The organism is Streptoverticillium olivoreticuli subsp. olivoreticuli (genome assembly GCF_003391135.1).
GTDB lineage: Bacteria > Actinomycetota > Actinomycetes > Streptomycetales > Streptomycetaceae > Streptomyces > Streptomyces blastmyceticus.
Genome location: NZ_CP031455.1, coordinates 5,281,374 through 5,336,921, shown reverse-complemented (window position 1 = coordinate 5,336,921; position 55,548 = coordinate 5,281,374). Strand labels below are relative to the sequence as shown.

General features: G+C 70.3%; 56 protein-coding genes, 1 tRNA gene, 1 other RNA gene and 1 riboswitch (2 of these 59 running past the window's edge). Of the genes, 31 read left to right on the top strand and 27 right to left on the bottom strand.

What is annotated here, in order from left to right:
• Together DXZ73_RS23475 and DXZ73_RS23470 are read right to left on the bottom strand one after the other, a co-directional pair.
• Positions 1–90, bottom strand: partial view of an aspartate-semialdehyde dehydrogenase gene (locus DXZ73_RS23475; RefSeq protein WP_116213050.1) — the 5' end (the start) only. The gene continues 1,011 nt to the left of window position 1, outside the view; 90 of the gene's 1,101 nt are visible here — the first part of the coding sequence; its start codon is at positions 88–90; its stop codon lies beyond the left edge, outside the window.
• Positions 87–1,358, bottom strand: a complete 1,272-nt coding sequence (locus DXZ73_RS23470) for an aspartate kinase (RefSeq protein ID WP_116213049.1) — start codon at positions 1,356–1,358, stop codon at positions 87–89. The genes DXZ73_RS23475 and DXZ73_RS23470 overlap by 4 nt, the downstream gene beginning before the upstream one ends.
• Positions 1,359–1,663: 305 nt before the next feature.
• Here DXZ73_RS23470 and DXZ73_RS23465 point away from each other — a divergent pair, with 305 nt between their 5' ends.
• Positions 1,664–2,431 carry a hypothetical protein gene (locus DXZ73_RS23465; protein WP_162890305.1) on the top strand — a complete coding sequence of 256 codons (768 nt, stop codon included), beginning with the start codon at positions 1,664–1,666 and terminating at the stop codon, positions 2,429–2,431.
• Positions 2,432–2,438: 7 nt separating this feature from the next.
• On the opposite strand, the gene DXZ73_RS23460 is transcribed toward DXZ73_RS23465, so the two are convergent.
• The 5 genes from DXZ73_RS23460 to ffs form a co-directional block, all read right to left on the bottom strand.
• Entirely contained in the window at positions 2,439–3,095 is a 657-nt protein-coding gene (locus DXZ73_RS23460) for a DUF5063 domain-containing protein (RefSeq protein ID WP_116213047.1), read from the bottom strand.
• The gene (recR, locus tag DXZ73_RS23455; RefSeq protein ID WP_116213046.1) at positions 3,088–3,687 is read right to left on the bottom strand and encodes a recombination mediator RecR; all 600 of its coding nucleotides are present in this window, start codon (positions 3,685–3,687) and stop codon (positions 3,088–3,090) included. The genes DXZ73_RS23460 and recR overlap by 8 nt, the downstream gene beginning before the upstream one ends.
• A gap of 67 nt (positions 3,688–3,754) precedes the next feature.
• Entirely contained in the window at positions 3,755–4,093 is a 339-nt protein-coding gene (locus DXZ73_RS23450; protein ID WP_116213045.1) for a YbaB/EbfC family nucleoid-associated protein, read from the bottom strand.
• A gap of 193 nt (positions 4,094–4,286) precedes the next feature.
• Positions 4,287–6,539, bottom strand: coding sequence for a DNA polymerase III subunit gamma and tau (locus DXZ73_RS23445; protein ID WP_116213044.1), 2,253 nt, complete (start codon positions 6,537–6,539; stop codon positions 4,287–4,289).
• A 76-nt stretch (positions 6,540–6,615) separates the two neighbouring features.
• Positions 6,616–6,710, bottom strand: an RNA gene (gene ffs / locus DXZ73_RS23440) — signal recognition particle sRNA small type.
• 110 nt (positions 6,711–6,820) lie between these two features.
• Here ffs and DXZ73_RS23435 point away from each other — a divergent pair.
• The 8 genes from DXZ73_RS23435 (at position 6,821) to DXZ73_RS23410 (ending at position 12,218) form a co-directional block, all read left to right on the top strand.
• Positions 6,821–6,908: transfer RNA gene (locus tag DXZ73_RS23435), tRNA-Ser, on the top strand.
• 628 nt (positions 6,909–7,536) lie between these two features.
• Positions 7,537–8,526: a hypothetical protein gene (locus DXZ73_RS38295; RefSeq protein WP_162890304.1), complete on the top strand. Its 990-nt coding sequence runs from the start codon at positions 7,537–7,539 to the stop codon at positions 8,524–8,526.
• Positions 8,527–9,106: 580 nt separating this feature from the next.
• Entirely contained in the window at positions 9,107–9,625 is a 519-nt protein-coding gene (locus DXZ73_RS23430; RefSeq protein WP_240351459.1) for a hypothetical protein, read from the top strand.
• Between the two features lie 92 nt (positions 9,626–9,717).
• Complete coding sequence (locus DXZ73_RS23425) at positions 9,718–9,933, top strand: type II toxin-antitoxin system VapB family antitoxin (RefSeq protein WP_023548893.1); 216 nt, start codon at positions 9,718–9,720, stop codon at positions 9,931–9,933.
• Positions 9,930–10,352: a PIN domain nuclease gene (locus tag DXZ73_RS23420; protein ID WP_116213043.1), complete on the top strand. Its 423-nt coding sequence runs from the start codon at positions 9,930–9,932 to the stop codon at positions 10,350–10,352. Before DXZ73_RS23425 ends, DXZ73_RS23420 begins: the two co-directional genes overlap by 4 nt.
• 133 nt (positions 10,353–10,485) lie before the next feature.
• Complete coding sequence (locus DXZ73_RS40630) at positions 10,486–10,779, top strand: hypothetical protein (protein ID WP_116213042.1); 294 nt, start codon at positions 10,486–10,488, stop codon at positions 10,777–10,779.
• 17 nt (positions 10,780–10,796) lie between these two features.
• Positions 10,797–11,012, top strand: a complete 216-nt coding sequence (locus tag DXZ73_RS38290) for a hypothetical protein (RefSeq protein WP_162890302.1) — start codon at positions 10,797–10,799, stop codon at positions 11,010–11,012.
• 294 nt (positions 11,013–11,306) lie between these two features.
• On the top strand, positions 11,307–12,218 hold the full coding sequence (locus DXZ73_RS23410) for an exonuclease domain-containing protein (RefSeq protein WP_162890301.1): 912 nt from the start codon (positions 11,307–11,309) through the stop codon (positions 12,216–12,218).
• Between the two features lie 524 nt (positions 12,219–12,742).
• Here DXZ73_RS23410 and DXZ73_RS23405 read toward each other — a convergent pair.
• Positions 12,743–13,336, bottom strand: a complete 594-nt coding sequence (locus DXZ73_RS23405) for an NAD(P)H oxidoreductase (protein WP_116213040.1) — start codon at positions 13,334–13,336, stop codon at positions 12,743–12,745.
• On the bottom strand, positions 13,333–14,376 hold the full coding sequence (locus DXZ73_RS23400) for an NADP-dependent oxidoreductase (RefSeq protein WP_116215790.1): 1,044 nt from the start codon (positions 14,374–14,376) through the stop codon (positions 13,333–13,335). Before DXZ73_RS23400 ends, DXZ73_RS23405 begins: the two co-directional genes overlap by 4 nt.
• A gap of 136 nt (positions 14,377–14,512) precedes the next feature.
• On the opposite strand from DXZ73_RS23400, the gene DXZ73_RS23395 reads away from it, so the two are divergent.
• Positions 14,513–17,761, top strand: a complete 3,249-nt coding sequence (locus DXZ73_RS23395) for a BTAD domain-containing putative transcriptional regulator (RefSeq protein WP_116213039.1) — start codon at positions 14,513–14,515, stop codon at positions 17,759–17,761.
• A 45-nt stretch (positions 17,762–17,806) separates the two neighbouring features.
• Here DXZ73_RS23395 and DXZ73_RS23390 read toward each other — a convergent pair whose 3' ends face one another.
• The 5 genes from DXZ73_RS23390 to DXZ73_RS23370 all read right to left on the bottom strand — a co-directional run bounded on the left by DXZ73_RS23390 (position 17,807) and on the right by DXZ73_RS23370 (position 23,693).
• Positions 17,807–18,892 carry an ABC transporter ATP-binding protein gene (locus tag DXZ73_RS23390; protein ID WP_116213038.1) on the bottom strand — a complete coding sequence of 362 codons (1,086 nt, stop codon included), beginning with the start codon at positions 18,890–18,892 and terminating at the stop codon, positions 17,807–17,809.
• Positions 18,892–20,463, bottom strand: a complete 1,572-nt coding sequence (locus DXZ73_RS23385; RefSeq protein WP_205519209.1) for an ABC transporter permease — start codon at positions 20,461–20,463, stop codon at positions 18,892–18,894. The genes DXZ73_RS23390 and DXZ73_RS23385 overlap by 1 nt, the downstream gene beginning before the upstream one ends.
• Positions 20,460–21,530: an iron ABC transporter substrate-binding protein gene (locus DXZ73_RS23380; RefSeq protein WP_116213037.1), complete on the bottom strand. Its 1,071-nt coding sequence runs from the start codon at positions 21,528–21,530 to the stop codon at positions 20,460–20,462. The genes DXZ73_RS23385 and DXZ73_RS23380 overlap by 4 nt, the downstream gene beginning before the upstream one ends.
• 328 nt (positions 21,531–21,858) lie before the next feature.
• Positions 21,859–22,488: a response regulator gene (locus tag DXZ73_RS23375; protein WP_116213036.1), complete on the bottom strand. Its 630-nt coding sequence runs from the start codon at positions 22,486–22,488 to the stop codon at positions 21,859–21,861.
• The gene (locus tag DXZ73_RS23370; RefSeq protein WP_116213035.1) at positions 22,485–23,693 is read right to left on the bottom strand and encodes a sensor histidine kinase; all 1,209 of its coding nucleotides are present in this window, start codon (positions 23,691–23,693) and stop codon (positions 22,485–22,487) included. Before DXZ73_RS23370 ends, DXZ73_RS23375 begins: the two co-directional genes overlap by 4 nt.
• Positions 23,694–23,860: 167 nt before the next feature.
• Between DXZ73_RS23370 and DXZ73_RS23365 the strand changes: the two genes are divergently transcribed.
• The 3 genes from DXZ73_RS23365 to DXZ73_RS23355 all read left to right on the top strand — a co-directional run bounded on the left by DXZ73_RS23365 (position 23,861) and on the right by DXZ73_RS23355 (position 25,162).
• Positions 23,861–24,403 (top strand): GlcG/HbpS family heme-binding protein, encoded by a 543-nt coding sequence (locus DXZ73_RS23365; protein WP_116213034.1) that lies wholly within the window; start codon positions 23,861–23,863, stop codon positions 24,401–24,403.
• Positions 24,404–24,464: 61 nt separating this feature from the next.
• Entirely contained in the window at positions 24,465–24,743 is a 279-nt protein-coding gene (locus tag DXZ73_RS23360) for a CopG family transcriptional regulator (protein WP_116213033.1), read from the top strand.
• A complete protein-coding gene (locus DXZ73_RS23355) occupies positions 24,740–25,162 on the top strand; it encodes a PIN domain-containing protein (RefSeq protein WP_116213032.1) in 423 nt (140 codons plus the stop codon). Before DXZ73_RS23360 ends, DXZ73_RS23355 begins: the two co-directional genes overlap by 4 nt.
• 16 nt (positions 25,163–25,178) lie before the next feature.
• Here the strand turns inward: DXZ73_RS23355 and DXZ73_RS23350 are convergent, their stop codons facing one another.
• Positions 25,179–25,745, bottom strand: a complete 567-nt coding sequence (locus DXZ73_RS23350; protein WP_116213031.1) for a YbaK/EbsC family protein — start codon at positions 25,743–25,745, stop codon at positions 25,179–25,181.
• A 147-nt stretch (positions 25,746–25,892) separates the two neighbouring features.
• Here DXZ73_RS23350 and DXZ73_RS40625 point away from each other — a divergent pair, with 147 nt between their 5' ends.
• Entirely contained in the window at positions 25,893–26,084 is a 192-nt protein-coding gene (locus DXZ73_RS40625; protein ID WP_425315858.1) for a hypothetical protein, read from the top strand.
• 48 nt (positions 26,085–26,132) lie between these two features.
• Positions 26,133–28,259 (top strand): Orn/Lys/Arg decarboxylase N-terminal domain-containing protein, encoded by a 2,127-nt coding sequence (locus DXZ73_RS23345; protein ID WP_425315857.1) that lies wholly within the window; start codon positions 26,133–26,135, stop codon positions 28,257–28,259.
• A gap of 5 nt (positions 28,260–28,264) precedes the next feature.
• Here the strand turns inward: DXZ73_RS23345 and DXZ73_RS23340 are convergent, their stop codons facing one another.
• Positions 28,265–28,981: a mechanosensitive ion channel domain-containing protein gene (locus DXZ73_RS23340; RefSeq protein WP_162890300.1), complete on the bottom strand. Its 717-nt coding sequence runs from the start codon at positions 28,979–28,981 to the stop codon at positions 28,265–28,267.
• A gap of 125 nt (positions 28,982–29,106) precedes the next feature.
• Positions 29,107–29,280, top strand: a riboswitch (M-box (ykoK) riboswitch).
• Positions 29,281–29,578: 298 nt separating this feature from the next.
• Here DXZ73_RS23340 and DXZ73_RS23335 point away from each other — a divergent pair.
• The 7 genes from DXZ73_RS23335 (at position 29,579) to DXZ73_RS23305 (ending at position 36,899) form a co-directional block, all read left to right on the top strand.
• Positions 29,579–31,222 (top strand): NRAMP family divalent metal transporter, encoded by a 1,644-nt coding sequence (locus DXZ73_RS23335; protein WP_116213029.1) that lies wholly within the window; start codon positions 29,579–29,581, stop codon positions 31,220–31,222.
• 221 nt (positions 31,223–31,443) lie between these two features.
• Positions 31,444–32,394, top strand: coding sequence for an EamA family transporter (locus tag DXZ73_RS23330; protein ID WP_162890299.1), 951 nt, complete (start codon positions 31,444–31,446; stop codon positions 32,392–32,394).
• The gene (locus DXZ73_RS23325; RefSeq protein WP_162890298.1) at positions 32,391–33,131 is read left to right on the top strand and encodes a 2OG-Fe dioxygenase family protein; all 741 of its coding nucleotides are present in this window, start codon (positions 32,391–32,393) and stop codon (positions 33,129–33,131) included. Before DXZ73_RS23330 ends, DXZ73_RS23325 begins: the two co-directional genes overlap by 4 nt.
• A 275-nt stretch (positions 33,132–33,406) precedes the next feature.
• Complete coding sequence (locus DXZ73_RS23320) at positions 33,407–34,366, top strand: iron-containing redox enzyme family protein (RefSeq protein ID WP_116213026.1); 960 nt, start codon at positions 33,407–33,409, stop codon at positions 34,364–34,366.
• 2 nt (positions 34,367–34,368) lie between these two features.
• Positions 34,369–35,304 (top strand): fatty acid desaturase family protein, encoded by a 936-nt coding sequence (locus DXZ73_RS23315; RefSeq protein ID WP_116213025.1) that lies wholly within the window; start codon positions 34,369–34,371, stop codon positions 35,302–35,304.
• Positions 35,305–35,306: 2 nt separating this feature from the next.
• On the top strand, positions 35,307–35,888 hold the full coding sequence (locus tag DXZ73_RS23310) for a pyridoxamine 5'-phosphate oxidase family protein (protein WP_240351458.1): 582 nt from the start codon (positions 35,307–35,309) through the stop codon (positions 35,886–35,888).
• Positions 35,889–35,951: 63 nt separating this feature from the next.
• The gene (locus tag DXZ73_RS23305; protein ID WP_162890297.1) at positions 35,952–36,899 is read left to right on the top strand and encodes a LysR family transcriptional regulator; all 948 of its coding nucleotides are present in this window, start codon (positions 35,952–35,954) and stop codon (positions 36,897–36,899) included.
• Positions 36,900–36,993: 94 nt separating this feature from the next.
• Here the strand turns inward: DXZ73_RS23305 and DXZ73_RS23300 are convergent, their stop codons facing one another.
• Positions 36,994–38,994 (bottom strand): M6 family metalloprotease domain-containing protein, encoded by a 2,001-nt coding sequence (locus DXZ73_RS23300; RefSeq protein ID WP_116213023.1) that lies wholly within the window; start codon positions 38,992–38,994, stop codon positions 36,994–36,996.
• A gap of 447 nt (positions 38,995–39,441) precedes the next feature.
• Between DXZ73_RS23300 and DXZ73_RS23295 the strand changes: the two genes are divergently transcribed.
• Positions 39,442–39,861, top strand: a complete 420-nt coding sequence (locus DXZ73_RS23295; protein ID WP_116213022.1) for a hypothetical protein — start codon at positions 39,442–39,444, stop codon at positions 39,859–39,861.
• A 58-nt stretch (positions 39,862–39,919) separates the two neighbouring features.
• Here the strand turns inward: DXZ73_RS23295 and upp (DXZ73_RS23290) are convergent, their stop codons facing one another.
• From upp (DXZ73_RS23290) to DXZ73_RS23255, 8 genes are all read right to left on the bottom strand, one after another.
• Positions 39,920–40,552 (bottom strand): uracil phosphoribosyltransferase, encoded by a 633-nt coding sequence (gene upp, locus DXZ73_RS23290; protein ID WP_162890514.1) that lies wholly within the window; start codon positions 40,550–40,552, stop codon positions 39,920–39,922.
• A gap of 121 nt (positions 40,553–40,673) precedes the next feature.
• Entirely contained in the window at positions 40,674–41,867 is a 1,194-nt protein-coding gene (locus DXZ73_RS23285) for a questin oxidase family protein (RefSeq protein WP_116213020.1), read from the bottom strand.
• Positions 41,860–42,312: a DMT family transporter gene (locus tag DXZ73_RS23280; RefSeq protein ID WP_116213019.1), complete on the bottom strand. Its 453-nt coding sequence runs from the start codon at positions 42,310–42,312 to the stop codon at positions 41,860–41,862. The genes DXZ73_RS23285 and DXZ73_RS23280 overlap by 8 nt, the downstream gene beginning before the upstream one ends.
• A 3-nt stretch (positions 42,313–42,315) precedes the next feature.
• A complete protein-coding gene (locus DXZ73_RS23275; RefSeq protein WP_116213018.1) occupies positions 42,316–42,786 on the bottom strand; it encodes a DMT family transporter in 471 nt (156 codons plus the stop codon).
• A gap of 2 nt (positions 42,787–42,788) precedes the next feature.
• Positions 42,789–43,472, bottom strand: coding sequence for an HAD family hydrolase (locus tag DXZ73_RS23270; RefSeq protein ID WP_116213017.1), 684 nt, complete (start codon positions 43,470–43,472; stop codon positions 42,789–42,791).
• A 64-nt stretch (positions 43,473–43,536) separates the two neighbouring features.
• The gene (locus DXZ73_RS23265; RefSeq protein WP_116215787.1) at positions 43,537–44,478 is read right to left on the bottom strand and encodes a pseudouridine-5'-phosphate glycosidase; all 942 of its coding nucleotides are present in this window, start codon (positions 44,476–44,478) and stop codon (positions 43,537–43,539) included.
• Positions 44,479–44,547: 69 nt separating this feature from the next.
• Positions 44,548–44,772, bottom strand: coding sequence for a tautomerase family protein (locus tag DXZ73_RS40305; protein ID WP_116213016.1), 225 nt, complete (start codon positions 44,770–44,772; stop codon positions 44,548–44,550).
• Positions 44,759–48,616, bottom strand: coding sequence for an amino acid adenylation domain-containing protein (locus DXZ73_RS23255; RefSeq protein ID WP_116213015.1), 3,858 nt, complete (start codon positions 48,614–48,616; stop codon positions 44,759–44,761). Before DXZ73_RS23255 ends, DXZ73_RS40305 begins: the two co-directional genes overlap by 14 nt.
• Before the next feature lie 1,247 nt (positions 48,617–49,863).
• Here DXZ73_RS23255 and DXZ73_RS23250 point away from each other — a divergent pair.
• The 5 genes from DXZ73_RS23250 to DXZ73_RS23235 all read left to right on the top strand — a co-directional run bounded on the left by DXZ73_RS23250 (position 49,864) and on the right by DXZ73_RS23235 (position 52,641).
• Positions 49,864–51,048, top strand: a complete 1,185-nt coding sequence (locus DXZ73_RS23250; RefSeq protein ID WP_240351457.1) for a serine hydrolase domain-containing protein — start codon at positions 49,864–49,866, stop codon at positions 51,046–51,048.
• A gap of 116 nt (positions 51,049–51,164) precedes the next feature.
• Positions 51,165–51,371 carry a DUF5988 family protein gene (locus tag DXZ73_RS23245; protein ID WP_116213014.1) on the top strand — a complete coding sequence of 69 codons (207 nt, stop codon included), beginning with the start codon at positions 51,165–51,167 and terminating at the stop codon, positions 51,369–51,371.
• 145 nt (positions 51,372–51,516) lie between these two features.
• The gene (locus tag DXZ73_RS39555; protein ID WP_240351456.1) at positions 51,517–51,648 is read left to right on the top strand and encodes a DUF6126 family protein; all 132 of its coding nucleotides are present in this window, start codon (positions 51,517–51,519) and stop codon (positions 51,646–51,648) included.
• Between the two features lie 52 nt (positions 51,649–51,700).
• Positions 51,701–52,303 carry an HhH-GPD-type base excision DNA repair protein gene (locus tag DXZ73_RS23240; protein ID WP_116213013.1) on the top strand — a complete coding sequence of 201 codons (603 nt, stop codon included), beginning with the start codon at positions 51,701–51,703 and terminating at the stop codon, positions 52,301–52,303.
• Positions 52,300–52,641 (top strand): hypothetical protein, encoded by a 342-nt coding sequence (locus DXZ73_RS23235; protein ID WP_116213012.1) that lies wholly within the window; start codon positions 52,300–52,302, stop codon positions 52,639–52,641. The genes DXZ73_RS23240 and DXZ73_RS23235 overlap by 4 nt, the downstream gene beginning before the upstream one ends.
• A 10-nt stretch (positions 52,642–52,651) precedes the next feature.
• Here DXZ73_RS23235 and DXZ73_RS23230 read toward each other — a convergent pair whose 3' ends face one another.
• Positions 52,652–53,347 (bottom strand): B3/B4 domain-containing protein, encoded by a 696-nt coding sequence (locus DXZ73_RS23230; RefSeq protein WP_116213011.1) that lies wholly within the window; start codon positions 53,345–53,347, stop codon positions 52,652–52,654.
• Positions 53,348–53,429: 82 nt separating this feature from the next.
• Here DXZ73_RS23230 and DXZ73_RS23225 point away from each other — a divergent pair, with 82 nt between their 5' ends.
• From DXZ73_RS23225 to DXZ73_RS23215, 3 genes are all read left to right on the top strand, one after another.
• The gene (locus tag DXZ73_RS23225) at positions 53,430–54,041 is read left to right on the top strand and encodes a helix-turn-helix domain-containing protein (RefSeq protein WP_116215785.1); all 612 of its coding nucleotides are present in this window, start codon (positions 53,430–53,432) and stop codon (positions 54,039–54,041) included.
• A gap of 127 nt (positions 54,042–54,168) precedes the next feature.
• Positions 54,169–54,465 carry a type II toxin-antitoxin system VapB family antitoxin gene (locus DXZ73_RS23220; protein WP_003986294.1) on the top strand — a complete coding sequence of 99 codons (297 nt, stop codon included), beginning with the start codon at positions 54,169–54,171 and terminating at the stop codon, positions 54,463–54,465.
• Positions 54,466–54,622: 157 nt separating this feature from the next.
• A complete protein-coding gene (locus tag DXZ73_RS23215) occupies positions 54,623–55,348 on the top strand; it encodes a LytR C-terminal domain-containing protein (RefSeq protein ID WP_116213010.1) in 726 nt (241 codons plus the stop codon).
• Between the two features lie 89 nt (positions 55,349–55,437).
• Here the strand turns inward: DXZ73_RS23215 and upp (DXZ73_RS23210) are convergent, their stop codons facing one another.
• Positions 55,438–55,548, bottom strand: partial view of a uracil phosphoribosyltransferase gene (upp, locus tag DXZ73_RS23210; RefSeq protein WP_116213009.1) — the end only. Its footprint extends 525 nt past the window's final position; the window shows 111 of its 636 coding nt (coding positions 526–636); the start codon falls outside the window, past its right edge; its stop codon occupies positions 55,438–55,440.

Below are 55,548 nucleotides of genomic sequence, written 5' to 3'. Positions count from 1 at the left end.
GACGGCGCCCGTGGCGCCGACGACGGCGAGGGTCGGCCTACGGCCCGTACCCCCCGAGGGGACACGGGCCGCAGAGCCGGCGCCGGTCATCGACCGGTGCCTCCGTAGACGACGGCCTCGTCGCTCTCGGTGTCCAGACCGAAGGCGGTGTGCACGGCGCGCACGGCCTCGTTCACGTCGTCGGCGCGCGTGACCACCGAGATGCGGATCTCGGACGTCGAGATGAGCTCGATGTTCACCCCGGCGTTCGACAGCGACTCGAAGAAGGTCGCCGTGACCCCCGGGTTCGTCTTCATCCCCGCGCCGACCAGCGAGATCTTGGCGATCTGGTCGTCGTAGCGCAGCGAGTCGAAGCCGACCCGGTCCTTCGTGCGCTCCAGCGCCTCGATCGCCTTGCGCCCCTCCGTCTTCGGCAGGGTGAAGGAGATGTCGGTCAGGCCGGTGGACGCGGCGGAGACGTTCTGCACGACCATGTCGATGTTGATCTCGGCGTCCGCGATCGCCCGGAAGATCGTCGCCGCCTCACCCGGCTTGTCCGGCACCCCGACGACCGTGACCTTGGCCTCGGAGGTGTCGTGGGCAACACCCGAAATGATCGCCTGCTCCATCGGCTGGTCCCCTCGCGGTTCGTTGCTGACCCAGGTGCCCTGGAGCCCCGAGAAGGACGAGCGCACGTGGATCGGGATGTTGTAACGGCGTGCGTACTCGACGCAGCGGTGCAGCAGCACCTTGGAGCCGGAGCTCGCCAGCTCCAGCATGTCCTCGAACGAGATCCACTCGATCTTCCGGGCCTTCTTCACGACCCGTGGATCGGCGGTGAAGACCCCGTCGACGTCGGTGTAGATCTCGCACACCTCGGCGTTCAGCGCGGCGGCCAGGGCGACGGCGGTGGTGTCGCTGCCGCCCCGCCCCAGGGTGGTGATGTCCTTCTTGTCCTGGGACACACCCTGGAAGCCGGCCACGATCGCGATGTTGCCCGCGTCGACGGACTGCTGGATCCGCCCCGGCGTGACATCGATGATCCGCGCTTTGTTGTGGACCGAGTCGGTGATGACCCCGGCCTGGCTACCGGTGAACGACTGCGCCTCGTGACCGAGGTTTTTGATCGCCATCGCCAGCAGCGCCATGGAGATGCGCTCCCCGGCGGTCAGCAGCATGTCGAATTCACGTCCGGCAGGGATCGGGGAAACCTGCCCGGCGAGATCGATCAACTCGTCCGTCGTGTCACCCATCGCGGAAACCACGACAACCACACGGTTGCCGTTCTTCTTGGCTTCCACGATTCGCTTGGCAACCCGCTTGATGCCTTCGGCATCGGCAACGGAGGAGCCTCCGTACTTCTGCACGACAAGGCCCACGTGCGCTCCTCGCAGCTATGTGTAATGCGGTCGGCTCAGTCTAACGAGCGACTGCTTTCGGCCATGCGGATACCGCATGCTGAGACGGTTTCGCCCTCGCCGGGTCCCCCTGCCCGCCGCACCCGCCCTCACGCTCGAAGGTAACCCAGCTCACACCCCTTCCGGCGCCACCCTGCCGCCCGGGCGCGGGCGCCGGGCCGCCGTCGCCGTCCGGAGGGGCCTGGGGAAAATGTGCGCATGACAATCAAGCACTTCTGCTTCGCCCTGCGGAGCATGCGCATGCTGCTGGGCCCGCGATGAGCGCCGTGTCTACGCCGACCCGTATGGAACGGCGGTCGACGCTGGTCACAGCGGTGGTCGGCGCGGTCTGCGCGATCGCCGCGGCGTATCTGCTGCTGGTCACCGTGCCCGGCGCGCGGGCCGAGCAGCGCGCTTTCAAGACCGCGCACTCGTGCCGGGCCGACGCGGTGTCGAAGAAGTGCCTGCGGCCGGTGGCGGCCACCGTGAACGGGACCGAGACGGTCACCTCGGGGGCGTCGGCGCAGCGGTGGCTCTCGGTCACCGAGGACGACGGCACCCGCCACCGCATCCTGATGGCCGGGCGGCCCTCCGTCGTCGGCAAGGTCAAGCCCGGCGACCGGGTCACGGTCACCCACTGGCACCACAAGAGCCGCTTTGTCGACTTCCACAACCTGCGGCAGCGCACGGACGACGACCCGCGGGGCGGCTACCGCCTGCCGTACGCGATCGCCCTGGGGCTGCTGCCGGTGGCCGCGGGCTTCCTGTGGGCGGCGTACCGGTTCGGCCGCCGCTCCACTGACTCGCCGCGGCGTTCGCCCCTGCAGATCGCGGTTCCGTCGGCGGCGGCCCTCCTCGTCGGCGTGCTCGGCGCCGCCACGCCGTGGTTCGTCCACAGCGTGTGGACACCCCTGCTGATCACCGGCGCGGGCACCGCCGCGCTGCTGGCCTGGGCCGTACTGACCGCCCGCCGCGACCGTTCGCGGCAGGACGACACGGCCGCGGCCACCGCGCGCGTACCCGCAGGCGAGGAGGTCCTCGCCCCGGGTCCGTGAGCCGCGGCTAGGAGTGGCGGATCCCCAGCGGGGCCGCGATCTCCTCCGCCATCACCCGCCCCGCCTCCTCGGCCAGCTGCTCCTCCGTCGCCGCCGCGTCCGTGTCCAGGCCGTTCAGCTCGTCCAGCGGCTGGTCCAGGCGGACGTGCGCGACCAGCGACTGGAGCGCCCGGAGTGCCGCGGAGGCAGTGGGGCCCCAGTTGGACAGGTACGAGAACTGCCACCACCACAGGGCCTCGCTCACACGGCCGTCGCGGTAGTGGGCCATGCCGTGCCGCAGGTCGGTGATGATGTCGGCGAGGTCGTCGGAGATCCGGCAGGCGACGGGCGCGCTGCGCGGCACGTACGGGTCGAAGACCTCGGAGTAGACGTCCACCGGGTCCAGCAGCCGGGCGAACCGCTCGCGCAGCTCGTCGACGTCCGGCTCCGGGCCGACGTCGGGCTCGTACCGCTCGTCGGGGAGGAAGTCCTCGTGCGCGCCGAGCCGGCCGCCGGTGAGGAGGAGCTGGGAGACCTCCAGCAGCAGGAAGGGCACGGCGCTGTCCGGCTCGTCGCCACGGGACACCTCGGCGACGGCGACGATGAAGCTCTCGATCGAATCCGCGATCTGGACGGCGAAATCATCGGGATCGCGTTTGGCGTCATGCAGCGTTGCGTCAGACATCGAGAAGTCGTCTCCCTTCGAAGGCACGCCCGAGCGTGACCTCGTCGGCGTATTCAAGGTCTCCACCCACAGGAAGACCGCTGGCCAGCCGCGTGACCTTCAAACCCATGGGTTTCACCATGCGCGCGAGGTACGTGGCGGTGGCCTCCCCCTCCAGGTTGGGGTCCGTGGCGAGAATCAGCTCGGTGACGGTGCCGTCCGCGAGCCGCGTGAGCAGCTCACGGACGCGCAGATCGTCGGGGCCGATGCCCTCGATGGGGCTGATGGCCCCGCCGAGGACGTGGTAGCGGCCGCGGAACTCGCGGGTCCGCTCGATCGCGACGACATCCTTGGACTCCTCCACGACACAGATCACCGAGAGGTCGCGGCGCGGGTCCTGGCAGACCCGGCACCGCTCCTCCTGGGCGACATTGCCGCAGACGGCGCAGAAGCGGACCTTCGCCTTGACCTCGGTCAGGGCGTGCGCGAGCCGGCGGACGTCGGCGGGCTCGGCCTGGAGGATGTGGAAGGCGATCCGCTGCGCGCTCTTGGGACCGACGCCGGGCAGCCTGCCCAGCTCGTCGATGAGGTCCTGGACCACGCCTTCATACACGGATCGAATGCTCCTTCTGCTTCTGCGGTCTCTGCTTCTGCGGTTGTCGTAAGGGTCCGGGCCGGTGCTAGAACGGCAGCCCGGGCAGGCCGCCGCCCAGACCCGCGGTCAGCGGGCCGAGCTTCTGCTGCTGGAGCTGCTGCGCGGCGGCGTTGGCGTCGCGGACGGCGGCGACCACGAGGTCGGCGAGCGTCTCCGTGTCCTCGGGGTCCACGGCCTTGGGGTCGATGACCAGGCTCTGGAGCTCACCGGCGCCGGTGACGGTGGCCTTCACCAGGCCGCCGCCCGCGGTGCCCTCCACGGGCGTGCGCGCGAGCTCTTCCTGGGCCGCGGCGAGATCCTGCTGCATCTTCTGGGCCTGCTGGAGCAGCTGCTGCATGTTGGGCTGGCCACCACCGGGGATCACGGTTTCGCTCCTGGCTGTCGACGTCAAACCTTCGGTAGCCCGAGCCTACGTGTTCGCCGCTCGCTGCGCCCTATGGTCTACGGCTGCGCTTCCTGTTCGATCCGCGCCTTGACCACGCCGGGCGGATTCGGGCCCGCCCGGCCTCCCCGGGCCGGGACCCGGGGCCCGGGGCGGAGGCCCCGGCCGCCGCCCCTCACTCGTTCGCGATCTCCTCGATCACCGTCGCCCCCAGCTCGCGGACGATCAGGTCGTGGCCGGTGAGCGCGGAGTCGACCAGATCCGGGTCGTCCTCCTCCGGCATGTCGTCCTCAGGCGCGACCGGCGGCGGCTCCGGCTCCCGGTGGACCGGTGCCGACGGGGGCGGGCCCTGGCGCTGCTCCTGCACGGGAGGCGCCGCGGGCGGCTGCGGGGGCCGCGGCGCGAAGCCCTGGGCCGCCGGGGGCGCGGCCGCGGGCATCCCCTGACCGCCGCCGGTGCCGTGCGTACCCGCGTAGTTCACGACCGGCCCGCCGGCGCCGCCACCGGGCGAGACGACGAGCTCGACCTTCCACTGCACGTTGAGCGCGTCACTGATCGCCTGCCGCAGCACCTCCTCGCTGCCGCTGTTGGCGAAGCTGTCCCGCGCGCCGGCGTTCGCGAAGCCGACCTGGAGGGTCGTGCCGTCGAAGCCGACGATGTCCGCGTTCTGGCTGAGCACGATCCACGTGAAACGGCGGCGGTTCTTGACCGCCTCCAGGATCGTCGGCCACATCTGCCGCACCTGGCTCGCGTCCCCGGAGGGCTGCGCCTGCGGAGCGGCCTGCTGCGCCCCGCCGTACGACACCGGGGCGGGCGCGGCCGGAGCGGCGGCCCCCTGGCCGGGCGAGGCGGCGGACGGCCACGCACCGGCTGCGGGCTTCGCGGCGCCTCCCTGCCCGGGAGCGGCGGCGGACGGCCAGGCACCCGCGGGACGCGCGGCGGCCGGGGGGGCGGCCTGAGTGGTCTGAGCGGCCGGCGGCGCCTGCGGCGAGGAACCGGGCGCGGCCGCGGAGGGCCAGGCTCCGGCGGGGGCCGCGGGGGCGCTCGCCTGGGCGGCGGGCGCGGGCTGCGCCGGGGCCGCCGGGGCCGGAGCGGCTACCGGGGCCGGGGCCATCGGGGCCGGTGCGGCCGCGGGGGGCGCCGGAGGAGCTACGGGAACGCCAGGAGCACCGGAAACCGCCGCCCGCGCGGCCGCGGGCCCGGAGAGCCCCGGGACAGGCGCCCCATGCCCCTCGGGCCCGGGGACATACCCGAGGGAGGCGCCCGCGAGCACCCCGCGCTCCAGCTTCTCGAGCCGGGCCCGCACCGAGCGCTCGTCCTCGTACGCCGCGGGCAACAGCACGCGCGCGCAGATCAGCTCCAGCTGGAGCCGCGGCGAGGTCGCGCCGCGCATCTCGGTCAGGCCCTCGTTGACCAGGTCGGCGGCCCGGCTGAGCTCCGCGGCACCGAAGACGGAGGCCTGCGCCTGCATACGCTCCACGACATCCACGGGGGCGTCGATGAGCCCCTTCTCCGCGGCGTCCGGCACGGCGGCGAGGATCACCAGGTCGCGCAGCCGCTCCAGCAGGTCGGCGACGAAGCGGCGGGGGTCGTTGCCCCCCTCGATGACACGGTCGACGACCTCGAACGCCGCGGCGCCGTCACCCGCCGCGAAGGCGTCGATGACGGAGTCGAGCAGCGAGCCCTCCGTATAGCCGAGGAGGGACGTCGCCATGGCGTATGTCACACCGTCCTCGGCGGCGCCGGCGAGGAGCTGGTCCATCACGGACATCGAGTCACGCACGGATCCCGCGCCCGCCCGGACGACCAGCGGCAGCACGCCGTCCTCGACGGGGATCTCCTCCCGGCCGCACACCTCGCCGAGATACTCCCGCAGGGTGCCCGGGGGCACGAGCCGGAACGGATAGTGGTGCGTACGCGACCGGATCGTCCCGATGACCTTCTCGGGCTCCGTGGTCGCGAAGATGAACTTGAGGTGCTCCGGCGGCTCCTCGACCACCTTCAGCAGGGCGTTGAAGCCCGCCGAGGTGACCATGTGGGCCTCGTCGATGATGTAGATCTTGTACCGGCTGGAGGCGGGGCCGAAGAACGCCTTTTCCCGCAGCTCACGGGCGTCGTCCACACCACCGTGGGAGGCGGCGTCGATCTCGATGACATCGATCGAACCCCGGCCGCCCCGCGCGAGGTCCTGACAGGACTGGCACTCACCGCAGGGCGTGGGCGTGGGGCCCTGCTCACAGTTCAGACAGCGGGCGAGGATGCGCGCACTGGTCGTCTTGCCACAGCCGCGCGGCCCGCTGAACAGATATGCGTGATTGACCCTGTTGTTGCGCAGCGCCTGCTGCAACGGGGTGGTGACATGCTCCTGCCCGATGACCTCGGCGAAGGACTCGGGGCGGTAGCGGCGGTAAAGCGCGAGGGACGACACACCTACGACGATATCGGGCCGCACTGACAAGTGGTCTCGATCACAGAGAGCGCACACCCGCGCACCCCCGGGAAACACAAGGGCCCCCCACGCACCCGCCAGAGCCCACTTACCCTTGCTGCCTTCCGGCCCTGGGGGAGTTCGGTGAGATAGCGCCACGTGAGGGGCTTGCCCCCAGCCTAGCCGATCCCCACCCCTGCTCGTGCCCCTCCCCCCACCTCTCCCCCACCTCGGCAGAACGTGTTCGCGAGCACCCCTCCACGTCTTGTATTGTTTGCGGCGGAGGATTCGCCTAGAGGCCTAGGGCGCACGCTTGGAAAGCGTGTTGGGGGCAACCCCTCACGAGTTCGAATCTCGTATCCTCCGCCAGTGCCTCACCGGGCACGATGTCGAAGGGCCCCACCGTTCGCGGTGGGGCCCTTCTTCGGTTTCGTTGGCCTCCACCATGACTCGACTGTCATCAGCAGCGCCGCACTCCTCCAGTACCTTCGAAACCGCGGCAGGTGCCTCAACGGCCTCCGCTTCGCCTCCCCCTTCGGCGGCCAAGGCAACCTGTTGCGAAGCCGCGCCGAAGAAGCCGTGCGCGACTACCCCCACGACCACATCTTTGAGTACCGCCTGGCCTCAGGTCAGCACATGCGCCAGGACCACGACACGGCACTCGACAGCGCCCTGCGCCACCTGCCCGCGCTCGGCAACCACGGTAGCCACAAGCAGCGGTTGACGGGCCGTGCGCGCAGCGGGGCCGTAGCCGGTTCCAGCGGACCGTCAGGACCTTTAGCACGAGGTCGACATCCGTCCGCCCGAGGCCGAGGACCTCACTCTGCCGCAGGCCGAGCGCCACCCGTCGAGTGCCGCCACTCATACCCCCGCATATTGCCGTGCCGCCAAACATAGTTCACTCGATGGGACTGGATCCCAGCAGAAATCCCCGAAGTGCAACTGCCACGCCCCATGATTTTTCGTAGGCCTGATCTGGCGGCGCGAGAGGAAAATCATGCGCGATGTCTTCACTCTCATCACTGAACGAGTTCTGCGTGACTGCGGCGGGGAGCCCATCTGTGCGCACGTCGGCGATGTTCAAGCGTGTGCAATCAAGAACCATCCCACATATCAGGTGTTGCGCGAGAAAGTTCGACTGGGTCGATCGAAATCCGTAGCAAGCTTGCGTCTCTGGGAGTCGGTGGGCACTTTGGCGAGAGAAAGCGACCAACAGGAGCGGGAGAAATGGTTGATGATCCTACTGGATCTACTGACCCCATATTTTGGGGGATGGTCGAAAGAGTTGGCACGAAAATGGCATTACGAGGTCTCCGACATCAGGTCTGCGATGGTAGAAGGCGCCCTGGAGGCATGGTTCTCCTTGGCAGGCAGCATGCCTGCCAAGAAACTCCTGGATACCATGATGACTCGTGCGTTCACCGGCGCTCGTGGCCTGGTGGAAGCCGGAAGCCCGGAAACGTGTACGGCAAGTGCGGAGTATTTGATTACTGATGCTGCGCATGAGGAAGATTCCACGCTGCACGCATCGTCAATCATTGACGCCAGCACGGTGCTGGATCCGGATGCCGACGAGAGAATTCGCGGCGAGCGCGCAGGAGCCCTACTGCAACGAATGGGAGCCATGAGCCATGCCAGGACCCTTCATGACAAACTCCGCCGCGGCTGCCGTGACGAGGCAAACACTCCCGCCATTACTCCCGCACAGATGGGGCGATCCTGGGTGGACGGAAAGAATCTTTACTATCGAATTTCTGATATCCTGCCGCAATATATCGGCTTCAGCAAGGCGGCCAATGTTGTTGGCCTTTCAGAATCACAAGCATCAAAGATGGCCGGAAAGGGTTCCCTCCCTTTTAGAGTACTCTGGATTGGCAATAGCCGGGCTGTTTCGGTCAAGTCGCTTATGCGCATCCTGGGCATCCAGGACTCCATCGTGCATCCCGATGATGTGGAGAATGGAGCTTCACATGTCGGCGGAGAATAAAAAATCGACGAATGCTTTCGTTGCCAAGGTGGACCAGTCCTCTGCCGCCGGCTCGTCGCGCCGGGGGGCGGGCCGGGCCGGACCAGGCCGATGACGTGGTGCTCCACGATCTATCTTCCTACGGCATCCGCAGATCATGGAACTGCACCATCCTTGAGCTCGGCGCCGAAGCGGCTTCGGTCTGCCCACCCGTGACACGTTCCATGTCTGTCGAGGTGTCCCTCATGAAGTCCCGGTCTACGCTCGCGACTTGACTGAGCAAGCTGGACGGCTCCCGCCTGACACGCATACTCGCCAATCGGTAGGACGGTCGCCTTCTCCCCCTGCAGGCCGCCGAGGCGCTGGCAGCCCTGGGAGCACGAGCGACTCAGGACAGCCTTACGGAGCCGCTCGGTGCTACGTCCCCTGCGGCGGTACATGCGCTGGGCACGACCCTGGAGGCACTGTCGGATCAGGCGCTCATGTGGCACGACGGCAACGGGACACTCCGCATGCCGACGCCCCTACGTCAGGCGCCCCTGGGGCTCGACGCCCCGCTGGGAGAGATGCTTCCGGCGCCACCTCGGAGGAACTGCGCGGCATGCTGGCGGCGCTGAACATCAGGTCACCAGGCAGCTCGGACCTGACGCCCGATGGGCGCTCGACCGCGGGCTGCGGCTCCAGGACCGCCACCACAACGGGCCCGCCCCCGCGAAGGAACGTCGGCCGGTGCGGCCCCCGAACCACCACCGCCACCCGCGTCGCGGACACGTCCGCCGACACCGGCCTTGACGTGCTGGCCGACCGGCTGCCCAAGGCCCCGCCGACCACACCGGAACCCAACCCGTACGACAGCGAGGTGCCTTTCGTGACGGACACCGAGGAGATCGTCGCCGGGTACGCGAAGTATCTGTCGTACAGCGACATCCGCCAGGTCGCCCACGCCATCGACACCGGTGCAGCCATCACGGTCGAGTACATCGCCACCTCGGGCAACCGGACCGTACGCACCCTCAGTGACCTGGAACTCGACCCGCCCTACCTCGATGCCTGGTGCCACCTGCGCGAAACGGAACGCGTCTTTGCTCTCTCCCGCATCCATGGCTTGATGCCGGCGTAGGACTCGGTGGCCAGGCCGGGGCGCCCGATGGCACCCCAGAAGAAACCTCGTGAGATATACTTGATCCCACATTTGATATCAGGGAGGTGCGCATGAGTCGGACGGTTATCGACCTGGATGACGACCTGGTCGCGGACGTGGCGAAAGCTCTCGGGACGAGCACCAAGAAGGAAACCGTCAACACCGCTCTTCGCGAGGTGTTGGAGAGCCGGCGTCGCGCCCTGGCTCTCGCCCGGCTGCGGGCCGCGGCGGGCGACGGCGCATTTGATCTGGAGCTGTTCGAGAACAAGGAGAACTACCGCCGGTGAACGCGGCCCAGTTCCTGATCGACACCAGCGCGCTCGCGCGGTTCATGCGCGGGGACGCGGAGCAGTACGGCTGGGACCAAGCCGCCGCGGCTGGACTCATCGCGGCCTGCCCGATCACCGAGCTCGAGTTCTTCTACAGCGCCCGGTCGTCCGCCGACCGGGCGCGCGGCATCGAGGACATGCGGCTGATCTTCGGCTGGGTTCCCGTCGACGACCGCTCCTACGACCGTGCCTGGCAGGTCCAGGAAGCCCTCACCAAGCAGGGGAAACACCGAAGTGCCGGAGCAGTCGACTTGCTCATCGCCGCGACCGCTGAGCTGCAGGGGCTCACCCTGCTCCATCGCGATCACGACTTCGAGTGCATCGCCGCAGTGACCGGGCAAGCCCTCCAGTGGTACGGCCCGGAACACGGCAAGTAAGTCAGCAGTGGTTGCAGTTCTGGTTACGTTCACCGCCATACAACACTGTTTGGAAGCCCCACCCGAGTCGGCTGCACCGCAGGCCAGAACGTTCCCGTACGCACCGGAACCTCCAAGCGGAGACTTGGAAAGCATGTTGGGGCAACCCCCCACGCGCTCGAATCTCGTATCCTCCGCCAGTGCCTCACCGGACAACGCCGAAGCCATGATCGAACGCCTCGACCATCACGACATCCCGCTCTCTGGCACTCAGGGCGCCGTCGTAGGTAGTTCCGTGATCGTGGGTAATCCCCTCGCCCACCCCCTCCTCAAACGCGACGTCACCGTGACCGGCTGCCACTCCCACAGGCGCGGACACCCTTATCGCCACCGTCGTGCGAGCGGGCCTCATCACCCCCGACTACACCCAACATTGGAACTGAACTAAGGCAAATACTGGCCAAGTTGAGCGGATTTCCCATCAACGCCACGGACTATGTCTCCTACTTCGTCAATGACTGCGGAGAGCGCATGGTCTTCGTGCAACGGCAAGGTGAGAGATCCGCCACCTTGCTGCACTCGGACCGGGATTGGGAACCCCGTCCGGTCAACGGCCCCACCACGACGATGGCCGATGCCGCCCCCCAAAAAAAAGAGATGAAGCAGACGCTGAAAACGTGAGCATCGACGGGGGTACTGAGCACCCCTATGTGCGGAAGCACAACCCTCGGCCGGGATGAAGCCAAATGGCTGGATGCCTGTTACTCAGCCAGTACACCCCTACGAGCTGGCTGAATAGCAGGCTGATGGGTCGCGCGCGTTCTTCTCGCCCCAGCAAGGTCACCTTCACCGAGCGGTTGCGCCCTGCGGGCATCGCCCGGTCCACAAAGCCCGAAAGATCCAGGCCATAAGGACATCCAGCTCTTGCTCCAAGATCGGCCGACAGGAATGGTGGGCGCCATGTCTTCTACCTGGGTGGCCATCGACTTCGAGACCGCTAACGAGCACCGGGGCAGCCCGTGTGCCGTAGGCATGACGAAGGTCGTCGACGGCCGCATCACCGATACTTGGGGCACGCTGATCCAGCCGCCCGCTGATCTGAGCCACTTCAACGCATTCAACGTCGCTGTCCACCGCATCACATCGGACGCGGTGGCAGGCGCACCCGATTGGAAGGCCACGCTGAGCGAGATCCTCGCGTTTGCCGACGGTCTCCCGCTGGTGGCACACAATGCCGGCTTCGACATGGGTGTCATACGAGCCGCCTGCACCGCTGAGGGCCTTGCCTGGCCCGAGCTGCGATACACGTGCTCACAGGTCATTGCCCGCCGCACATGGAAGCTGCTCTCGTACAGCCTGCCCTACTGCACTGATGCTGCCGGGGTCGTCCTCGACAACCACCACAATGCCGACGCGGACGCGACCGCATCGGCTGAGGTCATGCTCGCCGCAATGCGCACCGCCGAGGCGGATTCCCTCGACGCTCTCCTGTCCGGCCATCAGGTCCGATGGGGCTGGATGACACCGGCAGGCGAATGGCAGGGCAGCCACCACAAGGGTCGCAGTGCCGGAGCCCGCACACCACTGCCCGGCGCGAATCCGGATGCCGACCCGGACGGCGAGCTGTACGGGGCGGCCGTGTGCATCACCGGCACGCTGACATCCATGACCCGCGACGAGGCGCTCCGCAAGCTCGCCGAGGTCGGGGCCCAGCCGGAGAAAAACGTCACCAAGAAAACGAGCATTCTCGTCTCCGCCTCCCAGACTCAGCTCAAGCCCGGCGACGCTCTGAGCGGCAAGGCCAAGAAGGCCCAAGCCCTCCTGGAAACCGGCCAGGAAATCGAGGTCCTAGACGAAGACGAGTTCCTGCGCCGCCTGGGCGGCTAACCTCAGCTGCGTGCTGTAGCCGCTGTCAGGGGCCACCCTCGCGCCTTGACCTGCGAGGACAGGCACCGCGTGCGCCGCCCTGTCCGCAGTCGTGGCCGGCCGACAGCAGACCGTGCAGCTTGCCCGGCTGCGCGACCACGTCGGACCCATCGCCGACATCGCGGGGCCAGCGCTCCAAGGCGAGGACTCCTCACTCACCCGACCGGTTCCGACCGCCTCACAGTGATCACCAGAAGCCGGGCAGGTTGGTCTCATTTCCGGTCTCATTCGCCTCCGCCCGAAGCAGTCCGGACAGGCCCGCCCCGAACACTCCGCCGCAGGTCAGGACACCTACGGCCCCAGCCGGACCCCCAAACGAACATTTGGAAAGCGCGTTTGGGGCAACCCCTCGAGAGTTCGAATCTCGTATCCTCCGCCAGTGCCTCACCGGGCACGATGTCGAAGGGCCCCACCGTTCGCGGTGGGGCCCTTCGACGTTCCCCGCCTCAGTCTCCGTCTCAACCGCCATCCGGAGCGGGATCACCTCACACGACAGGCGCGCCGAGGAACGCGGCGAGCGCGGTGTCCGCCTCGGTGACGGCCAGGGGGCCGGCGCTCAGGGAGTCGTGGACGAATGCCACCGAAGCGTCCTCGATGCCGCAGAACTCGGATATCCCGACCCGCAGCTGGCGGTCGATCAGGGTGTCCCAGCCGAGCTCGGCGAACTGCTCGCGCGGGTAGCTGGACAGCCCGAGCCAGAGCATCCGCTTGGCACCCAGGCGGGGGCGGCTGCGGCCGTACGCGAAGCCGTAGTTCCAGACCCGGTCGATCCAGCCCTTGAGGATGGCCGGGAGGCCGAACCACCAGACCGGGAAGACCACGACGATGGTGTCGGCGGTGTCGATCCGGGCCATGTGGGCCCGGGCCTCGGGCGAGTACTCCTTGTCACGGTCCGCCCAGTCCGGCTCGTCCTCGGGGCCGGTGCGGGGATCGAAGCCCTCGGCGTACAGGTCGAGCAGGTCGACGGTGTACCCGTCGGCCGCCAGGCGTTCGCGGGTGCGGTGGGCGATCCGCGCGGTGAGGGAGTCGCCGCGCGGGTGGGCGAGGACCAGCAGGGCGCTCCGTGCCACGGTCCTCATCCGTCCAGCCGGATGAGCATCTTGCCGGTGTTGGCGCCGCGCATCACGCCGAGGAAGGCCGCGGGCGCCTGGTCGATGCCCTGCAGGACGGTCTCCTCGGTGCGCAGCGTGCCGTCGGCGAGCCAGCCCGCGGCACGCCCGATCCACTCGGGGAACAGGTGGAAGTAGTTGTTGACGAGCATGCCCCGCAGGGTCAGCTCCTTGGAGACCGCCTGGAACAGGTTGTCGGGGCCGGGGGCCGGCGCGGTGGCGTTGTAGCCGCTGATCGCGCCGACCAGTGCGATCCGGCCGCCGCCGCGCATCGCGCCGATCGCCGCCCGCAGGTGGTCGCCGCCGACGCTGTCGAGGTACACATCGACGCCGTCGGGCGCGGCCTGGGCCAGTTGCTCGTCCAGCGAGCCCGCGCGGTAGTCGATGGCGGCGTCGTACCCGAAGTCCGTCACCAGCTTCTTCGCCTTCTCCGGGCCGCCGGCCGAGCCGATCACCCGGGACGCCCCGAGCTTGCGGGCCAGCTGACCCGCGACGCTGCCCACGGCGCCGGCGGCGGCGGAGACGAACACCACGTCGCCCTCGCGCACCGGGGCGGTCACGGTCAGCGCCGCGTAGGCGCTCAGGCCGGTGGTGCCCAGCGCGCCCAGGTACGCCTGCGCCGGGGCGAGGGCGGTGTCGATGACGGTCGCGGCGGCGGCGTCCAGCACGGCGTACTCCCGCCAGCCCAGGAAGTGGGAGACGGTCGCGCCGACCGGCACGGCGTCGGACCGCGAGGCGACCACCACGCCGACCGCACTGCCCTCCAGCGCGGCGCCGAGCCGGAACGGCGGGATGTACGACGGCACGTCGTCCATCCGGCCGCGCATGTACGGGTCCACCGACATCCAGGTGTTGCGGACGACGATCTCGCCCGCGGCCGGCTCCGGCAGTTCGGTGCGGACCAGCTCGAAGGCATCCGCGGTGGGCTCGCCGGCAGGGCGCGCGGCGAGCCGGATCTCGGCGGAGACGACGGCGGTCGGGTCGGTCGGGTCGGTCGTCGGGTTCGGCATGACGGGCTTCCTCTTCCGTTCGGTGGGGACGTTCTCGTTCACGGGGACGACTCTGCCGAGGGCCGCGCACGAACGGCTGACGGTCCACGCACGGGCACGCACGACGGCCCTCTCAGGGCGGGGCTAACGTGGCGTCATGCGTTTCGAAGTGCTGGGCCCGCTGCAGGTCCGTACCGACGAGGGCGCCCCCGTCACCGTCCGCGAGCCGAAGGTCCGTGCCCTGCTGGCCGATCTGCTGGCGCACCACGGGCAGCCGTTGTCGGCGGACCGCCTGATCGACGACCTGTGGGGCGAGGCGGCCCCCGGCAACGCGGCCAACACGCTCCAGACCAAGGTCTCGCAGCTGCGCCGGACGCTGGAGCTGGCCGAGCCCGGCGGCCGGGGGCTGGTCGTCCGCCGGCCGGCCGGCTATCTGATGCAGGTGCCGGACGACGCGGTGGACTCCGGCCGGTTCGCCGCGCTGACGGCGCAGGCGCGCCGCACCGAGGACCCGCGCGGCCGGGTGCCGCTGCTGTCGGACGCCCTGGCGCTCTGGCGCGGGCCGGCCTTCACCGAGTTCCGCGACGACGCCTTCGCCCGGGCGGCCGGCACCAGGCTGGACGAACAGCGGCTGACCGCGCTGGAGGAACTGGCCGGGATACGCCTGGAGCTCGGCGAACACCACGCGCTCGCCGACGAGTTGAGCGACCTCGTACGGCAGCACCCGCTGCGCGACCGGCTGCGGGCCGTGCACATGCGGTCGCTCTACCGCTCCGGCCGGCAGGCGGAGGCACTGGACGGTTATCGCGAGTTGACGGAGCAGCTGGCCGAGGAACTGGGGCTCGACCCCGGCCCCGAGCTGGTCGCCCTTCACCGGGCGATACTTCGGCAGGACCCGGCACTGGCGCCCGCTCCGGCACCCTCGGCCCCGCCACCGGCCCCCGCCCCCGCCACCGCTCCGCCCCGTACGAACCTCCCTGCCGCGTTGACCGAGCTGGTCGGGCGGCGCCAGGACGTCGCCCAGGTCCGCGCCCTCCTCGAATCGGGCCGGCTGGTCACCCTCACCGGACCGGGTGGCGTCGGCAAGACCCGGCTCGCCCTGGAGGCCGCCGCACCGGCGGCCGACGCCTTCCCCGACGGGGCCTGGCTGGTCGACCTCGCGGCCGGGACCGCCGGTGCCGGCGACGACACCGGCGGGGTGACCTCGGCGGTGGCCACCGCGCTGGGCATCCGCGATCACGCCGCCGTCGGCCTGCCCGCCGGACGGGCGGCGGACCGGCTCGCCCACGCGCTCGGCCCCCGACGCATGCTGCTCGTCCTGGACAACTGCGAGCACCTGGTCCAGCCGGTCGCCGAGCTGACCGAGCGACTGCTGCGCCACGCGCCGGGCCTGCGCGTCCTGGCCACCAGCCGGGAGCCACTGGCGATCTCCGGCGAGACACTGCACGCGGTCGAGCCGCTGCGGGAGTCCGACGCCGTACGGCTCTTCGCCGCGCGGGCGGCGGCGGCCTCCCCGGGATTCGCCCTCGGCCCTGCCAACGCCGACGCCGTGGCCCTGATCTGCGAACGCCTGGACGGGATCCCGCTGGCGCTGGAGCTCGCCGCCGCCCGGGTACGGGCCCTGGGCGTCCACGAGCTCGCCGAGCGCCTGGGCGACCGCTTCCGCCTGCTGAACGCGGGCCGCCGGGACGCGCCCGCCCGGCAGCGGACCCTGCGCGCGGTGATCGACTGGAGCTGGGGGCTGCTGACCGGCCCCGAACGCGCCGTGCTGCGCAGGCTGGCCGTCTTCGCCGGCGGCTGCGCCCTGGCCGCCGCCGAGGAGGTCTGCGCCGGACCGGACGTGCCCGCCGACACCGTCCTCGACGTGGTCACCCGCCTGGTGGACCGCTCGCTGGTCACCGTGCTGGACGGCGAGGACGGCCCCCGGTACCGGATGTTGGAGTCGGTGGCCGCCTACAGCCTCGACCGGCTCGACGAAGCAGGCGAGTCGCGGCCGACCCGCCGGCGCCACCGGGTCCACTACACCGAACTGGCCGAACGGGCGGAGCCGTGGCTGTACGGCCCCGACCAGCGCCGATGGCTGCGGCGACTCGACAGCGACAGCGCGAACCTGCGCTGCGCGCTCGCAGACGCCGCGGCGGGCGGCGACGCGGCCGACGGCGACGACCTGGCGGTGCGCCAGGTCAACGCGCTGGCCTGGTACTGGTTCCTGCGGGGCCGCCTCGACGAGGCCCGGCGCTCGTTCGACCTGGCGCTGGACTCCGGCCGCTTCGGCGACGGCGGACCGGACTCCGGCCGGGGCTCCCGCACCGCCCGGAGCAGCGCACTGGCGAGGCGGGCCGCGTTCGCGGTGCTGACGGGCGACGACACACAACCGGCGCAGCCGGTCGACGACGCCGACGTCAGGGCCCGATGGTTCCTGGCCCTCGCCCGCTGCGGCTTCGGCGGCTCGCCCGAAAAGGACCGGACCGCCGATCTGCTGGCCGAGTTCCGCTCCCGCGGCGACCACTGGGGCATGGCCGCGGCGCAGAGCACTCTCGCCACCCAGGCCATGTACCTGGGCGACCTCGCCGGCCTCAGGCGGCACGCCGTCGACAGCGCGGCCCGCTTCGCCGGACTCGGCGACGGGTGGGGCCAGTTGCAGGCCGCCGAACAGCTGGGCGTGCTGGCCGAGATCGCCGGTGACTACGACGAGGCCGCCCGTCTGCACCGCGACGGCGTGCGCATCGCGGAGGAGCTCCAGCTCTGGACGGACGTCTCGTTCCGGTTGTCCAGGCTGGGCAGGATCGCGCTGCTCACCGGCGAGTACGCGTCCGCCGCGGAGTTCCACGAGCGGGCCCGGCGGCTGGCCGCCGAGCAGTCCCACAGGCCCGCCGAACAGTTCGCCGCGACCGGGCTCGCCCTCGGGGCCCGCAGGCAGGGCGACCTCGAAGCCGCCGAGGCGCATCTGCGTCCCTGGCTGGACTGGAACCGCAGACTGGGCGTGGATTCCGGAACGGCCCTGGTCCTCGCCGAGCTCGGCTTCGTCGCCGAGCAGCACGGCGATGCCCTCCGGGCGCGGGCGCTGCACCTGGAGGGGCTGGCCGCGGCACGCAGGACGGGCGATCCCCGGGCGGTCGCGCTCGCGCTCGAAGGGCTGGCCGGCGCGCAGGCGCTCGCGGGGCGGCCCGGCCAGGCCGCCCGGCTGCTCGGCACGGCCGCCGCTGTCCGGGAGTCGGTCGGCGCACCGCTCCCCCGGGCCGAACGCGGCGACGTCGACCGCGTCACCGCGCGCGCGACCGGGGCCCTGGGCGAGGACTCCTTCGCCACCGCTTTCCAGCAGGGCCGCGACCTGCAACCCGAAGACCACCTGCGGCACTTGCCCCCGCTTCCCGCGGGTGACCCGGGCGCCGGAGCGGCACACTGACCCGATCACCGGCCCGCCCGGGTTGCCGGAGGAAGCCCTGACCGGTCAGAACGTGGCCATGCCGTGGTCGCGGCTCCGGTCGCGGTCGCCGCTCCCGGGCTCGTCCATGGCGTGCGCCGGCCCCTGTGCCTCGACGTACGCCTCGGCGGCGTCCCACGGGGCGTCGCTGTAGACGATCAGGACGTCCGGGAGGCCGTCCGGGACGGTGGGGCGCAGCTCTATCCGGTGGTCGTGGCCACGGAACCGGCAGGTCTCCACCCGGGCGCGGATCGCGCCCGGACGGGGTTCCGGGGAGAGCCTGAGCTGACGCGGCCGCAGCAGCACCGGGCCGTGCCGGTCGCCACCGGCGGTGGTGGCGGTCAAGGGGAGGCTGCCGAACGCGGTCACGGCCATGTCGGCGGTCAGGGCGGCCGGGACCAGGTTGGCCTCGCCCAGGAAGCGGGCGATCCCGGTGTCGGCGGGCTCCTGGTAGAGCTGCCGAGGGGTCGCCTGCTGGGCGATGCGGCCGTCACGCATGACGGCGATGGTGTCGGCGAAGGACAGCGCTTCCTCCTGGTCGTGGGTGACCAGGACCGCGGTCGCCCCGGCGCGGCGCAGGGTGGCCGCGACCTCGGCGCGCAGTTCGGTGCGCAGGGCCGCGTCCAGGGCGGCGAACGGCTCGTCCAGCAGCAGCAGTTCCGGTTCGGTCGCCAGGGCGCGGGCGAGGGCGACACGCTGCTGCTGACCGCCGGAGAGCTGGTGCGGGTGACGCTTGCCGAGGCCGTCGAGGCCGACCAGGGCGAGCAGTTCTGCGACCTTCTCGCGGCGGCGGCCCCGCGGCAGGCCGAAGCCGATGTTGCCGGCCACGGTCAGGTGCGGGAACAGCGCACCGTCCTGCGGCACGTAGCCGATCCGGCGGCGCTCGGCGGGCAGCCGGCGCCGGCCGTCGTCCAGCAGCCGTGCGCCCAGGGCGACTTCGCCGTCCGCGGCGGGGTGGAAACCGGCCATCACCCGCAGCAGGGTGCTCTTGCCGCAGCCGGACGGGCCGAGTACGCAGGCCAGCGCGCCGTCGGCGACCGTCATGTCGACCCCGGAGAGGATCTCGGTCCGGCCGTGGGCGGCACGCAGCCCGGTGATCACAAGGCCGCTCATCAGCTGGCCTCCTCAGGGGAGTCGGCGCCGAGGGTACGGCGGGTGAGCAGCAGGACGGGCGGCACGGACATGGCCACCATCAGCGCGGCGTACGGTGCGGCGGCGCCGTACGCCAGGCCGCTGGTGTAGATCCAGAACTGGGTGGCGAGGGTCTCGGTGCCGGTCGGGCGGAGCAGCAGGGTGGCGGTCAGCTCGGTGCTCGCGGTGAGGGCGACCATGGCGGCGGCCGCGCCGAGGCCGGGCAGGACGAGGGGCAGCGTGACCCTGGCCAGGACCGCGGCGGGGCGGGTGCCGAGGGAGCGGGCCACCTCCTCGACGCCGGGCGGCACTTGGGCGAGCGCGGCCCGTACGGCGGTGAGGGCGAGCGGGAAGTAGAGCACGACGTACCCGGCGACGAGCATCGGCGGCTGCTGGTAGAACGGCTGGGCGTAGCGGATCGCGAAATAGACGATGGAGAGGGCGACCGCGATGCCCGGCAGGGCGCGGGTGATGTAGGCGGCGCTCTCGGCCGCCCGGGCGAGCCGGCTGCCGCGCCGCCAGGCGTACAGCGCGACGGGGACCGCGGCGGCGGTGGCGACGAGGGCCGCCATGGCGGCATAGCCGAGGGTGGTGAGCGCGGCGGTCAGCATCGAGGCCTGCGGCAGGGTGGTGGAGCTGCCGCGCACCAGCCAATAGCCGAGGGCGTAGACCGGCACGCCGAGCGCGGTGGCGACCAGGGTGCCCAGTGCCGCCTGGGCGGGCAGCGTCCAGCGGCCGAGCCCGACCGGCGCGGCGCGGCGCCCGGCGGTGGCCCGGCGGGCCGTGCGGCCGCGGCGTCCCGCCATCGCCTCCAGGCCGACCAGGAGCAGGGCGAGGGCGACCAGGACCAGGGTGAGCAGGGCGGCAGAGGCGGCGTCGAAACCCAGCTTGTACTGGCTGAAGATGGCGGTCGCGAAGGTGGTGAACCGCAGCATGGCGAACGCCCCGTACTCGCCCAGCAGATAGAGCGAGACCAGCAGCGCACCGCCGGCCAGCGCGGGGCGGGTGAGCGGCAGGGTGACCCGCCAGAGGGTCGCGAACGGCCCTCGTCCGAGGCTTCGGGAGACCTCCTCCGCGGCGGTGTCGGCGCGCCGCAGCGTGGCGGCGACCGGGAGGAACACGAGCGGGTAGAGCGAGCACGTCATCACGAGCACCGCTCCCCAGTAGCCGCGCACCGAGCCGGTCAGCGAGACCCATGAGTAGCCGCGGACGAACTCGGGCACGGCGAGCGGAAGGGCGAGCGCGACGGTCCACCAGCGGCGGCCGGGCAGGTCGGTGCGCTCCACCAGATACGCGGCGCCGAAGCCCAGCACGGTGGTGGCGAGGGCCACGGCGAGGGCGAGCGTGGCGGTGTTCCACAGCAGGGTGGCGATCAGCGGGCGGCCCAGCAGCCGCTGTGCCTGGTCCCGGCCCGCCTGGGCGGCCTGGACGCCGACGAACACCAGTGGCGAGGCCACCGCGAGGGCGACGGCCGAGGCGACGAGCGGAAGCAGGCCGGCGGCCCGCCACCGCAACGGCGATGGCGGACCGTCGGGACGTGGGAGCGTGCTCACGCCAGGAGACCGGTGTCCTGGAGCAGCTTGAGGGCCTCCTTGCCGTCGCCGAGGTCGGCGACATCGGCGACGGTCCCGATTTTGCCGAGCTCGGGGAGCTCGCTCTTGCCCTTGACGCCCGGGACGAGCGGGTACTCGTAGCTCTCGGAGCTCGCGATCACGTTCTGCGCGGGCGCACCGGCCAGATAGGCGAGGAACGCCTGGGCGGCCTGCTGGTGCTTGCCGCTCTTGAGGACGGCCGCGCCCGAGACGTCGACCAGCGCGCCCGGGTCGCCCTTGGCGAAGTAGTGCAGCTTGGCGTGGGTCTTGGCGGCGGTCTGCTCGTCGCGCAGGCGGTAGAAGTAGTAGTGGTCGATGACGCCGCCCTCGACCTCGCCCTTGTTGACGGCGACGGACAGGTCCTCGTTGCTCTCGTAGGTCTTGGCGTTGGCCTTGAGGCCCTCGAGCCACTTCTTGGCGCCGTCCGCGCCATCGGTCTTGATCATCCGGGTGACGACCGGGGCGAAGTCGGTCTCGCCCGGGGCGATGCCGAGGCGGCCCTTCCACTCCGGCTTGGCCAGGTCGCGCACGGAGGCGGGCGGCGCGGTGTCGGCGCCCTTGCCCTCGGCGGCGAGGAAGGCGGCGGTCCGGGCGGAGACGCCGACCCAGTCGCCCTTGGGGGAGCTGTCCGCGGCGGGGACGGCCTTGAGGGTCTCCGGGCGGACGGAGGCCAGCAGCCCCTTCTCCTCCAGGGTGGTCAGCGCGGGCGGGTTCTCCGCGTAGAAGACGTCGGCGGGGGAGGCCGCGCCCTCCTGGAGGATCTGGTTGGCGAGCTCGGCCTCGTCGCCGGACCGCAGCTTGACCTTGACGCCGGTGCGCTTCTCGAAGTCCGCGGCCAGGGCCTTGACGGTCTGCTCGTGCTGGCCGCTGTAGACGGTGATCGTCTGGCCCTTGAGCGACGCGCCGTCCGACGCCGACGAGGCGGCGTTGTCGGTCTTGGTGTCGGACGAGCTGCCGCAGGCGGACAGCCCGAGGGTGCAGACGGCCGCGAGCGACAGCCCGACGGCCGGCCGGAGGGATCGGAGCATGGTGGGGGGACCTCCGCGGTGAGCGGGGTTCGGCCGTGACGGCTCCACCCCGGATGGCTGGATCCAACCGGATACGAGGGCACATACACCGACTCACGCAGTGCCGGACCCGGCTTGGTGGCGCAGAACCTAGGCCAGGAAAGGCTTGCCTAACAAGTTTCGCGATGTCAGATCTCGTCCCCGCAACGATGCGGGCAAGCGCAGGCGATTGAAGGCTCAATTTCGAGCAAAGGGCCCCGGCGTGGACACCCGTGCGGGCGTTCTCCGGCTCGCCGGGCACGCGCGGCCGACGGTCGGGTATCGGCCACCGGCGATCGCCGCGGCCCGCTCAGGGAAGCAGTCGCTGTTCCTTCGCCACCGCCACCGCGCCGGCTCTCGTGTCCACGCCCAATTTGTCGTAGATCCGGCCCAGATGGGTCTTCACGGTGGCCTGGCTGATGAACAGCGCGCGGGCGATGTCGCGGTTTCCGAGGCCTTGCGCGAGCTGGCCGAGGATGTCGAGTTCACGGGCGGTCAGGGTGGGCCGCGCGGCGCCGCGCATCTGGTTCATGACACGGCTGGCGACGGGAGGGGAGAGTGTGGTGCGCCCCTGGGCGGCGGCGCGGATCGCCGTGAAGAGCTCCTCGGGACGCTCGGCCTTGAGCAGATAGCCGGTGGCACCCGCGGCGATGGCGCGGGCGATGTCGGCGTCCGTGTCATAGGTGGTGAGGACCAGCACATGGATGCCGGTTGCCGAGATGCTGCGGGTGGCCTCCACCCCGTCGATGCCGGGGCCGAGCTGGAGATCCATCAGCACCACGTCCGGCCGGAGTTTCGCGGCCATGGCCACCGCCTCCTCACCGGTGCCCGCCTCCCCCGCCACCTCGATGTCGGGTTCGCTGCCGAGCAGGGCGAGCAGCCCGGCGCGCACCACCGCGTGGTCGTCGCAGAGCAGGATGCGGACAGCGGCTTCGGTCATGACGAAAGGTCCAGGGGGATCGCGGCGGACAGGACCGTGCCCTCGCCCGGCACCGACTCGACGGTCAGGGTGCCGCCGAGCCGGCCGGCCCGGGCGCGCATCGCGGGCAGCCCGTGCCCCCGCGCACCCGGCGCCGGCTCGGCCGCGCCCGGCACGTCGAAGCCGACGCCGTCGTCGGCGACGTCCAGGACCACCTGGTCGTCCAGGTGGGTGAGGGTGAGAGTGGCCGTCGTGGCGCCCGCGTGCTCGCGTACGTTCGCCAGCGCGCCCTGCGCGATGCGCAGCAACGCGGAGGCGACACGGTCGGGCAGCGCGACGGCCGGTGTGCCCTCGACGTGGCAACGCACCGCGAGACCGCCGGACTCCTTCGACCCGCGCGCGGCCAGGGCGCGCAGCGCCTGTTCCAGGGTGCCGCCGTCGGCGAGATCGGCGGGGGCGAGGTCGTGGACGAAGCGTCGCGCTTCGGCCAGGTTCCGCTCGGCGATCGAGGCCGCCGTGCGCACGTGCCGGTGAGCGGTTCCGGGGTCGGCCGCCCATACCCGGTCGGCCGCCTGGAGCAGCATCTGCTGGCTGGACAGGCCCTGCGCGAGGGTGTCGTGGATCTCCATCGACAGGCGCTGCCGTTCGGCGAGGGTGCCTTCGCGGCGCTCGGTGGCGGCGAGTTCGCGCCGGGTGCGGATCAGGTCGTCGATCAGCTCCCGCTGCCGGTCGGCCTGGCGCTGCATGTGGACGAAAACGGCGGCTGCGATCGCCGCGACGGCGGGCGGGGCGAGAATCAGGTTCGGGTCGAAGCGCCCTGTGGACAGCTTCAGTTGGGCGGCGACCACGAAGGCCGTGAGCACCGCGACGAGGGCGAGCGCCGCGCGCGGGGGCAGGGTGCGCAGCCCCGTGAAGAACAGCGGCACCGCACACCAGGCGAAGCTCGGCGCGAGGACCACCAGCACCATCCAGACGACGACCACCGCCACCAGCCAGGCGAGCCGAAGCGGCGCGGGAGACGCGAGGGGCGCGGGGCCGAGCACGTACAGCAGCGCGAGACCGGCGGACAGCACGATGATCCACGGGGTGTGCGGGTCACCGGGGTGACGCGTCAGGAACCGGGCCAGCGACGCGCCGAGCAGCAGGAAGAACGACGCGCGCATGACGACCGCGAGCCGCCGCTCTCCCGGGGCGGTGGCCTCTGCCGTCGGCCCTTCGCGTCGCATCCAACCCTCCTCGACCCCTCCTCGACCTGCGCATACCCGCTCATCCTGACCCGGCGGGGCCACCCTCGCATCAGCCGATCGGCTGACGGGAGGGTCGGCCGTCGCGCCCGGAACGAGCAGCCGCCGGGCCGAGGCGGCGGGCCTGTTCCCGGCCGGAGGATCGAGCCATGACCAACACCAAGAAGCTCCTCGCCGCCTCCGCCGCCGTCCTCGCCGCCGGAACGATCGGCGCCGTCGCCGCCAACGCCGCGTCCCCCGCGGCCGGGACCCGGACCACGGTCAAGGCCGACGCCGACGACCGCAACCTCGCGCAGTCGACGCACCTGACGATCGCCGCCGCCACCAAGGCGGCCCAGGCGAGCCTCGACGCCGCCGCCAAGGAGGGCCAGAAGGTCTCCGTCGCAGTCGTCGACCGCGACGGCAACACCGTCGTCACGCTCCGCGGCGACGGCGCGGGCCCGCAGTCCTACACCTCCGCCGAGAAGAAGGCCTTCACCGCCGTCTCCTGGAACGCGCCCACCTCCGCCCTGGTGAGCCGCCTCTCCCAGACCCCGAACCTCAAGGACATCCCCGGCACCCTCTTCCTGCCCGGCGGCGCCCCGGTCCAGGCGAAGGGCGCCCCCATCGCGGCCATCGGCGTGGCGGGCGCCCCCAGCGGCGACCTCGACGAGAAGTTCGCCCAGGCGGGCGTGGCGGCGCTGAACAAGTAGCCGCCCAAGCAGCTGCGGTCCCACTGGTAAGGAGCCGAACACCAAGAGTATGGTCTCTTGTATGGCGACAAAAAAGGTGACGGTGACGATTCCCGAGGATCTCCTTGACGAGATCCGCGCGGAGGCGGCGGAGCGGGGCCTGTCGGCGTACGTTGCCGAGGCGCTGCGCTTCAAGCGGGACCGGGACCGACTCCGGGAACTGGTCGATTGGCTGCAGGAAGAACACGGCCCCGTCACCGAGGACGAGCGTGCGGCCGCCTGCGAGGAACTGGAGGACCTCGACGCCGAACACGAGCGGCGCCGCGCCGCCGGGAAGCACAACGCCGGAGAGGCCGCGTGAAGAAGCGGGCCGATGAGCACGAGCGGCCTCTCCGTGTCTTCGTACTGGACTGCGAAGCCCTGTCACTGGCGGTGCGCGGCGACCGGAAGATGATCGCCTGGCTCGATCTGGCAGCCCGGGGTGAGGCCGAGGTGGTGACATCTCCCATGACGCTGGTCGAGGCATACGACGGGAGGACCACCGAGCAACGCTGGGACTGGATACTCTCCCGGCTCACAGTCGCCGACATCGGTAAGGACGAAGCACGCCAGGCCCGCCGGCTGCTGGCCGACGCCGAGCTGCACGGCCACAAGTACGCGATCGACGCGGTGCTCGCCGTCATCGCGCGCCGACAGAAGGGGCAGGTCACCGTCTTCACCTCGGACGTGGACGACCTGGAGCGACTGGTCCCGGACTCGATCGTCGTCAAGAAGGTATGACCCGACGCTTCTGGTCTCAGCCCGCCAGCCCCGCGACGACTTCGGCGTTCGGCAGCTGCGACAGGAGGCTCCCGGGAAGGATCAGCTTGCCCCGGCGCCTGCCGCTGCCGACGAGAACATGCGGTGCGGAGGCGACTGCCTCGTCGATCAGGAGCGGCCAGCCCTCCGGCAGCCCGACGGGGGAGATCCCTCCGTACTCCATGCCGGTCTCCGTCACTGCGACGTCCATCGGGGCGAACGACGCCTTGCGCGCGCCGAGGTGCTTGCGCACCGCCTTGTTGACGTCGACCCGGGTCGTCGCCAGAGCGACGCATGCCGCGTACGTGACGTCCTGCCCGCGCTTGGCGGCGATGACCACACAGTTCGCGGAGGCCTCCAGGGGGACGTCGTAGGCCGCACAGAAGGCGGCGGTGTCGGCCACCTCGGGGTCCGTGTCGACGACCAGCACGGAGCCGAGGGATTCGGAGCCCCGCCACTGCTCCAGGGCGGCGGCCACGGGCTCCGGGAGGAGTCCGGGCCGGGTGGCGGCCGGCCAGGCTTCCTCGAAGCGGCCGAAGGGTGCGGTCGACGAAGGCTGGATCATGAACGCATCGTAATCGGGCGCCGATCCGGGCCCACCACTTTCCCTTATCAGGATGAACCCCCGCCCCACACGGTGTCGCCGTCGGCCGAGCCCCGGTTGGTGTCCCGGACCAGCGGTCCATACGGCGACGCGCGCGGAGGAGCACCCATGGCAGACGCAACGATCCTGTTCGCGGTACGGGAGGTGCCGGAGGGCGGGGGTGCCGGGGCCGGGCAGTTGCGCAGGGTCCGGCGGGAGCTGGAGGGGCGCGGGTTCGATGTGCGCTGGGCCGTCACGGCCGACGACGCCCAGGCCGTGCTGCGCACCGAGGCGGGGCTGGCGGGCGCCGTCGTGGACTAGAACCTCCCCGCGGACGGCAAGAGCGACGGCGAGCCCGGCGGCGCCGACGTGCTGCGGCGGACCGGGCGGCGCTTCCAGGACCTGCCGGTCTTCCTGATCACGGACGGCGAGGATCTCGACAACCTGCCGCTGTGGGTGGCGGAGACGGTGATCGGCTACATCTGGCCGCTGGAGGACACCGCCGCGTTCATCGCGGGGCGGATCGCCAGCGCCGCCCGCGGCTACCAGGAGGGCCTGCTGCCGCCGTTCTTCAAGGCGCTGCGCCGCTTCGACGACGCGCACGAGTACTCCTGGCACACCCCGGCCCACTCCGGCGGCGTCGCGTTCCTGAAGTCGCCGGTCGGCCGGGCGTTCCACGACTACTTCGGGGAGCGGCTGCTGCGCAGCGACCTGTCGATCTCGGTCGAGGAGCTCGGCTCGCTGTTCGAGCACACCGGTCCGGTCGGCGACGCCGAGCGCAACGCCGCCCGCGTCTTCGGCGCCGAGCGCACCTACTTCGTCCTGCACGGCGACTCGACCTGTGACCGCATGGTCGGCCACTTCAGCGTCACCCGGGACGAGATCGCGCTGGTGGACCGCAACTGCCACAAGTCGGTGCTGCACGGGCTGGTCCTCTCCGGGGCCCGGCCGGTCTATCTGGTGCCGAGCCGCAACGGCTACGGGCTGGCGGGCCCCCTGCCGCCGGCCGGGATCGAGGCGCGGTCGGTCGCCGCCCGGATCGCCCACAACCCGCTGGCCGGGGAGGCGGTGTCCCCCGAGGCGCAGTACGCGGTGCTCACCAACTCCACGTACGACGGGCTGTGTTACGACGCCGTGCAGGTCGCCCGGGCGCTCGCGCCGAGCACGCCGCGGCTCCACTTCGACGAGGCGTGGTTCGCGTACGCCCGGTTCCACCCTCTCTACGCCGGGCGCTACGGCATGGCGGTGGACCCCGGCACCTTCCCCGGGCCCGAGCGTCCCACCGTCTTCTCCACCCAGTCGACCCACAAGCTGCTGGCCGCGCTGTCGCAGAGCGCCATGGTGCACGTCAGGTCCGCGCCCCGGGCGCCGGTGGAGCACGACCGGTTCAACGAGGCGTTCATGATGCACGGCACCACCTCGCCGCTGTATCCGATGATCGCCTCCCTGGACGTGGCCGCCGCGATGATGGACGGGCCCCAGGGCCGCTGGCTGATCGACGAGGCGGTGACCGAGGCGGTCCGCTTCCGCCAGACGGTCGTGCGCGTCGGCCGGCGCATCGCGGCCGCCGGCGACCGGCCCGACTGGTTCTTCGGCGTGTGGCAGCCGGAGACGGTGACCGACCCGGCCAGCGGCGAGCGGATGGCCTTCGCCGACGCCCCCGCCGAGCTGCTGCGCACCGAGCCGTCCTGCTGGGAGCTGGAGCCCGGGGCCGGCTGGCACGGCTTCGCCGGGCTGGCCGAGGGCTACTGCCTGCTCGATCCCGTCAAGGTCACGCTCACCTGCCCCGGCATCGACGCCACCGGGCGGATGGCCGAACGGGGCATCCCCGCCCGCGTCCTCACCGCCTATCTGGCGACCAGGAACATCGTGGTGGAGAAGACCGACAGCTACACCACGCTCGTCCTGTTCTCCATGGGGATCACCAAGGGCAAGTGGGGCACCCTGATGGACGCCCTGATGGACTTCAAGGCGCTGTACGACCAGGACACGCCGCTGGAGCGACTGCTGCCGGAGCTGGTCGCCGCCCACCCCCGCCGCTACACCGGCCGGAGCCTGCGCGAGCTGTGCCAGGAGATGCACGAGCACCTGCGCGGGGCGCGCCTGGTGGAGCTGCTCGACACCGCCTTCCAGGACCTGCCCGAGCCGGTCACCCCGCCGCAGGCCTGCTACCAGCGCCTCGTCCGCGGCGGCACCGAGCGCGTACGGCTGGCCGACGCCGCCGACCGGGTGGCCGCCGCCATGGTGACCGTCACCCCGCCGGGCATCCCGGTCCTGATGCCCGGCGAGAACACCGGTGCCCCGGACGGTCCCCTGCTGCGCTATCTGACCGCGCTGGAGTCCTTCGACCGGCGCTTCCCCGGCTTCCACAGCGAGACCCACGGCGTCACCCTCGACCCGGACAGCGGCGACTACCTCATCGAGTGCGTACGCCGGATCCCGGCCCAGCAGGACAAGGGCGCGGCCGGGACGCGTCGGGAGACCCCGCGGCCCTGAAGCCCTCAGGCCGCCTGCGACTGGCGACCGGGCGGCCCGATGACCGCACCGAGGACGGCGTTGTTGGGGATGAGCGTCCTGCCGTCCTCGGTGTGCAGCTCGACGAACAGCAGCGTCATGTCGGTCACCTCGCCCTCGATCCGGCCGCCGAGCGGGCCCGACTGCACGCTGATCTTCGCGCCGATCGCGAACGGGTGCGCGACCATCAGCACCAGGCCCGCGAAGATGTTGCCCAGCACCGGCTGGGCGGCGATGCCCAGGAGCACACCGGTCAGCGCGCCGCCCAGCAGCAGCTTCCCCCAGGGCACCCGGAGCAGGCTCAGCGCGCCCAGGATCACCAGCGCGTAGCCGGACAGCAGGCATATCACCCGCAGCGCGGCGGACCGGTTGTCGCTGATCCGGCCGGTCAGCAGCTTCACCAGGTCGTCCGTGGCCCCGCGCACCGCGATCAGGGCCCCCACCAGGAAGACCCCCGCGCTGACGCCGGCGATCACCCGGGAGGTGAGCGACTGGTGGCTGTCCGGGCTGCCCAGCAGTCCGCCGAAGTTGAGGGAGACGACGAGCCCGCCGACGGCGAGCGACGTGATGACCACGGCGCGCCGGGTCCGGATCACCCCTCGCCAGTGCAGCCGGTGGTGGCCGTCGGCGATACCTGCGGCAATGCGGTCGTGGTCCACCGATGAGCCCCCTGTGGTGCGGATGTCGCGCAGCAGACTACCCACGGTCCCGGGGCGGCGGATGCCACGCTCCGGCCGGCGGCACGCGTGGTGGCCCGGGTCAAACCTTGACCAAGTAGTTGCGCAATCGTGCAAGTAAGGGTCTATGCTTCTGGAGGTTCGAAAAGCAGGAGGCACCTCGTTCGGTGAGGCGTCTGCACGGACACAGGCCACTGACCCCACGACGTCGAGAGACGCCCAGGGTCAGGACAGGTCTCCCCGACTTAAGGGGTGACCCCAAGTGGCTTCCCCGGTCGGGGGATTACGCCGTGCAGTGCCAAAGCTCTGACGAGTTGGGGTGAACCGGCCCGGAGGCCGGTCCGCTCCTTGCCGAGTCGTCGACGCGATGCGCGTCCCGGCCGGAAGGAGGCGAGAGACATGGACAGCAGTTGCAGTAGTCAGGGCCACAGCAGCCCCTCGTTCCGCATGCCCTCGCCCTTCTCCGGCACACGGTAACCACCTTCCCCGCGGGCTCGACCGCGCCACCGCCCCCACCCGTTCGGCACCCGGCCGACCCGGGCCGCCGGGCTGCGCTCCCGCGGGTGAGAACGGCCGTCGCGCGCCGCCGACTCCTCGCCCTGCCCAGGCGTCCGGGAGGCTCCCATGACCGATCTGATCACCGACCCCACGATCCCGGCGCCGCGCACCGCGGTCCTGGACGACGCCCACATCGGCGACATCCGCGGTGCGCTCGGCACCATCAAGCTGGACGACCACGGCGAACGCCGCGGCCTGTCCGCCAAGTTCAAGACCCTGCTGGCGATCGTCGGCCCCGGGCTGATCGTGATGGTCGGCGACAACGACGCCGGCGCCTTCGCCACGTACGGCCAGGCGGGCCAGAACTACGGCACCAGCCTGCTGTGGACCCTGCTCCTGCTGGTCCCGGTGCTGTACGTGAACCAGGAGATGGTCCTGCGGCTGGGCGCGGTGACCGGGGTCGGGCACGCCCGCCTCATCCTGGAGCGGTTCGGGAAGTTCTGGGGCGCCTTCTCCGTCATCGACCTGTTCCTGCTCAACGCGCTGACCCTGGTGACCGAGTTCATAGGCATCACCCTGGCGACCGGCTATCTGGGGCTGCCCAAGGTGGCGTCGGTGATCCTGGCCGCCGCGATCATCATCGCCTCGGCGTTCACCGGGTCGTTCCGCCGCTTCGAGCGGGTCGCCATCGCGCTGTGCGCGGGCAGCCTGCTGCTCGTCCCCGTCTACTTCCTGGTCCACCCCAAGTCCTCGCAGATGGCCCACGACTTCGTCGTGCCCGTCATCCCCGGCGGCTCCGGGGAGCTGGCCACCGTCATGCTGCTGATCATCGGAATCGTCGGCACCACCGTGGCGCCCTGGCAGCTGTTCTTCCAGCAGTCGTACGTCATCGACAAGCGCATCACCCCGCGCTTCATGAAGTACGAGAAGGCCGACCTGTGGCTCGGCATCGCCGTCGTGGTGATCGGCGCCGCGGCCATGATGGGCATCGCGGCCGCGACCTTCGCCGGCACCGGGCACTTCGGCGACTTCACCGACGCCGGGGGCCTGGCCACCGGCATCGAGGCGCACGCCGGGAAGCTCGCCGGGGTGCTCTTCGCGATCGCCCTGCTGGACGCCTCCATCATCGGCGCGTTCGCCGTGTCGCTGTCCACCGCGTACGCCATCGGCGACGTCCTCGGCATGAAGCACTCGCTGCACCGCGGCATCAAGGGCGCCAAGGGCTTCTACGCGGTCTACGCCGGGCTGGTCGCCGCGGCCGCCGCCATCGTGCTGATCCCCGGCTCCCCGCTGGGCCTGCTCACCGAGGGCGTCCAGACCCTCGCCGGGGTCCTGCTCCCGTCCGCCTCGGTGTTCCTCCTGCTGCTCTGCAACGACAAGCAGGTCCTCGGTCCCTGGGTCAACGGGCCCAAGACCAACGCCTTCACCGCGGCGGTCGTCGGCGTCCTGGTCACCCTCTCGGTCATCCTGACCGCCTCGGTCCTCTTCCCCGACATCACCGCGGGCGCGATCCTCGACATCATGGCCGCCTGCGGCGTCGCCGGGGTCCTCGCGGCGGGCTACGCCTTCACCCGGCTGCGCACCGGGACGAAGGAGGACCCGATCGACCGCACCGGCCGGGACAGCTGGCGGATGCCCCCGCTGGAGACCCTGGCCCGCCCGGTCATGGCCACCGGCCGCAAGATCGGCATGGGGGCGCTGCGCACCTACCTCCTGGTCGCGATGGTCCTGGTCGTCATCAAGCTCGTCCGGGTGGCCCTCGGCCAGTGACCGGACGCTGTCCGGGGCGGTCGGCCCCGCCCCGGACGCCCCTGCCCTCCGCTCCCGTCGAGCGGAGGGCTTTTTTCATGCCCCGCGCCGGGCACGCCCGGATCCTCAAGGGGCTCCCCGGACGCTCTCCGGGGCCGACTGTGCGGAGTTCTCGAACACTTCTTGGGCCACGACCGGGCCGCTCCAACACTGTGGATGCCGTCGGAAGAGAGGAACGAAGCATGTCCCGACGCCATACGCTCCTCGGGTTGTTCGTCGTGGTCATCTGGGGTGCGAACTTCGTGGTGATCGATGCGGGCCTCGAGTCCTTCCCACCACTGCTCTTCGCCGCCCTGCGCTTCGCACTCGTCGCTTTTCCCGCCGTGTTGTTCATCGGCGGGCCGGGCTCCCCCTGGAAGCTGGTGGCCCTGGTCGGACTCCTCCAGGGCGCCGGTCAGTTCGGGCTGCTCTTCGTCGGGATGAACCTCGGGGTCCCGCCCGGCCTGGCCTCCCTCGTGCTGCAGGGGCAGGCCGGGTTCACCGTGCTCTTCGCCTTTCTGGTGCTGCGCGAGAAGCCGAACCGGATCGCGCTGTCCGGCGTCCTGGCCGGCGTGGCCGGCCTCGCGGTCATCGCTCTCGGCTCCGGCTCGTCGCCGGTCGGCGCCCTGTTGATCGTCATCGCCGCCGGCGCCTGCTGGGCCTCGGCGAACATCACCACGCGCGTCGCCCAGCCGAACAGCGGCTTCCGGCTGACCATCTGGTCGGCGCTGGCGGCCCCCGTACCGCTGGCGCTGCTCTCCCTGGTCTTCGAAGGCCCCTCCCGCGACGGCCACGCGCTCACCCACCTCACATGGCAGGGCGTCGGCTCCCTGGCCTTCACGGTGGTGCTCTCCAGCATCGTCGCGTTCGGCATCTGGGCGTCCCTGCTGAAGACGTATCCGGCGGGATCCGTCGGATCGCTCTCGCTGCTGGTGCCCGTCGTCGGGGTCGCCACCTCCTGGCTGGTGAACGACGAAGTGCCGACGGCCGCCGAATGGGCGGGCGGCGCGCTCATCCTCATCGGCGTCGTGGCCGTCATCCGGCAGGACGCCATCCGCTCCGTGGGGCGCGTGTTCTCCCGCAATTCTCCGCACACAAACGACCGATCAGAGTCGGCCGCGCGACCGCAGCCGGCGTCGAAAGGACAGCCGTGACCATCCAGAAGCACCGTACGAACGAGGTGGCCGACAGCCTGCGCGAGCTGGGCCACGCCTCGGGGGACATGGACGAAGCGCTCGGCACCCCCATCACCGGCACTCCCGAGTGGGACGCCTTCACCGCGTCCTGGGAAGACCTCGCGATGGACACGTTCATGGCGGACGGCGGGACCTACCGGCTGCGCCGCTACTCCGAATTCGACTGCACCGCCACCGGGATCGAGCTCCTGCCGCACCAGGCCTACTCTCAGGCGAAAGAGATCAACTACCTGAACGGCGGAGCACCACGGCTCTTCGAGCCCTTCTCCGACGGGGTGGCGCACGGACCCGTCGCCGACACCCTGCTCTCCTGGTGCGCGCGGCAGCTGGACGAGACGGAGGGCCGGGGGCCGCGGACCTGGTTCGCCCAGGTCTTCCAGAACCGGATACTCGCCCGCCCCGGCACCGCCGGCAAGCCCACCCCCGAAGGTGTCCACCGTGACGGCGTGGACTACGTGTTCACGATGGTGATCGACCGCAAGGGCATCACCGGCGGGACGAGTTCGCTGTACGAGGCGCTCCCCAACGGCCGGCACGGCAAGCGGATCGTCAGCGTGGAGATACCCCCGCCCGGCGGCTTCCTCCTCAACGACGACGAGCGGACGCTCCACGGCGTCACTCCCGTGGTCCCGCTTCCGGGGGAGACCGAGGGCTACCGGGACACCTTCATCGCCGTCCTGAGCAGACGCCCCTGAGGCAAGCGGCCGGAAGAGGCGTCCCAGGCCGGACGACCTGAGCCGGGCCTCGGCCGGAGAGCACCACTCCACTTCAGTGGAGCCGAATCCCGCAAGCCTGCGCCCTGACCCAAGTGGGTCCAAACGCAGGACATTCGGACAATCTCCGGCCGACCTGTCGGTCTCTTCGAACATTCGTTGGCTGTGGCATCGCGCCGGGCGAAGGTGATCACCCCGACGCCCGGCCGATGCGCTGACCAGGGCGTTGACCTGTGACAACGATCGAGGAGACCCTCATGTCCACCACGACGTCGGAGACCCTGGCAGCGGACCGGGGCATCACGGACGCCGAAATCGCGGCGGCCTTTCCGCTCGGCGGCGAAGCCCCCGACCTCCGTACGCGCCTGGCCCTGCTGCGTCGGCTGCACGACCACTACCTGGCCTACATGGGCGGCCCGGAGACCTTCCAGCAGGTGCCGCGGCTCAACGCCGATCCACAGCTCGTGGCCGTCGAGGAGGCGTGGCGCCGATGGGAGGACGCCCAGGTCGACGACTCCCAACTGCCGGGCAGTGCGGCCGAATTCCGCACCTGGTTCCTCGACATCGCGGAGAAACACATCCAGCCGGAGTTCTGCCACTACCTCGCCGAGGAGGCCACGCTCAGCGAGATCGCCCTCTTCTTCATGGCCGAGGAGCTCGTCGACAGCAAGTTCGACGACCTGATGGCCATGGTGCAGATCGGCACCGCGGGCGTCACCAAGCTCACCATCGCGGAGAACTACTGGGACGAGATGGGCGAGGGCAAGCTCGACCAGATGCACACCCGGCTGTTCGAGCACTCCGCCCAGTACATGCGCAAGCAGCTCGCGGACCGGTCCGTCGACATGGCCGAACTGCACTCCACCGAGGTGTACGAGAACGCCTGTCTGCTGCTGATGTACGGCATCCACCGGCACCTCGTACCGCGCGCGCTCGGAGCGATGGGCGTGCTGGAGCAGAGCGCCTCTCCGCGCTTCCAGGCGATGGTCGACGGCTGCACCCGGCTCGCGGTGCCCGAGGACGTCATCGAGTACCAGCGCATCCACGTCCACGTGGACGCCGACCACGGCGCGGAGTGGTTCGACGGCGTGTTCGTCCCCCTCGTCGAGCGGTCCCCCGAACTGCTGCGGGAGATCAGCCTCGGCATCGTGACCCGCATCCGGGTCGCCGACGCCTACTACCGGCGCATATGGGAGCAGATGAAGGGGGTGCGGTGACCATGGCGACTCCCCTCGCGGAGCAGGCAGGTCAGGGCATCGACCCGCTGTTCAGACGGGGCAGGGTGACCGCCCGCGACGAGCGCGTGTTCATCGGGAAACTGGCGCTGTGCGCCCTGCTCGTGGCGGCCGGCGTGGTGCTGGCCCTTCAGGAGTCCTGGCTCGCCGTGGCGGCGGGCGTGGTGATCCTGGCGGCGACGTACACCCACGCCGTGGAACTCCAGCATCAAGCCCTGCACCATTCGGCGTTCCGCCGCCCCGGACCGCACCGCTGGGTCGGTGTGCCGCTGGGGGCGCCGATGCTCGTGTCGTACTCCCACTACCGGGTGCGGCACCTTCAGCACCACCGGGCGCTCGGCACCCCGGAGGACACCGAGTTCTTCGGCTTCGACACCCGCCAGGGCGTCACCTGGAAGAACATGCTGCGCGGGCTCTTCGACGTGCCGCGCCTGGGCCGGACGGGCCGGGAGATCTGGCGGGCCTGCCGGGGCACCTGGGAGTACGCGGACGGGCAGATCGCCCCGAAGGCCAAGCGGGCCGTCATCGGCGAATACCGGCTGATGGGCGCGATGCTGATCGTGGCCGCCGCGCTGTGCGCGCTGGGCGAGTACGACCTCGTGCTGAAGCTGTGGGTGCTGCCGATGCTGGTGGGGCAGCCCATGCACTTCCTGGTGGAGCTGCCGGAGCACCTGCTGTGCGAGACCGACAGCCGGGACGTCCTGCGCAACACCCGCTCCATCCAGGGCAGCAGGATCAGCTCCTGGTACACCAATGGCAACAACTTCCACGTCGAGCACCATGCGGCGATGAGCGTGCCGATCAGCCAGCTGCGCGACCGGCACCCCGAGGTCGAGCGCCGCGGCACCTACGTGGTGCGCAGCTACCCGGCGTTCTACGCGTCGGTCGTGCGGCAGCTGTGCAAGCCGGCCCGGGCGTGACGGTGGAAGCCGACGTTTTCTACCACGAGGGCAGCCGCCGGGTGCAACGGCGGCTGGGCACCGAACAGCTGGCGACGCACATCGCCGAGCGCTATGTCACGGACCTGTTGGTGGACGAGCACATCGGATGGATCCGCGCGGCCGACGCGGTGTACCTCGCCACGGTGGATCCGGCGGGCCGCCCGGAGTGCTCGTACAAGGGAGGGCTGCCCGGCTTCGTCCGGGTGCCCGACCCCCGCACACTGGAAATTCCCAGCTATGACGGGAACGGTATGTACCGGACCCTGGGCAACGCGGCGGCCACCCCGGGGATCGGCATGCTCTTCCTCTTCCCCGAACTGCCCGCCAAACTCCGCGTCAACGGCGACTGCGAATTGCTGACGGACCCCGGGTCCCTCACTCCGCACCCCGGGGCGGAAGCGGTCCTACGGGTGCATATCAGGGAAGTCTTCGAGAACTGCCCCCGCTATCTGCACGACCGGCGAACGGGCACACATTCCGAACATTGCCCCAGACCGGACTACCGGCCTCCGGAGCCGGATTGGAAGAAGAAACCCGAGTACGAAGGACTGCTGCGCCCATAGACCGCATTCCCCGGCCCGCTGCTACCGTCGCACCACATAAATATGACGGGGAGGGCATGGCGCATGACCAGTATTTCCGCTCTGCGGACACTGCGGGAGCTACGGCGGCTCGGTTCCGTCCACGCGGTGGCACAGGCCATGCACCTGGCGCCGTCGTCGGTGTCCCAGCGCATCAAGGGGCTCGGGGAAGAATGCGGTATGCCCCTCTTCGAACGCAGCGGGCGCGGCGGCCGGTTGACCGACAGAGGGGAGGCCGTTGCGGAACTCGCCGAGAAAATTACACATCAGTGGGAACGGGGCATGGTCAACATCAGGAGCGGGGCGTCACAGGCGCCCCGCCGGTCGGTGAGCATCGGGGCCTTCCCCTCCGCGCTCACCGGCTGTGTGCTCCCGGCCGCCGAGCGGCTACGGGGGCAGAACCACTTCCAGATCGAACTCCTGGAGGTGGATCCACGTGGCGCGGCGAGCCAGGTGGAGCACGCCGAACTGGACATGGTGCTCACCCTCGGGGAGGTGCTCGACGCGGACCAGTCGCTGGACCCGAGGCTGACCGTCCGCGAGCTGTGGCGGGAACCCTTCGCGCTGGTGCTGCCCGAGGCGTTCGCCTCGGCGGGGGACTCGACGGCCTCCATTCGCAACTACGCCGATGTGCCATGGGTCCTGCCTCGCCGCGGCTCGGCCTGCGATCTCATGGTCGGGCGGCACCTGGCGCGGCTGGGCGTCAGGCCGAGAGTGGTGGCCCGGTCGGACGACTGGTCGTTGGTCCAGCGCATGGCCTGTGCGACGCAAGGCGTCGCCCTGGTCCCCCTGACCTGCGTGGACGAGGAACGCGGTGACGTGCGGGTCGCCCCGGTACGGCGTACGGAACTGCTCGAGCGCACCGTGGTGGCGCTGGAGTCGGTGGAATCCGCGGGATCCCGCTGGCTCCCCCTGGTACGGGCCGAACTCGACCGGTCGGCGAAGGAGTTGATCGAGCAGATACAGGACCGGCTCCCGGCCATCACGGGCTGAACCCGGGGCCGGAACAGAGCCGGAACAGAGGAAGGCTTGATGACGGGGCCCGGCCGGGCCCCGTCATCGTGCTGAGGCGTCCGGGCCCGCGGTCTCACTTCTTGAGCGAGCAGGTGGCCTCGGCCGTCTTGCGCGGGTCGCTCTCCGAGCGGGCGGTGAGGGTGATCGTGCCCTTGCGGTCGGCGCCCGCCTTCGCCGTCACGGCCACGTTCACGGGGACCGAGGTGCCCGAGGCGGTGGTCGCGAGGCGGTTGGGGAGCCAAGCGGTCCAGCCGCGGCCGGAGGCGCCGGCCGACAGGCGGTAGATGTCGGACGACTGCGGCGACCCGGTGTTCGCGAGGGCGAAGGTGCACAGGGCCCGTCCCTCCGCCGCCTTCCCCTTCGCCGTGCCCCCGCCGAGCGCCAGGCCGCGGGCCTGCGGTCCGGCACCGTCGAGGGACTTCACGCCGACGCTGTAGGAGAGCACGCCGGAGGCGTCGCGCCGCACGTCGAGGATGTAGAAGTGCAGCCGGTTGGCCTCGTCCACGTACTCGTACGAGCTGCCGGAGTCGGCGCCCGCGTGGAAGAGCGCGTCGCTGAGCTGGCGGTAGTCGCCCATGGTGATCTTCTGCGGGGTGCCGTCGGGGCGTTGGAAGTCCACCAGGCCGATGTCCTCGGGGTGCGCGTCGATCACCCACGCGAAGGGCGCCCGGTCGGCGTTCTTGGTCTTGGTGAGCAGGACGCCGCTGTCCGGCGTGAAGGAGTCCATGCCCATGCGGTCGACGACCTCGACGGTGTAGTTGTCGTAACCGCCGCCGTCGCACAGGGGATCGGTGCTCCTGTCGCAGGAGGGCGAAAGGTCGCTCCCCATGGTGACATCGACCCCCGCCAGCCCCTTTTCCCCGGGCGGCGCGGACCGCGCGGTGACGCGGGCCACGACCGGGCCGGAGTCCTTGAGGGCGTCGCGGTCGAGCCGCAGCACGTTCTTCTCGTCGACGATGCCGAGCTTGAGCTTGTCCCGCAGGACGTGCTGGGCACCCATGGAGCCCCCGGCGGTGGCGGGTATCCGCCACCGTGTGTGCGGCCCTCCCGGGCCGTTGAAGGAGCCGCGCGAGAGCATGCCCCAGATCCCCGTGTAGGAGCGGCTCAAAGGAGTGCCGTAGGGGTTGTTGTAGTTGTCGCCTATCCCCAGTATGTGGCTGAGCTCATGGGCGTACGTGGCCATGCCGGAGCTCTCCGCCTGGGTGGACGAGCCGTTCTCCGCGTTGGGCCAGATACGGGCGGCCGCCTGCCACGAAGTCCACGGCACATAACGGGTCCTGGCGGAATTCCCGCCGGACGGCGTGGGGGAAGGCGGACCCCAGGCCGCGGGTACGTCCTCGGGGCCCCGGAATTTCATCTGCCCGAACTCCTGCCAGACCGAGGACTCGTCCACTCCGGCCGTGAGGTAGAAGACGAAGTCGAATTCCGCCGTACGGCCGGCGCCCACGTCGGCGACCCAGGCGCGCTTTCCGTCGGCGCGGATGTCCTGGTCGCAGGTGTCCCGCAAGGGGCAGGCGCCGGGGTTCATCCCGGTGTCTATGCCGTACTGGTACGACTTGCCCGGCATGCGGTACGCGCCGAAGGCGGTCAGGTCCACCCCGAAGCGGCCGCCGGAGTCCTCCATCCAGTATTCGTTGATGGTGTGACCGTGGTTGAGCGGGCCGGGCTTGTTCAGGAAGTCCTGGTAGAACGCCGGGACGCGGTCACGGGGAATGCCGGCCGCGCCGCTCTGCGGATTGCCGAACGGCGTGGAGCCCACGGGCCTGGTGACCGAGAACTCCTCGTCGGGGTAGTCCAGCAGCACCAGGGCGCCCTTGAAGGTGCGTTGTGTCGGCCTGACCGCGGGATTCGCCCAGTCCGTGCCGGGTACCGCGCGGTATTCGGACCACGTCATGTCATCGGGGTTGCGCCACCGCTGCGGATCGATCGGCTGCACGAGCGGCTGCCGGGGCCGGGAGACGGCGTCGGGCACCGCCCGCGCGGGCCCGGCGGCCACCGCGGCCACGACACCGAGCAGCAGGGCGACCACACCCAGCCGGCGTATTCGCCGGGGGCGCGTGCGACGGAAGTACATGACTCACCTCGTGTCTGGAGTCATCGGACGAGGACATGGCAAGTCGTGCGAGGGATGTGCCCATCGGGGCCAAGGTAGGGCGAGGGATCCGAAGAAGCCAGAGTGCGCGCGTGAGGCGGCGCGGACCGGAGGGCGCACCTCAACACGGCTCCATGTGAGGGGAGTTACTGCATCACCCGAGACACGTTCGGGTGACTCACCGCATGCTCACTCACCGCGCCGGGCAGCCATGTGGCGAATCGGCCCAGCCGCCCGATTCACGCCAAGTACCGCACTCACAACGGGAGTCGACGCACAAGGCACGGCCGTCAGCAGATGACCACTCATATGAAGTAACCCGGTCCGTTCTCCCTTTCCTGGGCCCCGCGGCGCCAAGAATGCTCCCGCACCAGGAGCACGGCTCCCGTGGTCGGGGAACCCCCACGGGGCCCATAGCAAGGAGAACGCATGTCCAGCGCATCGATGCGCCGTATCGCCGCGGTCACCGCCTCGGCGGCCCTGCTGTCCGGCATCGCCGCCGCGACCGGAAGCGCGGCCTTCGCCGCCCCGGCCCCGCACCCGGCCCCGGCCGGCCACGCCCACATGGTCCCCGGCGGGCACGCCGAGGGCGACCACGACAAGGACGACCACGGCAGGGCGGTGCTCGGCAAGGGCGACCACGACAAGGACGACCACGGACGCCACCTCGGCTGGGAGAAGGGCGTCGACAAGAAGAAGGACCGCTGGGACGGCAAGGCCCACTGCTGGCAACGCTATGACGCCGACTCCCGCACCTACGCCCAGTGGGACGAGCGCTCCCACTGCTGGAAGCGCAAGGTGAACGGCCACTGGCAGAAGTGGGACACCGCGCACAAGGCGTGGAAGTAGTCACCACCCGGCCGTACGGGATGGTGTCACGCCACCCCGTACGGCCGTCCGCGCGGCCTCACTTGTCGGTGCCGAAGAACCGGTCCCCGAAGTCGCCGATGCCCGGCATCATGTACGCGTTCTCGTTCAGCCGCTCCTCGATCGCGGACGTCACGATCTTCACCTTGGGATAGCGCTCGCAGACGGTGGCGATGCCTTCCGGCACGGTGATGAAGTTGATGAAGACGATGTTCTCCTCCGCCACCCCGTGGTCGAGCAGGAGCTGGATCGCTGCGAGCGCCGTCCCCCCGGTCGCCAGCATCGGCTCCAGCATCAGGACGTGCCGCTCTGCGATGTCGTCCGGCAGGTTGGAGTAGTAGAGCTTCGGGAGCTTGGTGACCTTGTCCCGCTGCATCAGGATCTTGCCGATGCGTATCCCCCGGCACACGGCGCGGAGTTGGCCCTCCATGCTCTCACCGGCGCGGATGATGGGCACGCCGCAGAGCTTCCCGGCGAATCGCAGGCCGTGGTATTCACGGCCCACGGGCGTCTCGACGATCCGCTCCTCGAAGGGCAGCAGATCGAGGCCCGCCTCGACCAGCATGCGGATGATCCGCTCCGAATAGAAGACGAAGTCCTCCCGGCGCGCGTCGCGGTCGCGGATGACGGTGTGCAGGGCCCGCAGCTGATTCGTCTGCGGCAGCAGGTGCACATTCCTGCCGAGGTATTTCTCGATCGACACGGTCGGCTCCGTCGCTGCGGTCGTACTGGACATGATGGCTGTTCTCCCGCTGTTGCGTCTGTTCCGGCTATTCGGCGATTCGGCTATTCGGCTATTCCGTCGGCGGCTGCTCGAAGGACGGGGGAAGGCCCGGCGTCACCGTGAACTGGCCCGCCGCGACGCGGAAGACCGACCGGGAACCGGTGCGCCGCCACACCCGCCGCATCACGTGGACCAGCTTCGGGTTGTGCTCCTCGTCCTCCTCGAACGCCCGCAGGACCGTCTGCCGCCAGTCCTGGTCCCACACCTCGGGCACGTCCGCGTCGACCGCGTCCCGGAACGCCGCGTGCAGGCCCGCGAGCTTCGCGCGCGCCGGGAAGTCGGCTCCGGAGAAGATCACGCACAGCATGCCGATCCAGAAGCACTTGACGACGTGCTTGCGCTGCTCGGCGGGCAGCCGGCTCGCGATCTGCTCCATCGCGTGCAGGGAGGTGATCAGGTGCAGCAGGACGAAGTCGCCGGGAACGGCCAGATACAGCAGGGACACCACGTAGTAGAGCTGTTCCCAGCTCTCCTCTGCGTCCTGCTCATCGATCCAGGCGGGGGTGCGATAGATGAGTGGGTGGCCGGCGCCCAGGAGGCGGGCGATCCGGTACTGCAGGCCGGACCGGGCGAGCTCGGGGTGGATGCCCTCGGCGATGCCGACCGCGGTGTCGCCGACCAGGCCCCGGACCCAGTTCTGCAGGGCCTCGCGGTCGTCCTCCCACGCACCGGCGATGCGGAGCAGCGAGTCCACCGCCTGCTCGCCCCCGGCGCCGCCGTCCTGCGCCCGCTCCGGGTGGCACGAGACGTACGAGAAGGCCATGTACGCGAGGCCCTCGATGGTCATCCACCGGTTCTTCGCGTCGAGCGCCCAGCCCAGGTGGATGGTGGCGTGCGTGAAGGCGCCCACCCAGCCGGGCAGCAGCGCCGGTGCGTACCGCCGCAGGAGCTCGTCGGTGCCCAGTTCCTTCTCCTGCTGCTCGAAGAATTCGCAGTAGGCGGAGAAGCTGGTGCGCTGACCGAGGTAGGTCTGCCAATTGGCTTCCGTGATCTCGTATTTCGAGACCTTCGGCGGCTCCAGGCCGTAGCCGTAGGTGGTCATGCGCGCGTAGTTCTCGTAGTACGCCCTGATCTGCTCGGGGGAGGCGCCGAGTCCGTCGAGGGCGATGACCGCGTGCTTGACGTGGTTGCTGAGGTGACCGTTGAACTCGATGTGGTACGTCCGGTCGTTCAGCAGTTGTTCGACCACGGTGGCGTCAGTCATTTCCCTTGCCTTTCTCACGGGCGGCGCTCGTCACTCTGGACAAGTAGATTCCCGCGATGACGATGACGACGCCCAGGATGCGCAGGGCGCCGGGCGTCTCGTTCCGGTTGTGGAAGTCGATGAGCACCGCGGTGACCATCTGGCCGCTGATCACCAGCAGGGCGGCGTTCATCGCGCCCAGCCTCGGGAACACATAGCTGTTCACAGCCACGAACAGCGCCCCGAAGAAGCCGCCGAGATAGGCGGAGAGCGGTGCGGAGCCGGCGTCGTCGAATTTCCAGTCGCCCATAACGAGAAGGACGAGCGTGAGGAAGAGGAAGCCGACGACGTGGTTCCACAGAGAGGCCCTGAAAGGCCCGATCCCGGTGCTCAGACGGCCGTTGACCGCCCGGCTGGTGCCGATGATCATGCCGTTCAGGAAGGCCAGCAGGATATAGGGAAGCATCTCTCACGCCCCGCCGAAGATGATGAGCGCGCTGCCGGTGAGGACGGACAGCACCACGAAGAAGTCGGCGAGGACCAGCCGGCGCCTGGGGGTGCCGAACAGGCCGAAGTAGTCCGACACGATGCCGAACAGCACCTGGCCCACCAGCATGAGCGCGATGGTTCCGGAGAGCTCCAGGCTGCTGTTCACCGCGATGGCGGCCAGCATCACGGTGAACGCGCCGGGAATGCCGCCCAGGTAGACCCAGAACGGCGCCTTCGCCCGCTTCTCCTTCCGCTCCCCGCCACCGGCCCCGAACGCCCTGGCGGCCACCAGGACGAGGAGGAGGGCGGCCACCGCTCCGATGCCGTGGGCCACCCACGAGCCGAACACCGACGAAGTGTGCTTCGCCAGCAGGCTGTTGTAGTTGGTCATCAGCGCGAGGAGGACTCCTCCCGCGATGCCCAGGAGCCAGTCCTTGGACCTTCCGAGCACGGTTACCGGCCCTCGCCCGTTCCGGGGTGGGCCGCGCGTATGCACGTCAGGACGTCGTCGAAGCTGTCCGCGATCCACGTCGGGTCGGCCGACTTCAGCTCTTCGAGGCTGTGGATCCCGTAGGTGACCGCGATCGAGCGCATTCCGGCGGCCTTGGCCATCAGCAGGTCGTGGGTGGTGTCGCCCACCATCACCGTCCGCCCGGCCGTGACGCCGAGCTTCTCCATCACCGCGTGACCGGACTCGGGGTCCGGCTTCGGCCTGGTCACCTGGTCGGCGCCGATCACGACGTCGAAGAGGTCGCGCAGGCCCGCCGCGGTGAGCAGCGCGTCGGCGCTGGCGTAGAACTTGCTCGTCGCCACGGCGAGCGTGAACCCCTGGGCGTGCAGGGCCGCCAGGCCCGCGGAGACGCCGGGAAAGAGCAGCTCCCCGGCTCGCGGCAGGATGAGCTCGCGGAACAGCCGCTGGTACTGCCGGACGCCCTCGGTGACCCGGTCGTCGTCCACGGCTGTGCCCATCAGCTTGCCGAACGCCGTCTCCAGCGGCAGGCCGATGGTGGCGCGTACGGCCTCCGGGTCCGGCGTCCGAAGGCCCATGGCCGCGAACGCCGCCGTGAACGTCTCCACGATCGCGCGGGGTGTGTCGACGAGCGTGCCGTCCAGGTCGAAGACTACGACGTCTGTCATGTCGGTCCTTTCCGATCGGTGGATCGGGTTCGGGGGAGGTAAGTCCGTCAGGGAGAAAGGCGGTTCAGTTCTTCTCATGCAGGAGCTCGGCGTGTGCGGCCGCGATCCGGCCGGCCGCCTCCGCCGTGGTGACGAGCACCGCCATGTTGGCCTTGGCGGAGCGTCCTTCGGTGACCTTGTCGACCGCGCGCATCAGGTACTTGGTGAGGGCGTTGCCGCGTACGCCCTCCCGCTCCGCGGCGAGCACGGCGTCCTCGATGGCCTGCTCCACCTCCCGGCTGTCGATGGCGTCCTTCTCGTCGACGGGGCTGGTGATCAGGAACCCGCTGTCGTTGCCGAGGGCCCAGTGCGCCTCGACGGCACGGGCGATGACGCTCTCGTCGTCCAGCCGGTGCGGGCTGCGGAAGCCGCTGGAGAGGCAGTAGAAGGCGGGGAAGTCGTCGGACTTGTAGGAGACCAGCGGGACGCAGTGCGTCTCCAGGAACTCCATGGTCAGCCCGAGGTCGAGGATGTTCTTCGCGCCGGCGCAGACGACCGCGACCTTGGAGCGGGTGAACTGGATCAGGTCCGAGGAGATGTCCATGGACCGCTCGGCGCCCCGGTGCACACCGCCGATGCCCGCGGAGGCGAAGAAGGGGATGCCCGCGAGCTCCGCGGCCACCAGCGAGGAGGCGACCGTGGTGGCGCCCATGCCGCCGCGGGCGAGCACGACCGGCATGTCCCTGCTGCTGACCTTGGGAATGCCGGGGGCCTGTGCGAAGCGCTCGATGTCCTCGTCGGTCATGCCGACCAGGATGCGGCCGTCCTCGATGCCGATCGTGGCCGGGACCGAACCGCCGGCCCGCACCGCGGCCTCCACCTTGCGTGCGGTCTCCGCGTTGTCCGGGTACGGCAGCCCGTGGGTGATGACATTCGACTCAAGCGCCACGACGGGGCGGCCGGAGGCGATCGCGTCGGACACCTCCTCGCTGAATACCAGCGGGATGTTCCTGTGGTTGTTGCGCACTGTCACTTCTCGTTTCGCTTCATTGGTCGGCGGCCGGGGGGACGGCCGGCCGTCCCCCCGGGGTGTTCGTCAGTAGTTCGGCGTCCTGCGCAGCAGGTCCTTGCGGCCCTCGATCTCGGGGGCGTAGACGCGCTCGTTCCAGTCGGCTTCCGCGACCGGTTCCAGGGCGATGGAGACGACTCCCTCGTCGCACCCGAAGGCCTTTCGCACCGCGGCGGCCAGTTCCTCGACCAGCACGGCTTCCTGACTGTCCGTCAGGGGGATCGGAAAATGCTTGACGTTAACGTGCGGCATAGTTCTCCTGCTCCCTCCCGGCCCGCAACCGGTGGCCGATACCGTCGACGAGCTCGGCGATGTCGGGGTCCTTGAGCATGCTGTAGTGATCGGCTTCGAGATCGATCACGGTCGGCTCCGTCGCCGAATACCCACTGCTGTTCTCGATGAACGAATAGTCGTCGCCACGCGCCTTGAAAAGGGTGACCGGGGCGTCGAGGCGGCGCTCGGCCAGCTCGTGGAAGGCGTACTCGAACGAGTACGTCTGGTGCACGATCCTGGTCACGCGGCGCACCAGCTCCGGGTCCAGGCCCTCGAAGTTCGCGCCGATGAACCCGGCGAAGCTCTCGTCGTCGCGCGCGACCTCCAGGCACTTCTCCAGCAGCGGTCCGGAAATGGCGCCCGCGAAGACGGAGAAGAGGATCGTCACATAGGCCTCGTCGGCGTAGGTGGCCTCCCTGCGGAGTTCGGCCGTCCGCACCTTCGGGTTGCCCGGTGCGATCAGGAAGAGGTTCTCCACCCGCTCACCGGCCTGCTCCAGCCGGTACGCCGTCTCGAAGGCGACGCGGGCCCCGAAGGAGTATCCCCAGAGGGTGTACGGGCCCTCCGGCTGGATCCGCCGGATCTCCTCGATGTCGGCGGCGGCCATGTCCCGGATCGTGGCGTACGGCGTCTCGCCCGGGTTGATGCCGTGTGCCTGCACCCCGTAGAAGGGCCGGTCGGTCTCCGCCCGGCCGGCCAGCAGCCGCAGGTTCATGGTGTAGCCGCCGAGGCCGGGCCAGCAGAAGACGGGGCTCAGCGAGCCCTTCCTGCGCAGCCGCACCAGGCGGGAGGACGCGCCCGCGTTCTCGCCGTCGACCCGGCGGGCCAGCTTCTCCACGGTCGGGGACTCGAAGAGCACCTGGAGCGGCAGCGAGCAGCCGAACTCCCGGTTGATCTTGTTGATCAGCGCCACCGCGATCAGGGAATTCCCGCCGGCCTCGAAGAAGTCGTCCTGGACCGAGACGGAATCCCGCTTCATGCCCTTCTGCCAGAGCTCGCCGATCCGCTTCTCGGTCCCGGTCCGCGGTGCGATGAAGGGCCGGTCCGCGAGTTCCACGTCCCGCTCGCCCAGCGCCTTGAAGTCGACCTTTCCATTGGCGGTGAGCGGCATCCGGTCCAGCACCAGGACGCGGTTCGGCATCATGTAGTCGGGCAGGAAGTTGCCCAGGTCGTCCCGGATCAGCTCGGCCGGGCCCTTCATATGGACGGTGTCCTCCTTCATCCCCCGGCCGCGCAGCTGCTCCTCGCTCACGCGCCCGCCGACGAAGAAATAGGAGGGGCCCGTCTCCCTGCCGCACGCCTTCAGCACGGCGTCGATCCTCTTGGCCGACGGAAGGGGGTTGCCGGTCTTGGAGCTGTAGCCGGAGGACATGAAGCCGAGGTCGGCGTCGTTCATCTCCAGCTGCTGGAGCTTGCGGCCGAGGTCGATATAGCTGCGCCAGTCCTCGGGGGTCCGGCCGACGACCGTGAGGCCGATGCTCGCCCGCTCGTAGACCTGCTGGTTGATGGCGATGACGTGCTTCTTCAGGACGAGGTCGTCCGATATCCGCTCCAGATCGCCGTCGCGATAGCGGTACTGCCCGCCCGGGAGATCCGCGACCTTTCCGGGGTGGGCCTGCACATAGACGTCCAGGACGTCGTCCGGCCGCGGCACGGCCCGCCCGGATATCTCGTACGTCCCCAGGTAGTAGTCCTCCTCCGCGCACTCCAGGTGCTCCCGGACGGCGGGCGCGTACTCCAGGTCCTGGATGTTCAGGCCGTGGGCGGGAAGGATCTCCTCGAACAGGCCCACCATGTGGCCGGTCTCGATCTCCAGGACTTCCTGGATGTTGTTCTTGTAGACCGGCTCGACGGCCCGTTTCTTGCCCATGAAGTGGACCCTGATCCGCGGGGTGCCGGATTCAACGCCCTCGCGTATCAGCACCAGTTGGTGGTGCACGGGATGGTAGTAGTGGAATCCGGGCTTCAGGCCGTCGATCCCGGACAGCTCGAAATACATCTGCGTCGCGTACAGCGAGCCCGGCGAGGCATAGCCGTACTTGGGCAGGAGCCGCTCCTCGCTGAGGTACTGCCCGAAGTACCGCAGGATCTCCCCGAATTCGGCGAGCGGGAGATCCCGCACGTCACGCGGCGCGGCGCCGGTGACCTTTCTGCCGAGCAGCCGGAGCACGTCGGCCTTCTCGACCGCGCCGCCCTCGTAGAAGCGATAGGTCTTGCGGGCGAAGACCAGCTCCTGCTGTTCGGCGGTCGGCGTCGCGCCCGGCAGGTCGACGGCCGGCTTTCCCCTCAGCTCCGCGGACTCCCGGCAGCCGGCGTTGGAGAGCTGGGCCTTGACCTGGAGCTTGTTCTTCTTGGACTGGTGGTGGGCGCCGTGGTTGCCCTGATCCATCAGGGCGGCTTCCTTCGGATTGAGCTCGATGAAGGAAATGAGGTTCTGGAAGCCGGTGCGGGGGTCCTTCTTCACGATGACCGCCGCGTTCTTGACCCAGTCGTGGGTCTCGATCGCCAGCTTGATCTCGTCCAGCTCGACGCGGAAGCCGCGCAGCTTGACCTGGTTGTCGGTCCGGCCCGCGAACTGGACCGTGCCGTCGGCGTTCCAGTGCGCGAGGTCGCCCGTGCGGTAGAGCCTTCCGCCCCCGCCGCTCCCCGCGAGGGGGTGGTCGACGAAGCGGTCCGCGGTCAGGTCCGGCCGGTGCAGATATCCGCGCGCCAGCTGGATTCCACCGATGTAGAGCTCGCCGATCTCCCCCGCGGCCACCGGCGAAAGCTTCTCGTCCAGGATGTGGTACTGCGTGTCGTGCACGGGCGCGCCGATCGATATCGCGTGCGGCCCCTCCTTGACGGTGTCCCGGTCCACCGTGAACGCCGAGGAGTTGATGGTGCACTCCGTCGGCCCGTACACATTGATCAGCTCGACCCGCTCCATGGTCTCCAGGCACTCCACCGCGAGATTCCTGGAGAGTGCCTCGCCGCCGCTGAAGATCTGGGTGAGGGAGGTGCAGGTGTGCAGCTCCTCGGTGTCAAGCAGCGCCTGGAGCAGGGTCGGCACGCATTGCAGCGTGGTGACCCCGTGCTCGGCGATGGTCTCGATGAGCCGCTCGGGGTCCCGGTAGATCCCGGGGCCGCCCATGACGACCTTGGCTCCGCAGGCGGGGGCGAGGATCTCCCACTGCGCCGCGTCGAAACTCATGGGCGTCTTCTGCAGGACGGTCCGGGTGCGGTCGATGCCGTGCGCGTCGTGCAGCCAGCGCATCTGGCTGACGATGCTGCGGTGCTCGATCATCACACCCTTGGGCTTCCCGGTGCTGCCGGAGGTGTAGATGATGTACGCCAGATTGTCCGGGGCCGGGCCGTCGGCGGGCTCCTCGTGCCCGTCCTCCGTACGCGACGCCAGGAATTCCCCGACGTCCCGCAGCGTGATGATCCGTGTTCCGTGCGGGGCGAGTTCGGCCAGCCGCGCGGTGAGGTGTTCCTGGCAGAAGATGACCCGCGCCCGGGTGTCCTCGATCATGTACCGCAGTCGCTCTTCCGGGTACTCCGGCGACAGCGGCAGATAGGCGCTTCCGGCGAACAGGATGCCCCAAGCACCGATCATCAATTCCATCGACGGCTCGACGAACAGACCGACGCAGTCGTCGCCTGCCACACCGAGCCCGCGCAGATAAGCGGCCAGAGCGGAGCTGCGCTCCACCAGTTCGCGGTAGGTGAGGGTTTCGTCCGCGTGGACTACGGCAATGTCGTGGGGTTGCTTCTGCGCCTGTTCCCGGAGCAGGTCGGGGAGGCAGTCGACAAGGCGACCGCCTCCGGGGAATGCGTGGTCCATTTCGCTGAACTCCTTAGTGACCAGGCTCTTCTCGCAGGTCGGGCCAGGCGGGATCGAGAGCTTCGGACAGCCCGCCCCGATGTCACCGGGCCGGATCCGCGCGGGGCGGCACCGGGCCCGTATCGCCCGGGGGCGTTACTGCGGGCACGGGACGCACGAACCCCCGGCCACGGCACGACGCGCGCCGACGAGGGCGCGGCGAAGAGCGGCCGGATCAGGGCACCGGACATGACACACGGCGGCACCCGGGATCCGTCGGACCCGGCGGGCACCGGTCCTCGCCGTCGGCTTCACCGGCGACGGCCTCCGAGGAGAGCTTCGCTTACGCAACTACGTGGAATGAGGCAGGAGTTGAACGAATGGAAGTCGACAAGGTCTTTCATGCCGCCCCCCAGGCAACACCCTTGCAGTGACGATCGCGGGCACCCGGCATCCACCCCCGGAGCGACCCTCGTCAGAATATGCGGCGCCGAATGCATTCAATGGAATCGGCGCTCGATTTCAGTATTTCCCCGAGCGTCATTGATTTGCGCGAATTATCGCGACGGCATCAAGGCGCGGCGACTCGTTTGTGATCCATTCCGGATCCATCCCCCCATGTATAGAGCAACTGACCGGCCGAGCAGCACCGACGACGGCCCCCGGGCCTCCTTGCGGAGGGCCGAGTTCCGTTCGCGGTTCGTCGTGAACCGGTGTGCTGATCCTCTGGGTTGACCGGCTACATGTCAAGAGTTGTCCACTACCACCTTCCCTGCCGTCGGAAGGGCGTATCGGCTGATCAAGACGGTCGCGGGCGAGCCTCCTTCGGGTCGATTGACGCCCGTGGTACACCCGGGGCGCGAGGGGGTCAACGGACGTAAAGGAAAGGCGTATTTCAAGTGTCGTCAAAAAATCTGTCGGTCACTTGACGGCAATCTTTTCGATCCGCTATCGACCCGCGCCGGGCCGCGTCGCTCCACGACCACCGGAATCACTTCTTCCGATGACCGACAACGCCTGACACAACGCGATACGCACAACTCCCCCAAGGAACTGGAGGATTGATTATCGATTGGCGTTCCGGGCCCATATCCATAACTCGTCCGAAAACCCCGCCCCGAACCCCAACTCGGCTGTGGCGCAAGGCCGTACACCCCCGCACCCCGAGGGCACGCGCGCCCCGACCCCGGCACGCCTCAGGGTCGCGTCCGGGTCCTCTGGGGGACGCCCCGGATGATCACAGGGCGCCCGGCCGACAGCATGGAGCCATGACCTCCTCCTCCCTGTCCCGCCGGGCCCTGGTCGGCGCTTCCGTCGCCGGCGCACTGCTGATGACCGCCGTCCTCCCCGCGAGCGGCGCCGCGGCTGCCGAGCCCACGCCGCCGCCCCTCGACACCAAGGCGCTGCGGGCCGCCATCTCCGACCTCCAGCACCCCCAGGCCACCGCGGCCCAGCTGCGGGTGAGCGGCTCGGCGGGCCAGTGGTACGGCACCTCCGGAACCTCCGACCTCCGCACCGGCCGCGCCGTGCGGGCGGACGACCGGTTCCGGATCGGCAGCATCACCAAGGTCTTCGTCGCCACGACCGTGATGCAGCTGGTCGCCGAGCACCGCGTGGACCTCGACACCCCGGTCCAGCACTACCTGCCCGGCCTGCTGCCGAAGGACTACGCCCCCATCACCGTCGGCCAGCTGCTGAACCACACCAGCGGCCTCCCCGACGAGAGCGGCGCGGACGTACCGCAGAAGACGACTCCGGAGGACGTCCTCGCGCACCGCTACGACCAGTGGACCCCCGAGCGGCTCGTCGCCGTGTCGACGCGGAAGCCCCTGAAGTTCCGGCCGGGCACCGAGCAGGAGTACCGCGGGATCAACTACGTGCTGGCCGCGATGCTCGTCGAGAAGGTGACCGGCCACGCGTACGGCAAGGAGATCGACGCCCGCATCCTGCGGCCGCTCGGGCTCAAGGACACCTCCGTGCCCGGCAACGACCCCAAGATCCACGGCCCGCACGTGCACGGCTACTTGGCGATGTCCGACGGCACGCTGAAGGACGCCACCGACTACAACCAGTCGGAGGCCTGGGGCGAGGGCGAGATGATCTCCACCACCGGGGATCTGGACCGCTTCATCTCCGCGCTGTTCTCGGGCAAGCTGCTCCCGAAGCCCGTGCTGGACAAGATGTTCACCCTGCCGTCCCAGGACGTGCGCATGCGGAATGACGGCTCCCCCGCCGGCTACAGCATGGGACTGCAGAAGGTCACCGTGAACGGCGTCACCCTGTGGGGCAAGACCGGTGAGCGGTACGGCTACAACTCGGCGATGGTCTCCACCCGGGACGGCAAGCGCCGCACGGAGTACTCCTTCAACCCCACGCACCGGGACGCCGGCCAGATGCGGATGACGCTGCGCATAGCCGACGCGATCACCAAGAAGGCGCCCGAGCGGCACTGACGCGGGCCGCGCCCGGAGGGGCGTCAACGGCCCGCACGGAAGATCCGGCTCCCGGGGTCGGCGGCCCTCGGCGCGCCGGGGAGCGGTGGCCCGAGGTTCTGTGGGAAGACTGGGGCATGAGCAGCGCTGCCAGAGCATTCCTCGAAGGTGGGCCGGACGAACTGCCCGATCGGATCGTGCCGATCACTCCGCCCGGGGTCGAGCTGAAGATCCCGTTCCGTGGCGGGTACGAGCACTTCAAGGTCACGTCACGGCACCGGGAGACCGAGGAGGGCCGGCTGGTCGTCTACGAGTGGTGGGAGCGGACGGAGATCGCGGAGTAGCCACTCCGGGAACGACCGAACAATTCCCCCGGAAACGGGGGAGCGCATACGGGCACTCCAGACACTCGACGGCCCCGGTGATCGAACACCGCAGCGATAGACTTGCGGGGTCACCGGGGCCGTCCCGGAGTGAGGGAGGCCCGTGATGGCCGCTGACAGCGAGAAGTGGCGCGAGAAACAGGTCGCCCTGCGCGTTCTGGTCTATGTCTTCGTGTCGCACATCTTCGCGGGCTTCATCATGCTGCTGTTCTACCTCGGCGGCCACGCCGACAAGTGACCGCGGGGCGTGGGAGCGCCTCCCGCGCCCTCCCCGGGGTGATCATCGGGGCATGGACATCACCCTTCACCTCGCCCAGCAGCCGGACGCCGACGAGTTGCTCGGGCGGAGCCCGCTCGCCGCGCTGATCGGCATGCTGCTGGATCAGCAGGTTCCCATGGAGTGGGCGTTCTCCGGTCCGTACACCATCGCGCGGCGGCTGGGCCGCGACGACCTGGACGCGTACGAGATCGCCGCCCACGACCCCGAGGCGTTCGCCGCGCTGCTGTCGGAGAAGCCCGCGGTGCACCGCTACCCGGGGTCGATGGCCAAGCGGATCCAGCAGCTCTGCCAGTACCTCGTCGAGCACTACGGCGGTGACGCGAGCGCCGTGTGGGGCGACGCCGGCAGCGGCGCGGAGCTGCTGGAGCGGCTCAAGGAGCTGCCCGGATTCGGCGAGCAGAAGGCCCGGATCTTCCTCGCGCTGCTGGGCAAGCGGCTGGGCGTAACGCCGGAGGGCTGGCGCGAGGCGGCCGGGGCGTACGGCGAGGAGGGCGCGTACCGCTCGGTCGCGGACATCACCGGGCCCGAGTCGCTCGCCAAGGTGCGGGCGCACAAGCAGGAGATGAAGCGCGCGGCCAAGGCGGCCGCCTCGAAGAAGCCGTCGAAGAAGTGATATCCGGCTTCATACCCGTGTGGGCCGTGACGGCGCTGGGCTGGGCCTCCGGCCGGTCCGGCGTCCTCGGCCCGCACGCCCAACCCGTGCTCGGCCGCTTCGCGTTCACGTTCGCCACCCCGTTGATCATGGTGCTGATCGACCTGGACGTGCACCGGGGCGTACGCGGCCAGTGGCGCCGCTTCGCCCAACTGCCCTTGCGCAACCCGGTGATCGGCGCCTCGGCCGCGGGCGTCGCGGTCGCCGCGCTCGGCTGGCAGCTGCCCGCGGAGGTCGTCCAGCCGATCCGCATGGTCGGCGGCGCGGGGGTGCCCGCCGCGCTGTTCGCGCTCGGGTGAGCGCGCGGGCTCAGCGCACCAGGCGGGTCACGGCCCGCAGCCCCGGGGCGCGTTCGCGGAGGCGGCCGAGGAGGTCGTCCGCCGCCGCGTCGAGGGCCTCGAAGGGCAGCGGGTCGAGCCGTTCGAGCAGGAAGAGCGCTGAGGTCGTCGTCTCCGTGATGCGCGTCCGTACGCACTGCCGGTGGTTCCAGCGGCGGCAGGTGACACCGAGGTCGTCGCACCACACGACCTCGCCGGGCTCCGGGTGCTCGACCGCGGGCCCGCCGTTCGCCACCGTGTCGAAGCGCTCGTCGCCCGAGGCGCGGACCAGGTGCGGCGCGCCCTCGTACGCGCCGAGGTCCTCGCCGCCGACGGGCAGGCGGTGGGTGACGGACACGGCGTTGTAGACGTCGACGAGGAGGTTGACCTCCGGCAGTCCGGCGGGCGCACGGCGGATCAGGGCCTCGGCGCTGTTGCGCGTGCGGCCGGGCTTGGCGCCGAACGCCGTGTACGCCTGCCGCCAGGCGGCGATGTGCGGTTCGGCCGTGACGTCCACCTCGGCGGCGGTCTGGGCGGCGGCCTTGAGGAGGCCGCGCGACCAGGCGTCGGTCGGGCCCGTCGGCAGCCCGTCCGCCGCGATCGCCAGGACGGCGAAGTCGGGCCGCAGCGCGCGCACGGCGTCGTCCACCCGCACGCTCCCGGCCGCCGTTTCGAGATCCACCGTCATGCCAGCCTCCCGTTGGTCATTCCACTGCACTCGAAGGTAACACCGAACGACCGGAAGCCGAAGTTGCGGGAAGATGGGCGGCATGAGCTCCGACAGCACGCCCGCCGACGACCGGTCCGCCGGGAAGGACGACCGGTCCGTCATGGAGGCCGTCGCCGCCCGCACCCGCGCGCTGCGCAAGGAACGGGGCTGGAGCCTCGACACGCTCGCCGGCCGCGCGCACGTCAGCAAGGGCATGCTCGTCGCGCTGGAGAACGCCCGCTCCAACCCGAACCTCGCCACTCTGATCCGCCTCTGCGACGCCTTCGGCGTGCCCCTGACCGATCTGCTCCAGCAGCCCGCGGCGCCGCTGCTCCAGCCGACGCCGCCCGCCGACCAGCCCGTCCTGTGGAGCGGCCCCGACGGCGGTGCGGGCACCCTCGTCACCGGCGCCAACCAGCCGGTCGGCGGCGAGCTGTGGCACTGGCGGCTCGCGCCCGGCGAGGAGCACCACAGCGAGCCCCACCTCGCCGGGACGGTCGAGCTCCTGCACGTGCGGCACGGCACGCTGACCGTCACCGTCGGCGGCCGGGAGGCCGTGCTGCCCGCGGGTCACGGACTGCGCATGGCGGGCGACCGTCCGCACTCCTACGCCAACCGGGGGACGTCCGCCGTCGAGTACACGGGCGTCGTGCTCGTGCCCCCGAACAGCTGACCACCGTCGGCGACCCGGATATTTCCGGGCGCCCGGCAGGCTTCACTCCCGGTATGCGGCCGATTGTCGCCTTCGCACTCCCGCGCCGTGGCTGCGCCGGGGACCACTGGCCCGGTAGGCTTTCCGTGTGATCTTCAAGCGCATCGGAAACGGGCGGCCGTACCCCGACCACGGCCGGGAGAGCACCCGGCAGTGGGCGGACGTCGCCCCCCGCCCGGTGCGGCTCGACCAGTTGGTGACCACCAAGCAGCAGCTCGATCTGGAGACCCTGCTGGCCGAGGACTCCACCTTCTACGGAGACCTCTTCGCCCACGTCGTGAAGTGGCAGGGCGACCTCTATCTGGAGGACGGTCTGCACCGCGCCGTGCGCGCCGCGCTCCAGCAGCGCCAGGTGCTCCACGCACGCGTGCTCGAACTGGGCTGAACCGACCGGTCGGACTGATCAGTCGACAGGTCAACACCGGGCCCGACGGCCCGAATGGAGCCTGTTTCCGGCCGTTGTTCGGCCTTTCGGGTTGGCGTGCGCGCAACCCATTGATCATCTAGTAGGCAGCGGCTCCGCCCGGCACTACGCTGCGCCCATGAGCATGCTCACCCCTCCCGGCATGGGCGGAAAGTACCGCATCACGGGCAATCGTTTCCCGCACATGCGCCGCCCCAGAAATCGCCGCAGGATCGTGCTCGCCGCCGTCTCCGTCGCCGCAGCGCTCGCGCTGGCCGGGTGGGGGACACTCCAGCTCGTCGACGTCTTCTCCGGTGGGAGCGACGAGACGACACAGGCGGCACACGGCAAGGGCGGCAAGAGCACCAAGAACGGGAAGGGCGACTGCAAGGCGGCCACGGCCGGCCGCGCGGACGCCCCCAAGCCACTGCCCAGGCCCGACGAGATCACCGTCAACGTCTACAACGCCACGCCGCGCGGCGGGCTCGCCAAGATCACCGCGGATGAGCTGAAAAAGCGCGGCTTCAGGATCGGCAAGGTGGGGAACGCCCCCGAGCTCTACGACAAGAAGGTCGCCAACGTGGGGCTCCTGCTGGGCGCCCCGGAGATCGCCGACGGGTCGCTGAAGGTGCTCGGCACCCAGCTGGGCGGCATGGAGGTCAAGAACGACCAGCGCACGGGCGAGGATGTCGACCTGATCCTCGGCGCGGAGTTCAAGGAGCTCTCGGCGAAGCAGGACGCCGACCGGGCGCTCACCGAGATGGGCGGCGAGCCCGCGTCGGAGCCCGCGTCGCAGGAGGCGTCCGCCTCACCGTCGCAGTCCCCGGCCTCCAAGGCACCCGCGCCCGCCCCGGCGAAGTGCTGACCGCTCCCCGCCCTCCGGCGTGAGCGGCCGCGGTGAGGGCCCCGGTCGCGGGGCCCTCACCGTGTGCTTTCCGTGCTCTTACGGGACCGTCAGCCGGCCGTGCCGTACATGCGGTCGCCCGCGTCGCCCAGGCCCGGGACGATGTAGCCGTCCTCGTTGAGCCGCTCGTCGACGGAGGCGGTGACCACGGTCACCGGCGC

Excerpts from the sequence above, each read along its gene's own strand:
- DXZ73_RS23370 (WP_116213035.1), bottom strand. The coding sequence starts at position 23,693 with ATGCGACGCGAAGGGCCGACGGCAGAGGCCACCGCCCCGGGAGAGCGG.
- DXZ73_RS23360 (WP_116213033.1), top strand. The coding sequence starts at position 24,465 with ATGGCGACAAAAAAGGTGACGGTGACGATTCCCGAGGATCTCCTTGAC.
- DXZ73_RS40630 (WP_116213042.1), top strand. The coding sequence starts at position 10,486 with ATGTTGGGGCAACCCCCCACGCGCTCGAATCTCGTATCCTCCGCCAGT.
- DXZ73_RS39555 (WP_240351456.1), top strand. The coding sequence starts at position 51,517 with ATGGCCGCTGACAGCGAGAAGTGGCGCGAGAAACAGGTCGCCCTGCGC.
- DXZ73_RS23375 (WP_116213036.1), bottom strand. The coding sequence starts at position 22,488 with ATGACCGAAGCCGCTGTCCGCATCCTGCTCTGCGACGACCACGCGGTG.
- DXZ73_RS23215 (WP_116213010.1), top strand. The coding sequence starts at position 54,623 with ATGAGCATGCTCACCCCTCCCGGCATGGGCGGAAAGTACCGCATCACG.
- DXZ73_RS23390 (WP_116213038.1), bottom strand. The coding sequence starts at position 18,892 with ATGAGCGGCCTTGTGATCACCGGGCTGCGTGCCGCCCACGGCCGGACC.
- DXZ73_RS23270 (WP_116213017.1), bottom strand. The coding sequence starts at position 43,472 with ATGACAGACGTCGTAGTCTTCGACCTGGACGGCACGCTCGTCGACACA.
- DXZ73_RS23280 (WP_116213019.1), bottom strand. The coding sequence starts at position 42,312 with ATGCTTCCCTATATCCTGCTGGCCTTCCTGAACGGCATGATCATCGGC.
- DXZ73_RS23305 (WP_162890297.1), top strand. The coding sequence starts at position 35,952 with ATGACCAGTATTTCCGCTCTGCGGACACTGCGGGAGCTACGGCGGCTC.
- DXZ73_RS23300 (WP_116213023.1), bottom strand. The coding sequence starts at position 38,994 with ATGTACTTCCGTCGCACGCGCCCCCGGCGAATACGCCGGCTGGGTGTG.
- DXZ73_RS40625 (WP_425315858.1), top strand. The coding sequence starts at position 25,893 with ATGGCAGACGCAACGATCCTGTTCGCGGTACGGGAGGTGCCGGAGGGC.
- DXZ73_RS23460 (WP_116213047.1), bottom strand. The coding sequence starts at position 3,095 with ATGTCTGACGCAACGCTGCATGACGCCAAACGCGATCCCGATGATTTC.
- DXZ73_RS40305 (WP_116213016.1), bottom strand. The coding sequence starts at position 44,772 with ATGCCGCACGTTAACGTCAAGCATTTTCCGATCCCCCTGACGGACAGT.
- DXZ73_RS23350 (WP_116213031.1), bottom strand. The coding sequence starts at position 25,745 with ATGATCCAGCCTTCGTCGACCGCACCCTTCGGCCGCTTCGAGGAAGCC.
- DXZ73_RS23430 (WP_240351459.1), top strand. The coding sequence starts at position 9,107 with ATGCTGGCGGCGCTGAACATCAGGTCACCAGGCAGCTCGGACCTGACG.
- DXZ73_RS23225 (WP_116215785.1), top strand. The coding sequence starts at position 53,430 with ATGAGCTCCGACAGCACGCCCGCCGACGACCGGTCCGCCGGGAAGGAC.
- DXZ73_RS23230 (WP_116213011.1), bottom strand. The coding sequence starts at position 53,347 with ATGACGGTGGATCTCGAAACGGCGGCCGGGAGCGTGCGGGTGGACGAC.
- DXZ73_RS23255 (WP_116213015.1), bottom strand. The coding sequence starts at position 48,616 with ATGGACCACGCATTCCCCGGAGGCGGTCGCCTTGTCGACTGCCTCCCC.
- DXZ73_RS23315 (WP_116213025.1), top strand. The coding sequence starts at position 34,369 with ATGGCGACTCCCCTCGCGGAGCAGGCAGGTCAGGGCATCGACCCGCTG.
- DXZ73_RS23245 (WP_116213014.1), top strand. The coding sequence starts at position 51,165 with ATGAGCAGCGCTGCCAGAGCATTCCTCGAAGGTGGGCCGGACGAACTG.
- DXZ73_RS38295 (WP_162890304.1), top strand. The coding sequence starts at position 7,537 with ATGCGCGATGTCTTCACTCTCATCACTGAACGAGTTCTGCGTGACTGC.
- DXZ73_RS23395 (WP_116213039.1), top strand. The coding sequence starts at position 14,513 with ATGCGTTTCGAAGTGCTGGGCCCGCTGCAGGTCCGTACCGACGAGGGC.
- DXZ73_RS23380 (WP_116213037.1), bottom strand. The coding sequence starts at position 21,530 with ATGCTCCGATCCCTCCGGCCGGCCGTCGGGCTGTCGCTCGCGGCCGTC.
- DXZ73_RS23250 (WP_240351457.1), top strand. The coding sequence starts at position 49,864 with ATGACCTCCTCCTCCCTGTCCCGCCGGGCCCTGGTCGGCGCTTCCGTC.
- DXZ73_RS23365 (WP_116213034.1), top strand. The coding sequence starts at position 23,861 with ATGACCAACACCAAGAAGCTCCTCGCCGCCTCCGCCGCCGTCCTCGCC.
- DXZ73_RS23330 (WP_162890299.1), top strand. The coding sequence starts at position 31,444 with ATGTCCCGACGCCATACGCTCCTCGGGTTGTTCGTCGTGGTCATCTGG.
- DXZ73_RS23335 (WP_116213029.1), top strand. The coding sequence starts at position 29,579 with ATGACCGATCTGATCACCGACCCCACGATCCCGGCGCCGCGCACCGCG.
- DXZ73_RS23405 (WP_116213040.1), bottom strand. The coding sequence starts at position 13,336 with ATGAGGACCGTGGCACGGAGCGCCCTGCTGGTCCTCGCCCACCCGCGC.
- DXZ73_RS23240 (WP_116213013.1), top strand. The coding sequence starts at position 51,701 with ATGGACATCACCCTTCACCTCGCCCAGCAGCCGGACGCCGACGAGTTG.
- DXZ73_RS23400 (WP_116215790.1), bottom strand. The coding sequence starts at position 14,376 with ATGCCGAACCCGACGACCGACCCGACCGACCCGACCGCCGTCGTCTCC.
- DXZ73_RS23295 (WP_116213022.1), top strand. The coding sequence starts at position 39,442 with ATGTCCAGCGCATCGATGCGCCGTATCGCCGCGGTCACCGCCTCGGCG.
- DXZ73_RS23425 (WP_023548893.1), top strand. The coding sequence starts at position 9,718 with ATGAGTCGGACGGTTATCGACCTGGATGACGACCTGGTCGCGGACGTG.
- DXZ73_RS23285 (WP_116213020.1), bottom strand. The coding sequence starts at position 41,867 with ATGACTGACGCCACCGTGGTCGAACAACTGCTGAACGACCGGACGTAC.
- DXZ73_RS23320 (WP_116213026.1), top strand. The coding sequence starts at position 33,407 with ATGTCCACCACGACGTCGGAGACCCTGGCAGCGGACCGGGGCATCACG.